This is a genomic window from Rhizobium jaguaris, assembly GCF_003627755.1.
GTDB classification, from domain to species: domain Bacteria; phylum Pseudomonadota; class Alphaproteobacteria; order Rhizobiales; family Rhizobiaceae; genus Rhizobium; species Rhizobium jaguaris.
Map to the genome: position 1 here is coordinate 177,501 of NZ_CP032694.1, position 57,671 is coordinate 235,171.

General features: G+C 58.8%; 43 protein-coding genes, 1 tRNA gene, 2 rRNA genes and 1 pseudogene (2 of these 47 cut by a window edge). 20 read left to right on the forward strand and 27 right to left on the reverse strand.

Annotated elements, in window-relative coordinates; translation table 11 throughout:
• The 3 genes from CCGE525_RS00855 to CCGE525_RS00865 all read left to right on the forward strand — a co-directional run.
• A 23S ribosomal RNA gene (locus tag CCGE525_RS00855) occupies positions 1–1,043 on the forward strand (it extends 1,885 nt beyond the left edge of the window).
• 248 nt (positions 1,044–1,291) lie between these two features.
• Positions 1,292–1,406: ribosomal RNA gene (rrf, locus tag CCGE525_RS00860) — 5S ribosomal RNA — on the forward strand.
• A gap of 287 nt (positions 1,407–1,693) precedes the next feature.
• Positions 1,694–1,770: transfer RNA gene (locus CCGE525_RS00865), tRNA-Met, on the forward strand.
• Between the two features lie 292 nt (positions 1,771–2,062).
• Here the strand turns inward: CCGE525_RS00865 and lhpI are convergent.
• The 8 genes from lhpI to CCGE525_RS00905 form a co-directional block, all read right to left on the reverse strand.
• Positions 2,063–3,016 carry a bifunctional Delta(1)-pyrroline-2-carboxylate/Delta(1)-piperideine-2-carboxylate reductase gene (gene lhpI / locus CCGE525_RS00870; protein ID WP_120702630.1) on the reverse strand — a complete coding sequence of 318 codons (954 nt, stop codon included), beginning with the start codon at positions 3,014–3,016 and terminating at the stop codon, positions 2,063–2,065.
• An 11-nt stretch (positions 3,017–3,027) separates the two neighbouring features.
• On the reverse strand, positions 3,028–4,050 hold the full coding sequence (locus tag CCGE525_RS00875) for an Ldh family oxidoreductase (RefSeq protein WP_120702631.1): 1,023 nt from the start codon (positions 4,048–4,050) through the stop codon (positions 3,028–3,030).
• A gap of 4 nt (positions 4,051–4,054) precedes the next feature.
• The gene (locus tag CCGE525_RS00880) at positions 4,055–4,252 is read right to left on the reverse strand and encodes a tautomerase family protein (RefSeq protein WP_120702632.1); all 198 of its coding nucleotides are present in this window, start codon (positions 4,250–4,252) and stop codon (positions 4,055–4,057) included.
• 10 nt (positions 4,253–4,262) lie between these two features.
• Positions 4,263–5,291: a trans-3-hydroxy-L-proline dehydratase gene (locus tag CCGE525_RS00885; RefSeq protein ID WP_120702633.1), complete on the reverse strand. Its 1,029-nt coding sequence runs from the start codon at positions 5,289–5,291 to the stop codon at positions 4,263–4,265.
• 31 nt (positions 5,292–5,322) lie between these two features.
• Positions 5,323–6,048, reverse strand: a complete 726-nt coding sequence (locus CCGE525_RS00890; RefSeq protein WP_120702634.1) for an amino acid ABC transporter ATP-binding protein — start codon at positions 6,046–6,048, stop codon at positions 5,323–5,325.
• Positions 6,045–6,695, reverse strand: a complete 651-nt coding sequence (locus CCGE525_RS00895) for an amino acid ABC transporter permease (protein WP_120702635.1) — start codon at positions 6,693–6,695, stop codon at positions 6,045–6,047. The genes CCGE525_RS00890 and CCGE525_RS00895 overlap by 4 nt, the downstream gene beginning before the upstream one ends.
• A 10-nt stretch (positions 6,696–6,705) precedes the next feature.
• Positions 6,706–7,371 (reverse strand): amino acid ABC transporter permease, encoded by a 666-nt coding sequence (locus CCGE525_RS00900; protein ID WP_120702636.1) that lies wholly within the window; start codon positions 7,369–7,371, stop codon positions 6,706–6,708.
• 63 nt (positions 7,372–7,434) lie between these two features.
• On the reverse strand, positions 7,435–8,256 hold the full coding sequence (locus CCGE525_RS00905) for an ABC transporter substrate-binding protein (RefSeq protein ID WP_120702637.1): 822 nt from the start codon (positions 8,254–8,256) through the stop codon (positions 7,435–7,437).
• A gap of 262 nt (positions 8,257–8,518) precedes the next feature.
• On the opposite strand from CCGE525_RS00905, the gene CCGE525_RS00910 reads away from it, so the two are divergent.
• A complete protein-coding gene (locus CCGE525_RS00910; protein WP_120702638.1) occupies positions 8,519–9,217 on the forward strand; it encodes a GntR family transcriptional regulator in 699 nt (232 codons plus the stop codon).
• A 26-nt stretch (positions 9,218–9,243) separates the two neighbouring features.
• On the opposite strand, the gene CCGE525_RS00915 is transcribed toward CCGE525_RS00910, so the two are convergent.
• On the reverse strand, positions 9,244–9,738 hold the full coding sequence (locus CCGE525_RS00915; RefSeq protein ID WP_120702639.1) for an Lrp/AsnC family transcriptional regulator: 495 nt from the start codon (positions 9,736–9,738) through the stop codon (positions 9,244–9,246).
• Positions 9,739–9,855: 117 nt separating this feature from the next.
• Here CCGE525_RS00915 and CCGE525_RS00920 point away from each other — a divergent pair.
• Positions 9,856–11,302 (forward strand): annotated as a pseudogene (locus CCGE525_RS00920) (Glu/Leu/Phe/Val family dehydrogenase).
• A 265-nt stretch (positions 11,303–11,567) separates the two neighbouring features.
• Entirely contained in the window at positions 11,568–15,269 is a 3,702-nt protein-coding gene (putA, locus tag CCGE525_RS00930) for a trifunctional transcriptional regulator/proline dehydrogenase/L-glutamate gamma-semialdehyde dehydrogenase (RefSeq protein WP_120702641.1), read from the forward strand.
• A gap of 190 nt (positions 15,270–15,459) precedes the next feature.
• Here putA and CCGE525_RS00935 read toward each other — a convergent pair whose 3' ends face one another.
• Positions 15,460–16,347, reverse strand: a complete 888-nt coding sequence (locus CCGE525_RS00935; protein ID WP_120702642.1) for a LysR family transcriptional regulator — start codon at positions 16,345–16,347, stop codon at positions 15,460–15,462.
• Between the two features lie 155 nt (positions 16,348–16,502).
• On the opposite strand from CCGE525_RS00935, the gene CCGE525_RS00940 reads away from it, so the two are divergent.
• On the forward strand, positions 16,503–17,399 hold the full coding sequence (locus CCGE525_RS00940; RefSeq protein WP_120702643.1) for a DMT family transporter: 897 nt from the start codon (positions 16,503–16,505) through the stop codon (positions 17,397–17,399).
• A 685-nt stretch (positions 17,400–18,084) separates the two neighbouring features.
• Here the strand turns inward: CCGE525_RS00940 and CCGE525_RS00950 are convergent.
• The 8 genes from CCGE525_RS00950 to CCGE525_RS00985 form a co-directional block, all read right to left on the reverse strand.
• Complete coding sequence (locus CCGE525_RS00950) at positions 18,085–18,831, reverse strand: creatininase family protein (protein ID WP_205587415.1); 747 nt, start codon at positions 18,829–18,831, stop codon at positions 18,085–18,087.
• Positions 18,828–19,802, reverse strand: coding sequence for an aldo/keto reductase (locus tag CCGE525_RS00955; RefSeq protein ID WP_120702645.1), 975 nt, complete (start codon positions 19,800–19,802; stop codon positions 18,828–18,830). Before CCGE525_RS00955 ends, CCGE525_RS00950 begins: the two co-directional genes overlap by 4 nt.
• A gap of 27 nt (positions 19,803–19,829) precedes the next feature.
• Positions 19,830–20,792, reverse strand: a complete 963-nt coding sequence (locus CCGE525_RS00960; RefSeq protein ID WP_120702646.1) for a sugar phosphate isomerase/epimerase family protein — start codon at positions 20,790–20,792, stop codon at positions 19,830–19,832.
• The gene (locus tag CCGE525_RS00965) at positions 20,789–21,814 is read right to left on the reverse strand and encodes a Gfo/Idh/MocA family oxidoreductase (protein WP_120702647.1); all 1,026 of its coding nucleotides are present in this window, start codon (positions 21,812–21,814) and stop codon (positions 20,789–20,791) included. Before CCGE525_RS00965 ends, CCGE525_RS00960 begins: the two co-directional genes overlap by 4 nt.
• Before the next feature lie 211 nt (positions 21,815–22,025).
• Positions 22,026–22,814: an ATP-binding cassette domain-containing protein gene (locus CCGE525_RS00970; protein ID WP_120706183.1), complete on the reverse strand. Its 789-nt coding sequence runs from the start codon at positions 22,812–22,814 to the stop codon at positions 22,026–22,028.
• A gap of 70 nt (positions 22,815–22,884) precedes the next feature.
• Positions 22,885–23,835 (reverse strand): ABC transporter permease, encoded by a 951-nt coding sequence (locus CCGE525_RS00975; RefSeq protein WP_120702648.1) that lies wholly within the window; start codon positions 23,833–23,835, stop codon positions 22,885–22,887.
• A gap of 70 nt (positions 23,836–23,905) precedes the next feature.
• The gene (locus CCGE525_RS00980) at positions 23,906–24,859 is read right to left on the reverse strand and encodes an ABC transporter permease (protein WP_162950101.1); all 954 of its coding nucleotides are present in this window, start codon (positions 24,857–24,859) and stop codon (positions 23,906–23,908) included.
• Between the two features lie 108 nt (positions 24,860–24,967).
• A complete protein-coding gene (locus tag CCGE525_RS00985; RefSeq protein ID WP_120702650.1) occupies positions 24,968–25,960 on the reverse strand; it encodes a sugar ABC transporter substrate-binding protein in 993 nt (330 codons plus the stop codon).
• A gap of 441 nt (positions 25,961–26,401) precedes the next feature.
• Between CCGE525_RS00985 and CCGE525_RS00990 the strand changes: the two genes are divergently transcribed.
• Entirely contained in the window at positions 26,402–27,427 is a 1,026-nt protein-coding gene (locus tag CCGE525_RS00990; RefSeq protein WP_120702651.1) for a LacI family DNA-binding transcriptional regulator, read from the forward strand.
• 7 nt (positions 27,428–27,434) lie between these two features.
• On the opposite strand, the gene CCGE525_RS00995 is transcribed toward CCGE525_RS00990, so the two are convergent.
• Both CCGE525_RS00995 and CCGE525_RS01000 read right to left on the reverse strand, forming a co-directional pair.
• Positions 27,435–28,493 (reverse strand): LacI family DNA-binding transcriptional regulator, encoded by a 1,059-nt coding sequence (locus CCGE525_RS00995; protein WP_120702652.1) that lies wholly within the window; start codon positions 28,491–28,493, stop codon positions 27,435–27,437.
• A gap of 117 nt (positions 28,494–28,610) precedes the next feature.
• The gene (locus CCGE525_RS01000; protein WP_120702653.1) at positions 28,611–29,630 is read right to left on the reverse strand and encodes a sterol desaturase family protein; all 1,020 of its coding nucleotides are present in this window, start codon (positions 29,628–29,630) and stop codon (positions 28,611–28,613) included.
• 284 nt (positions 29,631–29,914) lie between these two features.
• On the opposite strand from CCGE525_RS01000, the gene CCGE525_RS01005 reads away from it, so the two are divergent.
• Both CCGE525_RS01005 and CCGE525_RS01010 read left to right on the forward strand, forming a co-directional pair.
• Positions 29,915–30,229, forward strand: coding sequence for a MocE family 2Fe-2S type ferredoxin (locus CCGE525_RS01005; protein ID WP_120706184.1), 315 nt, complete (start codon positions 29,915–29,917; stop codon positions 30,227–30,229).
• 16 nt (positions 30,230–30,245) lie between these two features.
• Entirely contained in the window at positions 30,246–31,463 is a 1,218-nt protein-coding gene (locus CCGE525_RS01010; RefSeq protein WP_120706185.1) for an NAD(P)/FAD-dependent oxidoreductase, read from the forward strand.
• Between the two features lie 767 nt (positions 31,464–32,230).
• Here the strand turns inward: CCGE525_RS01010 and CCGE525_RS01015 are convergent.
• The 3 genes from CCGE525_RS01015 to CCGE525_RS01025 are packed head-to-tail and all read right to left on the reverse strand — an operon-like array spanning position 32,231 to position 36,097.
• Positions 32,231–33,196, reverse strand: a complete 966-nt coding sequence (locus CCGE525_RS01015) for a substrate-binding domain-containing protein (RefSeq protein WP_120702654.1) — start codon at positions 33,194–33,196, stop codon at positions 32,231–32,233.
• Entirely contained in the window at positions 33,183–34,496 is a 1,314-nt protein-coding gene (locus CCGE525_RS01020) for an ABC transporter permease (protein ID WP_120702655.1), read from the reverse strand. Before CCGE525_RS01020 ends, CCGE525_RS01015 begins: the two co-directional genes overlap by 14 nt.
• Positions 34,493–36,097, reverse strand: coding sequence for a sugar ABC transporter ATP-binding protein (locus CCGE525_RS01025; RefSeq protein ID WP_120702656.1), 1,605 nt, complete (start codon positions 36,095–36,097; stop codon positions 34,493–34,495). The genes CCGE525_RS01020 and CCGE525_RS01025 overlap by 4 nt, the downstream gene beginning before the upstream one ends.
• A gap of 207 nt (positions 36,098–36,304) precedes the next feature.
• On the opposite strand from CCGE525_RS01025, the gene CCGE525_RS01030 reads away from it, so the two are divergent.
• The 8 genes from CCGE525_RS01030 to CCGE525_RS01060 all read left to right on the forward strand — a co-directional run bounded on the left by CCGE525_RS01030 (position 36,305) and on the right by CCGE525_RS01060 (position 45,041).
• Complete coding sequence (locus tag CCGE525_RS01030) at positions 36,305–37,309, forward strand: LacI family DNA-binding transcriptional regulator (protein ID WP_120706186.1); 1,005 nt, start codon at positions 36,305–36,307, stop codon at positions 37,307–37,309.
• A 320-nt stretch (positions 37,310–37,629) separates the two neighbouring features.
• The gene (locus CCGE525_RS39510; RefSeq protein WP_281024640.1) at positions 37,630–37,755 is read left to right on the forward strand and encodes a hypothetical protein; all 126 of its coding nucleotides are present in this window, start codon (positions 37,630–37,632) and stop codon (positions 37,753–37,755) included.
• A gap of 31 nt (positions 37,756–37,786) precedes the next feature.
• On the forward strand, positions 37,787–38,743 hold the full coding sequence (locus CCGE525_RS01035) for a glycosyltransferase family 2 protein (RefSeq protein ID WP_245472067.1): 957 nt from the start codon (positions 37,787–37,789) through the stop codon (positions 38,741–38,743).
• Positions 38,743–40,548, forward strand: a complete 1,806-nt coding sequence (locus CCGE525_RS01040) for an ABC transporter ATP-binding protein (RefSeq protein WP_120702658.1) — start codon at positions 38,743–38,745, stop codon at positions 40,546–40,548. Before CCGE525_RS01035 ends, CCGE525_RS01040 begins: the two co-directional genes overlap by 1 nt.
• Positions 40,545–41,771 (forward strand): glycosyltransferase family 2 protein, encoded by a 1,227-nt coding sequence (locus tag CCGE525_RS01045; protein WP_120702659.1) that lies wholly within the window; start codon positions 40,545–40,547, stop codon positions 41,769–41,771. Before CCGE525_RS01040 ends, CCGE525_RS01045 begins: the two co-directional genes overlap by 4 nt.
• On the forward strand, positions 41,768–43,078 hold the full coding sequence (locus tag CCGE525_RS01050) for a glycosyltransferase family 2 protein (protein ID WP_120702660.1): 1,311 nt from the start codon (positions 41,768–41,770) through the stop codon (positions 43,076–43,078). The genes CCGE525_RS01045 and CCGE525_RS01050 overlap by 4 nt, the downstream gene beginning before the upstream one ends.
• A complete protein-coding gene (locus CCGE525_RS01055; RefSeq protein ID WP_120702661.1) occupies positions 43,075–43,815 on the forward strand; it encodes a class I SAM-dependent methyltransferase in 741 nt (246 codons plus the stop codon). The genes CCGE525_RS01050 and CCGE525_RS01055 overlap by 4 nt, the downstream gene beginning before the upstream one ends.
• Complete coding sequence (locus tag CCGE525_RS01060; RefSeq protein ID WP_120702662.1) at positions 43,812–45,041, forward strand: glycosyltransferase family 4 protein; 1,230 nt, start codon at positions 43,812–43,814, stop codon at positions 45,039–45,041. The genes CCGE525_RS01055 and CCGE525_RS01060 overlap by 4 nt, the downstream gene beginning before the upstream one ends.
• 3 nt (positions 45,042–45,044) lie before the next feature.
• Here CCGE525_RS01060 and galE read toward each other — a convergent pair whose 3' ends face one another.
• The 4 genes from galE to CCGE525_RS01080 form a co-directional block, all read right to left on the reverse strand.
• Entirely contained in the window at positions 45,045–46,019 is a 975-nt protein-coding gene (gene galE / locus CCGE525_RS01065) for a UDP-glucose 4-epimerase GalE (protein WP_120702663.1), read from the reverse strand.
• Entirely contained in the window at positions 46,016–46,990 is a 975-nt protein-coding gene (locus CCGE525_RS01070) for a UDP-glucuronic acid decarboxylase family protein (protein ID WP_120702664.1), read from the reverse strand. Before CCGE525_RS01070 ends, galE begins: the two co-directional genes overlap by 4 nt.
• A 499-nt stretch (positions 46,991–47,489) precedes the next feature.
• A complete protein-coding gene (locus CCGE525_RS01075) occupies positions 47,490–55,076 on the reverse strand; it encodes a hypothetical protein (RefSeq protein WP_120702665.1) in 7,587 nt (2,528 codons plus the stop codon).
• A 400-nt stretch (positions 55,077–55,476) separates the two neighbouring features.
• Complete coding sequence (locus CCGE525_RS01080; protein WP_245472068.1) at positions 55,477–55,746, reverse strand: DUF2934 domain-containing protein; 270 nt, start codon at positions 55,744–55,746, stop codon at positions 55,477–55,479.
• 431 nt (positions 55,747–56,177) lie between these two features.
• Here CCGE525_RS01080 and CCGE525_RS01090 point away from each other — a divergent pair, with 431 nt between their 5' ends.
• Together CCGE525_RS01090 and CCGE525_RS01095 are read left to right on the forward strand one after the other, a co-directional pair.
• The gene (locus CCGE525_RS01090; protein ID WP_245472069.1) at positions 56,178–57,029 is read left to right on the forward strand and encodes a sugar phosphate isomerase/epimerase family protein; all 852 of its coding nucleotides are present in this window, start codon (positions 56,178–56,180) and stop codon (positions 57,027–57,029) included.
• A 353-nt stretch (positions 57,030–57,382) separates the two neighbouring features.
• Positions 57,383–57,671: the 5' portion of an EAL domain-containing protein gene (locus CCGE525_RS01095; protein WP_120706188.1), read on the forward strand. The gene runs 500 nt beyond the window's last position; only the first 289 of its 789 coding nucleotides appear in the window; it begins with the start codon at positions 57,383–57,385; its stop codon lies off the right edge, out of view.

Below are 57,671 nucleotides of genomic sequence, written 5' to 3' on the forward strand. Positions count from 1 at the left end.
CCCGGTGCTGGAAGGTTAAGAGGAGGGGTGCAAGCTCTGAATCGAAGCCCCAGTAAACGGCGGCCGTAACTATAACGGTCCTAAGGTAGCGAAATTCCTTGTCGGGTAAGTTCCGACCTGCACGAATGGCGTAACGACTTCCCCGCTGTCTCCAACATAGACTCAGTGAAATTGAATTCCCCGTGAAGATGCGGGGTTCCTGCGGTCAGACGGAAAGACCCCGTGCACCTTTACTATAGCTTTACACTGGCATTCGTGTCGGCATGTGTAGGATAGGTGGTAGGCTTTGAAGCAGGGACGCCAGTTCTTGTGGAGCCATCCTTGAAATACCACCCTTATCGTCATGGATGTCTAACCGCGGTCCGTTATCCGGATCCGGGACAGTGTATGGTGGGTAGTTTGACTGGGGCGGTCGCCTCCGAAAGAGTAACGGAGGCGCGCGATGGTGGGCTCAGACCGGTCGGAAATCGGTCGTCGAGTGCAATGGCATAAGCCCGCCTGACTGCGAGACTGACAAGTCGAGCAGAGACGAAAGTCGGTCATAGTGATCCGGTGGTCCCGCGTGGAAGGGCCATCGCTCAACGGATAAAAGGTACGCCGGGGATAACAGGCTGATGACCCCAAGAGTCCATATCGACGGGGTTGTTTGGCACCTCGATGTCGGCTCATCGCATCCTGGGGCTGGAGCAGGTCCCAAGGGTTTGGCTGTTCGCCAATTAAAGCGGTACGTGAGCTGGGTTCAGAACGTCGTGAGACAGTTCGGTCCCTATCTGCCGTGGGTGTAGGAATATTGACAGGATCTGTCCCTAGTACGAGAGGACCGGGATGGACATATCTCTGGTGGACCTGTTGTCCTGCCAAGGGCATAGCAGGGTAGCTATATATGGAAGGGATAACCGCTGAAGGCATCTAAGCGGGAAACCCACCTGAAAACGAGTGTTCCCTATCAGAGCCGTGGTAGACGACCACGTTGATAGGCCGGGTGTGGAAGTGCGGCAACGCATGAAGCTTACCGGTACTAATAGCTCGATTGGCTTGATCGTTCCCATTGCTCGTGCTCATCAAAAGATGAGTGTCCAAAGACGTGTTCAATAAACAAAATCCAGCTTCTCAAACATCCATGCAAAAGCATGGCTACGATGTGCTCCCTGTCGCCTCAACTTCGAGGTGTCCGGATGCTCAGCGCAGGTCCCCTTCGAGCGACAAGCGAGAAGGAAAGGCATCTGCGCCAGAGAAGAGCAACTTGTTAGTCCATGCGGACCGCATGGACTAACAAGTTGCGCTTCGCTGACCTGGTGGTTATGGCGGGGTGGCTGCACCCGTTCCCTTTCCGAACACGGCCGTGAAACGCCCCTGCGCCCATGGTACTTCGTCTCAAGACGCGGGAGAGTAGGTCACTGCCAGGTCTGCTAAACGCAACTCATCTAAAATCTTCTCGTCACTAAAACGGCCTAGCCGTGTTACAATAGGCCGCTAGCAAGCGGCCTTTGTCGCTTCTGAAAAGCACTTATACCTCGGCTCCGAAATATGGTGCCAAGGGAACACACGATAAACCCTCCGGGTTTACGTGGATGACGCAAACCGCAAACGGCTTGCTCAAGCTCCGACGAACCCTTTGGGTTCGCTCAGGGCGGACAAACCGCAACGCGGTTTGCTCGGGCGCGATAAACCGCTTAGCGGTTTACGCTGGTAACGCGGGGTGGAGCAGCCCGGTAGCTCGTCAGGCTCATAACCTGAAGGCCGCAGGTTCAAATCCTGCCCCCGCAACCAATCTTCCCTTCCTCACAAAGCAAACACTTTAACTCACTACACCTGCGTAGGTGAACACCAGATGCACTTGTCTCCACATTCCCCTCCAGGACGCACACTAGCGGACCTGCATCGAGCGTTTGCAGAAACGGATTGTCGAGAAATCGTGCAACGCCGGAACCTGAGATCGCGGCAGCACGAGCCGTCGAGAAGTCTCAGTAGACGTCGCGCGATCGATTGTAAATGAAGTGGGCTTTGAGTACGACCGAGGGAACTTACAGATGGCGCCACGCCGAAGAGGTTGAGCAGCGCTTTAAAGCTGACCGTACACCACTTTAGCTGCGACAAGATCCGCAAGCCCGGAGCCGACGGCCTTGAAGCAGGTAATCTCGTTTGCGCTCGTGCGAGCGAACCTGTCTGCGCGGCAAAGGTCCGCGAGGGTCGCCTTCACCGAATCCTTGGAGATGACGCCTGCCTTGATCGGCTGTACGAGATCGCCAGCTTCGTGGAGGGCTTCGGACGTGTCGACATAAATGATCGATTTCGCAACCGTCGCGTCGTCGGCCTCGCGCATCTTCGGTGTGAAACCGCCGATGAGGTCAACATGGGTGCCAGGCGCAAGCCATTCCCCCTTGATGAAGGGCTCTGTCGCCAGAGTGGCGGTGCTGACGATATCGGCTTCCTCGATGGATTGGCGAAGGTCCAAAGCAACCGAAGCTTTTATGCCAATCGAGGTCAGGCCTTCCACCAGACGTTTCGAGGCATCGGGGTTCACGTCCCACACCTCGACGCTCTCGATCGGGCGAACCGCTCGGTAAGCTTCGGCAATAAGGCTGCCGACCCGACCTGCTCCCACGACCAAAAGGTTCTTCGAATCCTCGCGCGAAAGGTATTTTGCGGCCAGCGCAGATGTCGCTACAGTGCGTCGACCGGTGATGGTGTTCCCATCCATCAGCGCGAGCTGTTCGCCGGTTAGGCCGTCGTAAAGCATGTAGGTCGAGACAAGACCGGGAAGTCCGCGCGCAGCGTTCCCTGGCACGACGGTCACGATCTTGACCCCGAGGAACTGCTGCCCGCCCGTGGGTTTGGTCCATGCCGGCATCAACAGCAGCGTGGCGTCGGCCTGGTTGGGCCGCCCCATTGTATGATGATGGCGCTCGGGAAGCTCGCAGCCTTCGGCGAATCCCGTTCGCAAAGCGGCGACAAGCTCCGGAAACAGTAGCTTTTTGCCGGTCTCCGCCGCGTCGAGAATTGTAAAAGCTCCCATATCGTCCTCCGTTATCGCGTCATTGAAAGCAGGTTCTGATAGGTTTCGTCGTTCAACGGGATTCCGTCCCGCTCGGCCGCCTCCCTGGTGCGATAACGCCGATCCGAAGGAAGCCTTGTCTGCCCCGATGCGCGCACGACATCCATCAATTGAGCGACGCGGCTTGCGAAAACCTCGTTGCCGCCACGCCTCGGGTCGATGACGATGACCAACTGGCCTGTCTTTGGCGTCTCCGCGCCACTGTGAGCGGAGAAGTCCACCTCTGATGAAAACTGACCGCCGGTCAGGGCCGAAGCGAGAACTTCGACCATCAACGACAAGGCGGAGCCCTTGTGACCGCCGAACGGCAAAAGCGCGCCGCCGTCAAGAATTCGACTGGGGTCTTCGGTGAACTCTCCCTCAGCATCGACGCCAGTGCCCAAGGGTACGCCACGTCCTTCCCGAGCGGCAATCCGAAGATCACCGTTCGACATCGAGCTTGTCGCAAAATCAAAGATCATCGGGTTTGCTCCGTCGACGGGAGTTGCAAACGCGATGGGATTCGTCCCCATGACGGCTTTGCGTCCTCCCGGAGGCGCGACGCAGGCAAGACCGGAGACCATCGAGAGCGCCACGAATCCGTTTCGCGCGAGCGGTTCGAGATCCGGCCATAGGGCACTAAAGTGATGGGAATCCTTTATCGCCAATACGGCGGCTCCAAACTTCGAAGCCTTTTCGACGGCGAGCGGCATCGCCAGCGAAAGCGCCGGCTGTGCAAAGCCATTTCGGGCGTCCACGCGGATGAAGGCCGTGCTGACGTCGAGAACGGCAGCGACCGCCTTTCCATCGACCCAGCCACTTCTTAGCGATGACACATAGCCGGGCATGCGAAACACGCCGTGGCTCAGGCTTCCATCACGTTCGCATCCGGCGCAATTGGCAGCAACGATCGCAGCATTCGCCTCGGAGACACCGAAGCGAACGAAGATCCTTGCGAGCAGCGATGTCAGGTCGTCATAGCTGATCCGTGTCTGCCGATCGGAGCTGTTGGTCATCCGATCATTCCTTGGTCACCGGGGTGCCGTAAGGCTTGCCGGCGACCACCCAGTCGTGAGGCTGGACCTCGGCGAACATGACGGTCGTCGCTTCCGGCTTGATACCGGCCAGCTTATCGAGCGTCTCGGTAAATGCCTGAGCGATTTCAGCCTTGAGCTCCGGGCTGCGGCCGGGAAAGAGTTCGACACGGATCAGCGGCATCTTCTTCTCCTTACAGGTCCATCGGCCAGGTGTCGGAGAGGCGATAGCCCGCCTGGAACGGATCAGCGGGATCGACCATGAGCTGCTTCGTTCCGATGACCCAGGCGCGACCGGAGATGATCGGGCTGATGGCGGCCTTGCCGTTGATGTCGACTTCGCTGTCGATGCTGCAATGGAATTCAGTGTCCAGCAACGAGGTGCCGACGAACTTGTCGCCGACCTTCATCTGGCCCTTGGCGTGAAGGACTGCCATGCGGGCCGAACAACCGGTGCCGCAAGGTGAGCGGTCGATCTTGCCCGGACGGATCGCGACTGCGTTTTTGCCCCAGAGGACGCCGCCCTTCACCGTGACCGGGTCGGTGATCTGGCAGAAGGAGATATGCCCCCAGTCATTGGCAGGATGCTTGAAGCCGAGCTGCTCGTTCGCGGCTTCAGTGATCTTCACGCCCATGCGGGCGATGTCGCGCGCCTGGTCTGGCTGCAGGCTCAGGCCGATCGATGCGGCATCGACGATGACGAAGCTGTCGCCGCCGTAAGCGGTGTCGACGGTAACCGTGCCGATGCCTTCGACTTCGATCTTGGCGTCAAGCTTGTCGGCGAATGAAGGAACGTTCTTGACGCGGATGCGCTCGGCCTTGCCGTTTCCGCACTCGGCCTCGACTTCGATCAGGCCGCCCGGCGGCTCCAGGATCATGCGGGTGATCGGCTCCTGCATCGGGATGATGCCGGTATCGAGCAGGACGGTCGACACGCACATGGAGTTAGAGCCGGACATCGGAGGGGTGTCGGCCGGCTCCATGACGATCCAGCCCATCTGCGCCTTCGGGTTCTTCGGCGGAACGAGCAGATTTACGTGTCTGAAGACGCCGCCGCGGGGTTCGTTCAGGACGAAGTTGCGGAGGGTTTCGTCTTCGGCGATCCAGCGGGACTGTTCCCAGACGGTTGCGCCGGGGGGCGGTGCTACACCGCCGACGATAACGTCGCCGACTTCGCCTTCGGCGTGGCAGCTCACGACATGCACGACCTTGGATGTACGCATTATGGCATTCCTCTTGGTAGATGGTTCGAGACTAGGAGTTTGCAGACTTCAGGAAGGCCGCAGTCTCGCGCTTTTCCGGATGTTCGAAGATTTGCTCCGGAGAACCGATTTCGTGAATGAGGCCTTCGCGGAAGAAGGCGACACGATCGGAGACTTCACGGGCGAAGCGCATTTCGTGGGTAACGACGATCATGGTCATGCCTTCCTTCGAAAGCATGCGCATCGTGTCCAGCACTTCGCCGACCAACTGCGGGTCAAGCGCCGACGTCACTTCGTCGAACAGCATATATTCCGGCGACATCGCCAATGCTCTGGCAATTGCCATGCGCTGTTGCTGGCCGCCGGACAGACGCGACGGAAATACGGTCAGCTTCTCGCCGAGGCCGACATGCTTGAGTTGCTCGACCGCTATGGCTTCGGCTTCCTTTTTGCTCTTGCCGAGGACCTTCCGGGGAGCGAGCATGACGTTCTCGAGCACGGTGAGGTGAGGGAAGGCGTTCCATTGCTGGAAGACGATGCCGATCTTGCGACGCAGCTTGTTGAGGTCGGTCGACTTGTCGTGAACCTCGATGCCGTCGATCCGAATGCTGCCGCTCTGTATGTGTTCAAGGCCGTTGACGCACATCAGCATGGTCGACTTGCCGGAGCCGGAGCCTCCGATCATGGAGACCTCTTCGCCCTTGTTGACCTTGAGATTGATGCCTTTGAGGACTTCCAGGTCGCCGAAGGACTTTCTTACGTTGGTGATCTCGATCATTGGTTCTGCCACTTTCTCTCAAGGTGCGCGCCGATGCGTGCGATCGGGAAGCTCATCGCAAAGTAGATGAGACCGGCGATCATCAGGATGAAGAGAGGCTCTTGAAGCCGGGTGATGATTGTCTGCGAGTTGCGCAGGAGTTCGGCGATACCGATCCACAGGACGAGGGCGGTATCCTTCATGACGCCGAGCGTAAGGCCGATCCAGCTCGGCAGCATGACGCGTGTCGCCATGGGGAGAACGATGTAGCGAAGGTCCTGCAGCCAGGTCATGCCGAGCGAACGGGCCGCACGCCTCGTTGTCACAGGCACTGCGAGAATGCCGCTGCGGACAACTTCCGTGCAGTACGCTGCCGTATAGATCGCGAGTGCCATGCACGCCACTTTAAACGGCGGCAACCCAAGCTTGGCGATCGAATTGAAAGAATTAAACAGGACCAGTTGGATCAGCAACGGTATCGAACGGAAGATGTCGAGGCATCCTCCGATGATGGTGCGCGCCCACATCGGCCCACTTTCACGGATGAGACCAAACATGATTCCGAGGATCGTACCGCCGAGCACGGCCCAGAACGTTATGGCAAGAGTGATGCCCGCTCCTTGAAGCATGAGGAGAAAGTCATCCCATGTCATCGATGTGTTGAACATGTGCGCCTCCTCAGTAACGGAACAATCGGGCGGCGAGCAGTCGCGCCGAGAGGGTGAACACCTTCGCAATCAGGAGGTACAGAACCGCCGCAGCGAAGAAATATTCGAAAGTACGGAAGGTCCGTACGTTGAGCTGCTGGGTCACACCCGTCAGGTCGGTGGTAAGCCCCACGACCACGCCCAGTGAGGTCATCAAGATCGACCAAACCATCTGGTTCGTGAGGGCGTAGAAAACCACACGGAACATTTGCGGTAGCATGACGTGCCACATCGCCTGTCCAGGCCCCATTCCGAGCGAGCGCGCTGCGCGCATCTGCGTTTCAGGAACGGCCTTGAAGCCGCCGCGGAACGTTTCGGCGAGATAACCCGCATTGTTGAACGTAATGCCGATCAGGAGCGCAAGAAAGGAGTCGATCCGGAGACCGAATGATCCGAGGCCGAAGTAGACCATGTAGATCTGGAACAACGCGGGCGCGTTGCGTGCGATCTCGACCCAAACGTTCGAGATGCTGACCAGAATGACGTTGTTCGACCGTTTGGCAAGAGCCAAAAGAACGCCGATGATCGTGCCGAGGATCATGGCAAGAGCGGCAATCTCAAGCGTGACGAGAGCGCCCCACAACATGTCCGGCAGGTGCTGCCACACCTGCCGCCATTGGAAGGTATATTTCCACATGACGGTGTCCGTTGAAGCTTCGCGTTAGGAGGGATGGGGGCTCCGAGCCCCCATCGTGCGATATCAGCGGTACACGCCCGTTGCTGTCAGTGCCGGAGTAGGCCCCGCCTGCGTGCCGATGTACTTCTCGTAGAGTTCCTTGTATCGGCCTGAGCGGACTTGCCGGTTGATGAACAGGTTGAGGTAGTTGATGAGGCCCTGTTCGTCGCGAAGAACGATCAGCGATGTGTAATCGGGGTCGATCGGGGCGTTGCCAACGATCTTCAGGCCGGGATACTTCCCGGACTTGATGATTTCCGTAGCAACGGTCGAGGTCGTCCATGTCGCGTCGATCTGCTTCTGGCTCAACGCCAGGAAGACATCGGCCTGGGACTGGAAGGCGCGGAACTCGCCCTTGGGATCGTTGAACGCCTTGACCGCGTTCTCAAGTCCTATGGTTTCGTAGCTGCCGGCAGGGCCGCCGACGGCATGGCCCTTGATGTCCTCCGGCTTGGCTATGTTCGCGTCTTCGCGGGCAAGGACGACCGTCGTGAAGACGAAGTAGGGAACCGTGAATCCGATCGTCTTGGCGCGTTCGAGCGTATCGGAGGTCGAGGCTACGCCGACGTCGGCGCGGTCGGAGATCAGAGCAGGAATGCGGTCTGGGAAGGGCGTCTCGACGAACTCAGGCTCGACGCCCAAAGCTTTGGCGAGATCACGGCAGTATTCGACGTCGAAGCCCTCCGGTTCGTTCTTGGCATTGCGGGATCCCATGGGCGGGAAGTCGAGGACGACCGCGCAACGCAGCTTTCCCGAGGAAACAATGTCGTCAAGCTTGTCGGCATGGGCGGGCAGCGCGACGCCCGCGGCCAAAAGTGCACTCAGAAGATAACCGGAAATTTTCATCGTTCGTGTTCCCATTGTTGACGGCTTCAACACCGTATACGATATTCCTAACGGATAATAACGTATACGATCTACGAAGCTGGAGTCAAGCCTCCGCTTCCCGAACGTCTTGAGTGGGCTGCGCGGCGTCATGAAAGAATGAAGAAGCGAGATGCTGCAGGGGAGGCTGTGGGAGGAGTTTTCCAAATGTCTCCCAACCCTTGAGGCCGAGGATCGTCTACGATATTCGTCAAGGGCCAATAGCGAAGGAAATGGACCGCGGATGCCGCTAAATTCAGAACAGGCTACCAACTTGGGAAGCGCCCCGACCGCATCGGACGTCATTCTCAAGTTTATCCGGGACTCCATCATCGACGGGACGCTGGACGAGGGAGAGCCAATCCGGCAGGACGACGTCGCCCGGATGTTCAATGTTTCGAAAATTCCTGTCCGCGAGGCCTTGAAGCGCCTTGAGGCGGAAGGGTTGGTTGCCTTTCACAAGAATCGCGGGGCGGTGGTAACGTCGACTTCTGAACCGGAAATTGTGCAGATCTTCGAAGTGCGGGCGATCTTGGAATCCAACGCGATCCGGCTTTCTATTCCCCATATGACCGAAGAAACCTTCGCGGAGGCACAGGCCTATTGTGACGCCTTTGCCGAGGAAGCGGATATTGGGCGCTGGGCGGAACTGAACTGGCGCTTCCATTCGCGGCTCTACGAGGATGGTCAAAGGCCCTACATGCTGAACATGATCCGCTCGGTGAATGATCGCATCGAGCGCTACCTGCGCATCCAGCTCACGCTATCGCACGGCCATCGGATCGCAGATGACGAGCATCGTCAGATCCTCGAGCTTTGCCGTAAGCGGGACGTCGAGGGTGCATCGGCGCTGGTCTATTCCCACATCATGCGGGCCTGCGAGTCCCTCTTGAAGCACCTTCCGCACGGAGCTGGAACCGCCGGCTCCCGTCATCCCAAGTGATCCGCACTATCAAGTGATCCGCACTGTTAGGAGATCATTGGAGAGACGCGGTTCCAGCCTTCCTTGACAGTCTCCATGGCGACGTTGGTCGAGGTGTTCGCGACATGCGGTAAGGTGGAGACCTTCTCGCCCAGAACCCGGCGATACTTGCCGATGTCACGCGTACGGACTTTCAGAAGGTAATCGAAACGTCCTGCGATCATGTGGCATTCCTCCACTTCCTTGATCTTCTTGACGGCGTCGTTGAAGCTCCTGAGCGCTTCCTCCGTCGTGTTCGACAGTTTCACCTCGACGAATGCGATGTGGTCGAGCTGCATCTTCGACGGACTGAGGACTGCCTTAAAGCCTTCGATGAAGCCTTCCGAAACCAATCTCTTAAATCGTAGCTGGCATGGGGTCTTTGAAAGACCGACGCGCTCCGCAAGATCCGTTATGGACATGCGTCCATCTTCGGACAGCGCCTCGACAATCTTTCGGTCGAAATGGTCAAGTTCACTATAAAATGCCGGTTCCGTAGCCATTTTCATCTTCCTGATCGCTCAATATAAGCTCATAGCGCCTGGAAATCGGCAAAATCAAGTCAGATCGCCAATCGGCGTTGTGGTACTTCTTTAGCACGGCTATTCGGAGGACCGGCTATGGACAATGCGTTGAAGATGAAGGAACCGGGAGCTGATCTCGGGGAAGGGACCTTCCTGGACAGTGTCGAGAGCTACATCGATCGCGCGTTCGCGCATCTCGACCTGTCTGAAGGCCTGGCCGAGCGCATCCGCGCATGCAACTCCACCTACACCGTCCGCTTCGGCGTGCGTCTTCGCGGCCGCATGTACAGCTTCACGGGTTGGCGCTCGGTCCATAGCGAGCATGTCGAGCCTGCCAAGGGCGGCATTCGTTACGACGCTTCCGCGAACGCGAATGAAGTCGAAGCGCTGGCAGCACTCATGAGCTTGAAGTGCGCGCTTGTCGACGTGCCGTTCGGCGGTTCGAAGGGCGCCCTGTGCATCGACCCCAAGCAATGGGAGGTGCACGAGCTGGAGCGTATCACCCGCCGCTTCACCCAGGAGCTTGCGAAACGCAACCTGATCTCTCCCGGCCGAAACGTGCCGGCACCAGACATGGGAACGGGCGAGCGCGAGATGGCCTGGATGGCCGATGAATACAAGCGCACGGGTCCGGCCGATATCGTGAACGCTAATGCCTGTGTTACCGGCAAGCCTCTCTCGCGCGGTGGCATTGCAGGCCGTACCGAGGCGACCGGTCGCGGCGTGCAGTACGCGATCCATTGCTATCTCCGTGACGCCGCGCATGAGGGAATTGGCGGACGTCGCGATCTGTCTACTATGACCGTTGCCATTCAAGGCTTCGGCAATGTCGGCTACCACGCCGCAAAGTTCCTCAGTGAAGAAGATCGGGCGAAAGTAATCTGCATCGTCGAGCGGGATGGCTGCATCTTCAATCCCGGCGGCATCGACGTCGAGGCCGTCCACCAGCACCGCCTTCGGACCGGCAGTATCCTTAGCTTCGACGGTGCGGAAAGCTCACCGGATAAGAAGCGTGGCCTGGAAGTCGAATGCGACATCCTGATTCCGGCGGCGATGGAAAACGCCATCACGCTCGAGAACGCCGATCGCATCCGCGCAAAGCTCGTGGCTGAGGCGGCGAATGGTCCCATCTCGTTCCAGGCAGAGAAGGTGCTCCTGAAGAATGGCGTTATCATTCTTCCGGACCTCTTCGTCAACGCCGGTGGCGTTATCGTCAGCTATTTCGAATGGGTGAAGAACCTGACGCACATTCCGTTCGGCCTAATGGAGCGTCGGCGCCGCGAGCGCCGGAACGCGCAGATTACCAGCGCGCTCGAATCCATGACCGGCAAAGAGTTTCCCGAGGACATGCGGGAGGAATTCCTGGAGGGCGGTCAGGAAAATCGATCTCGTTCGTTCTGGATTGGACGACGTCATGCGCGGCGCGTATCATCGCATGGCCAGCGTGCTAAGCGAACTCCCGGAGATCAGGGACTTCCGAACTGCTGCCTATTACATCGCCTTGAAGGGAATCGGCGACGCCTACAAGGCCATCGGAATTTGATCCTTGTTTGAAAAACACATGTGTTCGAGGCGAATGATGAAACACGATACAGTTAGAAAAGAGCACCTTCCGATCGACCTTGCGGAGAAGTATCGTCCCGTTGCGCTCGGCGCCGTGCGAGCGGCCTACAGTGTCGCGCCTGCCAAAAACTCGACTGAAGCGAGGAAGGACGCCTCGGATCGGCTTCTTGTGCCAGAAAGCCTCCCGGACTGATGAGCTATCAACCGCTTTCAAACTCAACAACCTTTCGTCATTAGGACCTGCAATGCTCAAAGTCGTCGCCGATAACGGACCCGCTTCCAATTCCACCCCGCCCTTTGCCCAGTTTGCACCTCCGATCCGCGAACAGTCGGACCTGCGCAAAGCAATCACCGCAGCCTACCGTCGCCCGGAGACCGAATGTTTGCCTCCGCTCGTCGAAGCCGCCAGAGTTCCCGCGGACTTAAAGGCAACGATCCGCAACACTGCGCACAAGTTGATCGAAGCACTCCGTGCCAAGCACAAGGGAACCGGCGTCGAAGGTTTGGTGCAGGAATACTCGCTGTCCAGCCAGGAGGGCGTTGCCCTCATGTGCCTTGCCGAAGCTCTCCTGCGCATCCCGGATACGGCTACGCGCGACGCTCTGATCCGCGACAAGATCTCTGAGGGCGACTGGAAGTCCCATGTCGGCGGCGGCCGCTCCTTGTTCGTCAACGCCGCAACCTGGGGATTGGTCGTTACAGGCAAGCTGACCTCCACCGTGAACGATCGCAGCCTCGCAGCCGCGCTGACACGACTGATCGCCCGCTGCGGCGAGCCCGTCATCCGTCGCGGCGTCGACATGGCAATGCGGATGATGGGCGAGCAGTTCGTCACGGGCGAGACGATCGACGAGGCACTGAAGCGAGCCCGCACGCTCGAAGCCCGCGGTTTCCGTTATTCCTACGACATGCTCGGTGAGGCTGCGACGACGGCAAAGGACGCCGAGCGCTACTATCGCGACTATGAAAACGCCATCCACGCGATCGGCAAGGCATCCGAAGGCCGCGGCGTCTACGAGGGGCCGGGCATCTCGATCAAGCTTTCCGCCCTTCATCCCCGCTATCTCCGCGCGCAATCGAAGCGTGTCATGGAAGAGCTGCTCCCTCGTGTTCGAGAACTCGCGCTGCTCGCCCGGAAATACGATATCGGCCTGAATATCGACGCCGAGGAGGCCGACCGCCTCGAGCTATCACTCGATCTTCTCGAGGAACTCAGCCTCGATCAGGAGCTGAAGGGCTGGAGCGGTCTGGGTTTCGTGGTTCAGGCCTACGGCAAGCGCTGCCCGTTCGTCCTCGACCATATTATCGATCTTGCCCGTCGTTCCGGTCGCCGAATGATGGTCCGCCTCGTCAAGGGCGCTTATTGGGATGCTGAGATAAAGCGCGCGCAGCTCGACGGGCTGCCGGACTTTCCGGTTTACACCCGGAAGATTCACACGGATGTCGCCTATGTTGCCTGCGCCCGCAAGCTGCTGGCCGCAACTGACGTCATCTTCCCGCAATTCGCTACGCATAACGCCCAGACACTCGCGACCATCTATCATCTTGCAGGTCCCGACTTTCAGGTCGGAAAATACGAGTTCCAGTGTCTTCATGGCATGGGTGAACCTCTATACGACGAGGTGGTCGGCAAGCAGAAGCTCGATCGCCCGTGCCGCATCTATGCACCGGTAGGGACCCATGAGACCCTGCTTGCTTATCTCGTCCGCCGTCTCCTCGAAAACGGCGCCAACTCCTCTTTCGTGAATCGCATTTCCGATCCCAAGGTCTCGGTCGACAAACTCACCGCCGATCCGGTAGACGTTGTAGAGGCGACGACTCCCGTCGGGAAGCCGCACGACCTGATCTCCTTGCCCAAAGCTCTTTATGGGGGCGAGCGGCAGAACTCCTCCGGGATCGACCTCTCGAACGAAAGCGAACTGGCTCGACTTGGGCAAAACCTGTTCGAGACGACGAAGACGTCCTGGCATGCCTTGCCGCTTCTCGCCGACGGTTCGGTTGACGGGACGACCCGGCCGATCCTCAATCCCGCCGATCACAATGATGTTGTCGGCCAGGTGACGGAAGTCGAGATCGAAGCCGCCGCAAGGATTGCTCAACTCGCAGAAAAGGGTGAGCAGGAGTGGGCCAACGTCTCGCCGGCAGACAGGGCAGCATGCCTCGATCGTGCCGCCGATCTCATGCAGTCGCGCATCGAACCTCTGATGGGGATCGTCATGCGCGAGGCGGGCAAGTCCGCTGCAAACGCCATAGGGGAGGTGCGCGAGGCGGTCGATTTCCTACGCTACTACGCCGAACAGGCTCGTCGCACGCTCGGCCCGTCCCACGCGCCGCTTGGCCCGATCGTCTGCATTAGCCCGTGGAACTTCCCGCTTGCGATCTTCACGGGGCAGGTGGCTGCTGCGCTCGTCGCCGGTAATTCGGTCATGGCGAAGCCCGCGGGTGTCACGCCGATTATCGCGTTCGAGAGCGTGAAAATCCTTCACGAGGCTGGCGTGCCGCGAGGCGCGCTTCAGTTTACGCCCGGTAGCGGGCGCCTTGGCGCGGCGCTAATTGACGCGCCGGAGACGGCCGGCGTCATGTTCACGGGTTCGACGGGCGTCGCGCGGATGATCCAGGCCCAGCTTGCAAACAGGCTTTCAAAGTCGGGCAAGCCTATCCCGCTGATTGCCGAGACCGGCGGTCAGAACGGCATGATCGTCGACTCATCCGCTTTGGCGGAGCAGGTCGTCGCCGACGTCATAACCTCCGCCTTCGACAGTGCCGGCCAGCGTTGCTCGGCACTGCGCGTGCTATGCCTGCAGCAGGACGTTGCCGATCGCACTCTCAAGATGCTGAAGGGCGCCCTCCAGGAACTCACGATCGGCCGCACGGACCGCCTGAGCGTCGACGTCGGCCCGGTCATCACGGACAGTGCGAAAGCGGAAATCGACGCTCACATCGAAAAGATGAAGAGTCTCGGATGCAAGGTGGAGCAGTTGCCACTGCCGCAGACGGCAAATCTCGGCACCTTTGTCCCGCCGACTATCATCGAGCTCAAGAAGCTTTCCGATCTGGAAAAGGAAATCTTCGGTCCGGTCCTTCACGTCATCCGCTATCGCCGCGAAGACCTTGACCGCCTGATCGACGACATCAATGCCTCCGGCTACGGTCTGACATTCGGTCTTCATACGCGTCTCGACGAGACGATCGCTCACGTGACGAGTCGGGTGCAGGCGGGCAATCTCTATGTGAACCGGAACATCATCGGTGCAGTCGTCGGCGTCCAGCCATTCGGCGGTCGTGGCCTTTCGGGAACCGGTCCGAAGGCGGGTGGGCCGCTCTATATCGGCCGCCTCGTCCAGAAGGCTCCGGTCCCGCCGCAGCATAGCTCCGTCCATATCGATCCGGCACTTTCCAACTTCGCCGTCTGGCTGTCCGGAAAGGGCAGAGGAGACGATGCGGAAGCGGCCCGCGAGCTCGGCGGCCTGTCGGCAGTCGGCTTGGAAAAGGAACTCGTCGGTCCGGTCGGTGAACTCAACGTCTACGCTCTTCACCCGCGTGGCCACGTCCTTCTCGCTCCAGTGAGCGAGCGTGGACTCTATCGGCAGATCGCTGCTGCTCTCGCGACTGGCAACCAGCTTGTCATCGACGAGGCGTCAGGTCTTCGCTCGGTGGTGAAGGATCTACCCGCGAGTGTTTCCCATCGCATCACGTGGACGTCGGACTGGAACAAGGACGGCCCGTTCGCGGCAGCCCTGGTCGAAGGCGACGCCGAGCGTACACTCAAGGTCAACAAGGCGATTGCGGCGCTCGACGGTCCGCTCGTGTTCGTCCAATCGGCAACCACGGCCGAGATCGAGAACGACCTGGAAGCTTATTGTCTCAATTGGCTCGTGGAGGAGGTTTCGACTTCGATCAACACCGCGGCGGCCGGGGGAAATGCGAGCCTGATGACGATTGGATAGCAGAGCTCGGAACTGTCGAGATTTCGGCAGTTCCCAGCCCGTACCACGGAGGCACTTCACCTCGACCGGGATCTCGATTGGTGTAAGCGGTGTGCCGCTGGCACCTTCTCAGCAACTCTGGATTCTAATGTCGATGGACGGCAGTTTGGCGGCCTGCCGGGACCTATCGCCATCACTAGGCTTTCCACCATCAGCCAGTTAGGGCCAAACCGCCTTGGCGACCAATGTCCCTTTCGATTTCTCGTACCAAGCTATCGAGAGCCGGATTTCTCGACTTGCGTGCCCGCCGCACAACGTACGCCAAGGATGGTGGCAGAGGCAGTCGGTCGGTCACTATCTGCATCTCGCCATGGATATGGCGGTCACTGAGCAACGCTACACCCATTGTCGCGTTGACGGCAGACACAATACCGGCGGCGCTTGAACACTCAAATACGGTTTCGAGAACCGCATCGTCCTGGCCTACGTCGAGCGCCCACTGTCGGTAGAAACATTCGTCATCGAACGACAAAAACGGTATCGGTTCATTCTGCCGGATCATCAGCTCGGGATGCTTCACCCAGTGAAGGCCTTCCCGGTAGAGGACGACGTCTGTCGGGCGTACTTCATGGTTGAAGACCTGAACAATGGCGGCATCCAGTTCGCCGCGCTCCAGCATGGCGCGAAGGACCAGGCTCATGCGTACCTTGGTTCGGACCGAGACGTTCGGGTGAAGCCGCCTGAAGCGGCCAAGGGTGCGAGCAAGGTCGGTACAGGCAGTGTCTTCGGTGAATCCGAGTAGAAGTCTTCCGGCGAGCGGAGTTTTGGACAGACTTAACAGCGCCTCGTCGTGCAGTCCAAGGATGCGTCCAGCGTAGTCCAGCAGGTCTTCGCCAGCAGCCGTGAACATCGGTGCGCCCGTTTTCCGCCCGAGTAGCTCGCAGTCGAGGCTGACTTCGAGGCGCTTGATCTTATGGCTGACGGCGGACTGCGAAAGACCTAGCGCGGCCGCTGCTCTGGTAATACCCCCATGTTGGCGGATTGCGGAAAGCGCCCGCAGAGCATCGATTTCGAGTCGGCGACCGTTCAGCTCGTTCATTGTCCTATCCGTTTAGCTTTATCGGAGCGAACTTACCACAGGCTATAGCAACCATGACACTGTTTAAGAAGATGTCATGCGTCCATCGATATTTGTCATGTGCACTGGTCGTGCTTTCCCCTTACCGGTGATCGCTTTACGCGCGACAGAGGCCCATGACCGATACTGCTCTTTCCTCCGCCACCGCAAGCCGCCATCCTCTATTATGGCCGTTGCTCGCCGCCCTTCTCATCATCGGATGGAGTTCTGGCTTCGTCGGCATCCGGTATGCCAACCAGGAGGCGAGCGTCATGCTTCTGCTCTTCTGGCGGACATTGCTTTCAGGACTGATCCTTCTGCCCTTTGCATTGGCTCTCGGGCCAAGGATGTCCATGCGTGCGATCCGCGATCAGGCTCTGTTCGGCGTCATGGCCGTGTTTCTGTATCTGGGAGGCTTCGCTTTGGCTATCGAGCAAAAAGTGCCAACGGGGCTGGTCGCTCTCATCGCCGACCTTCTCCCGCTGGCTATCGCCGTGCTCTCACAACCTGTTCTCGGGGAGCGGCTGTCCTCCCGGCAGTGGGTAGGTACTGTGATTGCCGTCATAGGCGTTTTGATCGTGTCCTTCGACAGTCTCAATTTCGGTACGGCCCCAGTATGGGCATACGGTCTGACGGTAGGTTCGATGCTGGTCTTCGCCGTCGCCTCCGTCCTGTACAGGAGACGCAAGACGCAACATATGCAGGTCCACCAGAGCCTTTGTATTCAGACCCTGACGGGTTCGGTTCTCTTCGGCCTGTGCGCGTTGACACAGGGCAGCCTTGCTCCACCAATGACCCGAGACTTTGCAATCGGGATTGCCTGGCTAGTCCTGATCGCAACGTTCCTCGCATATGCAGTCTACTATACCAGTCTGCGATTGTTCCCGGTTGCCAAGGTGAGCGCAGCCATCTACCTCAGCCCGCCCGTGACGATGCTCTGGGCATGGATGCTATTCTCGGAGCCGCTGACTGCTGCAATGTTTGCTGGGCTGGCAGTTACTTTGGTTGGCGTTTGGATGACGGCGCGGAACTAAGCATTGCGTATTGCGGCGGTGACAATGGAATTGGACGTAGATTGCTGGCGGCCAATTCCTGCCCCTGTTAGGACACAGGACTCCCTTTGTCGTCCAAGGAAAGCCCATCGCAGATCAGGTGACGGCGGACCACGTGGGGGAAGAACACCGGTTACCCGCCTTATGGCGTTCCGCCAGTTGCACTTCAATACTCAACGTCCGGCCCAAATCTTTCAACGCCAGCCGCCTTCGATATCTGCCGTTTCATGTGATCTCTAAATGCGTTTCGCATTTCTGTGTAGCTTCTGTATCCGCAACATTTTGCCAGCCGCACGACCGTCGTGTTCGAAACGTCGCAGAAAGACGCGACCGATGCCACGGTCCCAAAGGCGATGATGTCGGGTCTGTGAAAAAGAACGCGCATGACCAACTCCAATCTTTCAGGAAACTGAAGCTGTCGTTTGACGATCATAGTCTTGATATCCTCGACGCTCGGGGGCAGGTTCGCACGCGTCGTTTGCCGGCGCTGTTTTGTGGCAGGCTCGTTCTGCGCATCAGGCATGAATGTTGCAAGTTCTGACACTCTGCGTACCTCACAACTCCGTTGATCACATGTTTGAGCGGTATCAGGGCGCCGCCAGGTTCACATGCCCATCACTTTGTGGTCTGTGTGATGGAGGGTGCAGCCTCTCTGCACCCTGCGACTTCAAATTCGACCACTATGCGCGGATGCGTTCGACACCTGCGCTGCAAGCCAATTGACGGCGTCCTCAAGCAGCCAAGGCCCGTTTTCACGCGAGAACGTCCTCGGATCTGGCCCTATGATGCCATGCAGCGGATGGTCAGGATCGTGACGCGCCTCGCTGAAGCTATCGCTTTCCGGCATCGGAGCGCCCTCAAGTGCAGGCAGCCGCGAAATATCGACGGTCTCCGGCCATAGCTCGTATAGCAATGTCGTCTCGAACAGCGCGGCATGATCTGGAGGCAAGGCTAGGCAAGGGATCTCATTGATGGAAATTCCGAGCACTTTCAAAGCCGTACGCTTGGAGTTCCATTGTTCGGCGAGCCGGTGAACCATCTCCACCTGTGTCGGAGCGAAATGCCCGGTAAACAACACGACAAGCCTGAATCCGAAAGCCTCAAGGCGCGCAAACGAGTGTTCTACCAGCGCCGATATTTGCGCGTCGCTGGCCATCATGATCGTGAAAGGGTAGTGACCGTGACCGCCGCCGGTTCCGTAGTAGAGCGGCGGCAGGACGACACCGTTGGTCTTTGCAGCAGCGGCGAGGCAGACCCCGTGGGCGGTCAGGCTGTCGAGCCCGATCGGCAGATGCTCTCCATGCCACTCATATGTGCCGAGTGGCAGGTAGGCGACCGGTGCAACCTCGATGATGTCTCGCAGTTGGTGCGGTCTCAAGAGTTCGATGCGGTGGGCAGAGTGACGCGGCATCATTGGTAAAAATTCCTTGCCCAGATGTGCTGCGGGAGGGCTGCCAGGAGATCTGCGGGAAACGCGCCGTCGTCCGAATAGGCGATGTTCATGTCCACCTCGGCTCTGTTCTTCATGCCGGGGATCAGGGTCGACAGCTCCGGTGCGCTAAGCACATACCGCATCGCGGCTTCCGCCAATGTTGGGTAATAGGGCTCGCAAAGCGTCTTGAGAGCCCTGACACGCCGAAGCGTTTCGGCAAAACGCTCTCCACGGAAAAGCCAGGCGGGGATGGAGTCGGGCTCCCACGTCTTATTGGTGTCGTCGGTCCAATTTCCAACCAGGGAGCCGCTGTCAAGCGGCACTCTCGCGATGAACGCGGTGTTCGTCTTCGCCCCTGCCTTGAACAGATCTCCTGCCGGGCGCTGGTCGAACATATTGAAGACGACCTGATGCGAGTCGACGAGGCCGAGTTTCGCGAGGCCTACGCCGTCTTCAGGTCTGTTGTCGCGGATGGATACCCCGATCCGGTCAATCTTTCCCTCAAGCCGGAGGTCGTTCAGCGTTCCAAGCCAATCGATATCAAAGGTCCCTTTTGCGAGCCAGCAATGGAGCTGGAAGAGATCGAGCCTCTCGACGCCGAGGCGCTTCAGCGAGTTCTCGACATTTTCTCGCAGATACCAGTCCGGATATCGCCCACGCATATCGGCGCGATCTTCCGAGGGCGGCGGCCAGCGAACCGGTGCGGCCTTGGTCGCAACGTAAATCTTGCCGCCACGCCATTCCTTCAGAGCCCTGCCGACGACTTCCTCGCTCCGGCCATTTCCATAGGACTCGGCGGTGTCGACGAAGTTGATGCCCTTCTCGAAGGCATAGAGGAGCGTATCGATGGACTCGCGATCGTCGATGTTTCCCCACTGTCCGCCGAGCTGCCAGCCGCCGAACGCGATTTCGCTGACCTGCCAGCCAGTCTTTCCAAATGTGCGATATTTCATAGCTTTGCGCCTCGTTCTGGAAACTTGTCAGATGGGTTGCGGGGCATAGTCGCTTGCCTCGGTCGGAGCGACACCGCGGAGGAGGTCAACCGAACGAACCAGGCCTTCCATGCTCGACAGCATGACGTCTTCGTGCTCGATCGAAAGCCAGCCGTCGTATCCATTCATCCGGAGGCGGTAGCAGAATTCGCGCCACCAGCTTTCCCCATGGCCGTATCCGAGCGTGATATAGCTCCATGAGCGCGCCGGTATATCCATCAACGAGCCATTCTCCAGAAGGCTTGTCGTCGCCTGTACCCGCGTATTGAGATAGGTATCCTTCGCATGGACATGGTGGATCGCGTCGCCGAGTGCGTCGATGGCGGCAAGCGGATCGGCTCCCATCCATATGAGATGGCTCGGATCGAGGTTCGCGCCGACGATAGGTCCGATCTCCTTGCGGAGCTTCAGCAGCGAAGGGACATTGTAGACGAGCTGGTTGCCGTGAAGCTCGACCGCAAACTTCTCGACGCCGTGTTCCCTAGCGAAGTTCGCCAGGTTGCGCCAGTACGGCAAGGCGACGTCGTTCCACTGATAGGACAGGATCGTCTGGGTCTCCGGTGGCCAGGACGACACGATCCAGTTAGGCGTCGAGTCAGTGTTTGATCCGGCCGGCAGTCCGGACATAAGGCATACTTTTTTGACGCCGAGCAGACCTGCCAGCCTGATCGTATCTTCGAGCACCTGCGACTGGCGTGCGCCGTCGGTCGGATGGAGTTGGTTTCCGTTCGCATTCAATGCGATGACTTCAAGGCCGCGCGTGGTGAAAGCCTCAACAAAATCCTTTCGCTGCTCAGCGCTGCCGAGCAGTCCTTTGAGGTCCAGATGGGGAGCGGACGACCAGTTCCCGGTGTTTACTTCGACGCCCGCGACACCAAGCCTGACTGCTGTGTCGAGGACTTCCTCGAACTTGAGATTGCCAAGCGAATCCGAGACAAATCCGAGCTTCATGCTGCCAACTCCTTCTTCTTTCCGTAAAACTCAGGCATCTCAGCCAGTTTGATTTCGACCCGCTTTCCTTCGCGCAGGGATTTGGCGCCGGCTTCGCCGATCACTGCCGCGCAGTAGCCGTCCCAGGCATTCGATGCCCCAGCGGGAAATACGCCCGTGTTGACGAATTTCAGGAAGGCTTTGTTCTGGCGCCTGTAGGCCTCGTAATACCGCAGCCGCCAATCGGCGTCGTACCGCGTCACTTGGCTCAGGCTGGTGTTCCGGCGGGAGTGGATGGGAGCCGCGAGCGACACAGATCCTATTTCGCCGATCAATTCGGCTCTCACATCATAGCCGTAGGCCGCATTGTTATTGACCTCGATGGACACGAGCTGGCTCTCGATGGTCTCGAGCACCATCATCACAGGCGCCACGACTCCATCGGTTCGTCGTGCCTGAAACGCGGTAATTGCGGCATATTCCGTGCCGAGCACGAACCGGGTCACATCGAACTCATGCGGCGCGGAGTTGGTGATGGCCATGGCCGCTGTGAAATCCGATGCCGGCGTTTCCACGTTCCGGTGGAAGTTATGCATCATCAAGGCGCGCCCGATGGAACCGTCGGACAGCGATTCCTTCATCTCGAGATAGGATTGGTCGAAGCGGCGCATGAAGCCGAGCTGCAGGAACTGTCGTCCGGATTCGATTTCGGCGTCTATCACTTCTAGGCACTGGGCCGAGGATTGCGAGAGCGGCTTCTCGCAGAGAACCGGCTTTTGGGTTCGGATCGCAGCAAGAGACAGCGGCGCGTGCGTCGTGTCGGGACTGGCGATGACGACGGCATCGACATCGCCGCGCATGAACACCGCTTCCGGATCGGTGAGCACCTCCTTGACATCGTAAAGATCAGCGACCGCCTTCGCACGCTCTCTGGATGCATCGCAGACCAACTGAAGCTTGGCTCCAGGCAGGTCGTCGGCGATGATCCGCGCATGGTCGGCACCCATGATCCCAGCGCCGATGACCGCAATTCTGATGGACATTAGACGGTTCCTTTACTCCTTGTCCTTCTGCAGGACGTTGTGATTTCGGGCTCAATGGAAATCTCGGCTAAGCGCCGTGCCGATCGATTTCCGACGACATCCGGCCAGAACGAGCGGGGTCTGGCGGCCCTGCGGATTTCAGGCCGGGCGTCAGCTTCGCAGGTGTTGCTTCAATCTCTGTGCTGTCGGCGTGGCCACATTGACTGCCAGTCTATGCGTTGGCCGTGATGGAGCTGATTTCCTTTTCCAGGTCTGCCATTTCGACACCGCCAGCCATCAGATGGCGGATATCCTCGCCAGCGAGATCCTCCTTCGTGCCCCTGCCGATTACCTTGCCGAGAGAGAGGAAGGTAAAGCGATCGGCAACGAGCTTCGAATGGACTTCGTTGTGGGTGATGAAGATGACGGCAATGTCCCCGCGCGCCCTGACACGCATGATTGTCTTCAGGACTTCCATCTGCTGTTTCTGTCCGAGAGCAGAGGTCGGCTCATCAAGGATGAGCACCTTGGCGCCGAAATAGATTGCGCGAGCAATGGCAAGCGTTTGACGCTGGCCGCCGGACATGGTTCCCACTGCCTGGCGTGGATCGCTGACATTGATGCCGATCTTACGCATCTCCTGCACGGCGATCTCGTCCATTTGCTTGATGTCGAGAATACCGAGGAATCGGGCCCCGACGGTCAGTTCCCTTCCCATGAAGAAGTTCCGTGACACCGACATCAGCGCGTTAAGTGCCAGGTCCTGGTAAACTGTGCCGATCCCTGCTGCGGAGGCGTCGCGGGGGCTCTTGAAATGGACGGGCGTACCATCGACGATAATCTCGCCCGAAGTCGGGATGTGATAGCCGGAGAGCAGGCGGATCAAGGTGCTCTTGCCGGCGCCGTTGTCTCCGAGAAGCGCATGCACTTCGCCTGGAAACACCTCAAGGTCGATGCCCTTGAGCGCGGTGAACTTGTCGAACTTTTTGACAAGGTTCTGGACCTTGATGATCGGGTTCATCTTCCCGCGGAAACTATTGGATTGAAGCATCTCGGATTGCCTTTCTCGTATTTGGAAGCAGGTGCTGGTCTCAACGCACCGCGAAGAACGTAGGGAAGATTCCCTTGATCGCGATCAGGGATACCAGCACTGCACCGAGCAGAAGTTGGTAGATGAAGATGTTTGTGCCCATGAGAATAAGGCCGGCCTTCAAGGCCATGAGGGTGGCGACACCCAGTACCGCACCCCACGCGCTGCCAATTCCGCCACGAAGCGAACACCCGCCTATGACTGCCGCGGCGACGGCTTCGAATTCCATCCCGTCCGCTGTGGTCGGAGATACCGACGACAAGGCGCAGGCGGCGACAATTCCGCCCAAACCCGCTAACGCCGCGGAGATCATGAAAGTCCATATTTTGACTCTGCCTGGCAGAACGCCACAGGCGATTGCCGACCAGATGTCGCCACCGACCGCGTGAACGTGGCTTCCGAACCTGGTTCTGGTGAGGACGAAGGTTGCGATCACAATAAGGACTGCACAGATATAGACGGAGTTCTGTATGCCGAAGGACGCACCGCCGAAGAAGGACACAAGAACGTCACTTCTTACCGCGTCAGGTATGGAAACGGCAAAGCCGGAGGTGAAGAACTGTACGAATCCTCGGTAGACGAAGAGAAAGCCCAGTGTCACGAGCAGCGAAGGCAGCTTGAAAAACCACGTCACGACGCCTGTGACGAATCCAATGCTTAAAGCCACGGCCATCGCGATCGCGAAGGCCGAAACGTCTCCGAAGCCGAGGTTCAACAACAGAACGAAGACAAGACCGACGAAAGCGAACACCGATCCTACCGACAGGTCGAACTCGCCGTTGATGATGACAATCGCCTGGCCGATAACGACGATGCCCAACCAGGATACGTCGCGCAGCATGCTGGGAAGGTTGGTCATCCACACATTACCAAGCAGAGCGGCGAACAGTGCGAACAGCGCCGCGAAACTCAGAACCGCGATAGATTCGGGACTTGCCCCTAACTTATTCATCTGTGTCACCTCCGAGAATTCATTGGCCGCGCAATCCGCGCCTCGTAGTTTGATCTAGGAAAGCCCGAAATCACTGCAGCCTCGGACTAAGACTTCTCGATGCGATCAGGAAACCGATAAGGATCATGCCGACCAGGGATATGTACCAGTAGGGCGGAGCGCCCATCATCATCAGCCCTCCCTTCAGCGACGAGAGGACGAAGACGCCAAGAACCGGTCCCCAAATCGAGCCGACGCCGCCTCGCAGACTGCATCCACCGATCACGCAGGCGGCGATCGTGTCCAGCTCCATCAGTTTCCCCGAGCTCGAATAGACGGAACCCGAGGCGCAGGTCGCTACGAGGCCTGCCAAACCAGCCAGGACGGAACAGATGATAAAGGCGATGATCTTCACTTTCGCGGGCGACACGCCGTTGGCAAGCGCGCTCTCCGGTTCGCCGCCGACGGCGAGAACGTGGCTGCCCAGCCGAGTACGCGCCAAGACGAAGACGAACGCAGCCATCAAAATCAATAGCAGAACGACTGAATGGCTGATTCCGAAGCTCTTGCCCCCGACAAGCCAGATCAGCAGATCGCCGCGATAGGTCCGCGGGATGCTTAGGCTGAGGCCGCTGGTGAGAATATAGACGAGGCCCCGGCAGATGAACATGGCGCCAAGCGTGACGATCATGGATGGCACTTTGAATCTTGTTGCCAAGACGCCGTTCAGAAGCCCGACGAGGGCGGAAAACAACAGTGCGCCAAGCGCCGCCGGAACGATCCAGAGTCCGGTGTCCATCAGCATCAGAAAGACGACGCTGGCGATCGCATAGACCGATCCTACCGACAAATCGACCTCGCCCGATGTCATCAGCAGGGACTGGCCGATGACCGCAATCCCGACCAAGGATGTCAGGGCAAGAATATTCGGCAGATTGGACAGCCAGATACCTTTGGTGCCGATGGCGAAGAACAGCACCACGAGTATGGTTCCGAAAATGATGCTGGTTTCTACTCTGCCGATGATCAGCTTGTGGATGGACATGACTTTTCCATTCGCGAGAGTTCGTAGGGTAAGGACAGGGCTACCGCGGGTCCTGTGCGCCTTCCTCGACATGGCCGCCACGCGGCCATGTCGATCACGTTGGGCATCTCAATAGGGCGAGAGCTTGTAGTAGTTGTCTTCGCCGAAAATCTTGAGCGCGAGGTCCTTGAAGAGCTTGACGTTGTCCTTGTCGACAATCATCGGTCCCGTGACGATCGGAGCGACCGGATACATCTTGGTCTTCTGATAGTTGTACAGAACCTCGTAGGCCATCGGCGCCTGGATCGGAAATTCCTGCGAGAACGTCGCGGCATAGACGCCCTTGTCGACAGCTTCGAGCGAGGAGGGTGCGTCATCGCTTGTCAGAAGCACCATGTCTTTCCGTCCAAGTTCGTCAACGACATCGCTGACCCATTTGTTGAACGGAGCGCCGCCCATGATGACGTTGACGTCCGGGTTGGCAGTCAGGAACGAGCGGATAACGTCTTTAGCGTGTTCCGGCTCGTCGCCGATCGCCACGCGCTCTCCTTTGACGCCCTGCGGCATGGCCTCGATGAAGCCTTTGGCGCGCATTTCATGACCGGCGTGACCAAGATGGCCCATAAGGTAGACGACGTGAACGGGTTTGGCATGCTTGACGACCCATTCGCCCATGCGTTTGCCGATGAGCTGCTCGTCCGCGCCGACCCAGGTCAGGTAGTAGCCTTCGAGCTTCTTGTTGTCCTCTTCGCTCGGGGGATGCGATGTGACGCTGACGACGGGAATACCCATTTCCTTGGCCTTCTTCAGGCCGGGCAACAGCGCGTCGACGCTCGAGATATGAAGAGCAATCCCGTCAGGCTTGGAGCTTAGAATGGTGTCGAGGAACTTCGCATGTTCCGCCGGATCGTAGTTCTCCGGTCCGACATATTTGATGGTCACATCGGGATGCGACTTCATATATTCTTCGCCAGCCTTGATGTGGAACTGGACGTTGGCATCATTCATGCCCCAGAGGAGATGATAAAAAGTGTACTTCTTCTCTTCGGCAGAAGCGCTGTTGCCCAACAACGATAAAGCGACCAGCGTTGCCAACGCAAAAATCGCGGCTCTCAATCTCATGATTTCCTCCCATGGAAGTGCGATGCTGCACCTCGGTTAGACGAAGCTCAACGGGATCCGGTACCTCCGGAACCAGCCTTCCGGCGAATAGCCTATGTTCAACACGGGCGCGCCATCCCGTCGCCTGATGCGGAGCACCAGTCGGTGATGGAGCAGACGACAAGTCAGCCCGCAGGTGTCAGGTTGGACAGTTCTTGTTGAGCATGAGGTTCTCCTCCGGTCTGTTCGACCCGATACTCCTCCAGAGTTATTTTGATCGAACGATGGTCAATTAATCATTCAATAGGCATCAAGTAAATTAGAAAAACGGTAGTTTTTGATGTAAAGAAAATCAACATGCTTCGCATATGCAGCAATTCATTCCGATTTCTGATTATCTCGTGTTCGTTTTGATTGACGTGATTTAAATCACATCATAGATAGGGATCAAGGAGGCACCCAATGAGCGATCAGACATCTTGGAAAGGCCCGACAATTGCGGAAATTGCGAAGTTTGCCGGTGTGGGTACCGCTACGGTGGACCGGGTCCTGAATGGTAGAAACAGCGTTAAGGAGGCGACAAGGGTTAAGGTCATGGACGCCGTCAGTCGGCTGACTTCAACTCCAAGCTCGACGAATGCGCAGCCCAGGCAGAGGGTGATTCACTTCCTGTCGGATTCCGGGACAAGCTACAATAGGTCACTCGAGTTAGCGGCTGTTCGATATCAAAATGAGAACCCGACAATCGAATGCACGTTCGAGGGGGTGAATACATCGGAGGTCCATCCGGTAAGCTTCGCGCAGAAGATTGAAAGGGCAGCCGGCGATTGCGATGGTTTAGTTGTCGTCGCGCGCGAGGATTTGACGATAAATCGGGCGCTGAGGAACGTAAGCAAGAAGATACCGTTGGTATGCCTGACAACCGATCTGCCGAATAGTGGGCGCTTGGCCTACGTCGGCAACGATCAGACAATAGGGGGCGCGACTGCCGCTCACTTGATGGGAAGGCTTGTCGGCCAGCGAGAGGGAAAAATTCTTATCGTTTTCAGTGCGCCCTACAGGGTTCAGGAAGAGCGCGAACTCGGATTCAGGCGCGTGCTGAGGTCCGACTTTTCCTATCTCGACATCGAAGACCGGCTGAACTCGAATGACGACGGTTCCTACTCCCATAAGAATCTCATGCAGTATATCGAAAGTCATGGTCCGCCTCTCGGCATCTATAACGTGGCGGGCGGCAACTTCGGTATTGGCCAGGCTATCGAGGAGAGCGGTCTCGCCAGCAAGACCGTGTTTATCGGCCATGAACTGAATTCAAACTCCCGGACTTTGCTTGAAACGGGCCTGATGGACATCGTCATCGGCCACGACGTCCATCATGAAGTGGTATTGGCAGTCCGTTGCATCGAAGCGGCTTTGGATCGAAATCCACTCCCAACCCTCTCTCCAACCGAGATCAAGATTTACACCAAATATAATTGCAGCATCTGATCGGCCGTCAGGTCGGTACTGGCAGCCCGTATTGATAGTTCTCGATTGTTTCCATGGAGATGACCGAGAACGGTATGGGCGACAGTGTGAAATCGGAGGTATACTCGAAGTGCCTCAACAGATAGCCCAGCGCCTGACGCGCCTGCGCTTCCGGATTTTGGTCCAGGATGAGGGTGATGATGCCCTTCTTCAACATCTCGGAAGATTCGTCGGTCAGTTCATGCGCAATGAAGACGGTCTTGCCCGCCAAACCAAGTGACAGCAGTGCGGCTCCGGTCCCCGCGCGCCCTCCGCCGGCGCTGTAGATTCCGACGACATCCTGATGTTTCGCAAGGGCTTTGTAGACAAGCTGCTGCGTCAGGGAAGTCTGGTCTTGCCCCGATAGAATCTCGACGACCGACAGGTTTTCGCTGCGTTCGGAGAGACCCTCGATGAATCCCTGCACACGATCCTTATGTCCCCTGTAATTTTCACTATGCACGATGACAAGGACCGAGCCGCCGGCAGGAGCCATCCTGGCCATAAAGAAGGCGGCCGTTCGCCCCATCCGATAGTGATCCGGGCCGATATGCGCGGTGCGTGACGATTCGGGAAGATCGCTGTTGATGGTCAGGACCGGAATGCCGCGCGTCGTCTTATCGTCGATCGCGGCAAGAAGCGCCGGATGGGCTGTACCACTGAAAACGATGAATGCGTCGGCGGCAGACTCAGCGATATGGCGGGCAAGGTTGAGCGGGCGTCTTTCGTCGATCGTGCTCCGGTGGAGTATGATGGACCTGTCCAACTCGCTGCCGATTTTTCCGAACGCTCGGTTGAGACGCTGAAAGAATTCGTCGACCGGGCCTCTCAAGATCACTTCGACCTGGATGTTCCTGTGGCGCACGGATGGCAACGTTCGACGAAGATTCAACTGCCTGGCCGCCTCCAACACCCGTAACGTAGTCTTCTCGGAGACGTTCCCGCGCTCATTCATCACGCGGTCGACGGTGGCAATGCCGACTCCGGCCAAAGCCGCGACGTCAGCCAATCCGGAACGGGAAAATTTTGTCGGGGCAGAGCCGCTCATGACGCACCAATTGATAGCCTCCGTCGAGCAAAAACGGATCGCGCTCCCGCAACGATATCGTAACGGGAGCGCGGTCTTCAAGCTCTTGGGAGGTTGCCTGAGATCTGAATTGCGGCCTTATTCACCGGGTTGCGGGGGAGTGGCGTTGACGCGGGCAACCTTTGCCGCGTAGCGCGCCTCCATCAGTTCCTGGCCTTCCTTGGTGCCGTCGTGCCAGGTGCCGAACCACTTGTCGAGCGGGATGGTGCCTTCCGCATAGTTCACTTCGAAATGCTTGTGATGGAGGTAGTGGGTATAGGCGTGGGTATCGATGCCGCTCTCCTTGCCCAGCTCGATCTTGTCGAAGCCGACGTGACCGATCACGGCACCGGTTCCCGTGATGTGAAGATGATAGAGCAAAAGCAGGGGATGCGAGGGAAGAATGAGGTGGATCAGCGAATCCGACCAGTAAAGCAGATGCTCGATCGGGTGCATCGATAGGCTGGACCAGGGGCTTGGGTTGACCGAGTTATGGTGTACCGAATGGACCCACTTATAGAGGACCGGCACATGGATGAGCCGATGAATGCAGTAGAAGTGAACCTCGTGGATGATCGGGATCATCAGGCCGAAGGCGGCCAGCCAAACGGGGTTCTGGGCGAAGGTCGTCCAAGGTCCGTATCCGTTGGCAAAGCACCAGAGGCCCAGTACCTCGTATGCTGTCCAGATCGGGACGCCGGTGCCGAAAGTGCGGATCATGTTGTCGATGTTCTGGCTTTTGAACATGAACACGTCACTTTTATTGTCCGAAGGCCACTTGCCGTTGTATTTGAAGGAGGTTCCCTGCCGCCGCCGAATATAGAGGCGAAGTTCGAGCGCGCCGAAGATTAGGAGAACCGCTGCCATGTTGCGAACCAATAGGTACGCGATCCAGCCAACGGACAGGGTCTTCATCGTCTCTACGGAAGGCGTCAAAAAGAACCAGTAGACGGCTCCAAGAAGCATGAACATCACGTTCCAGGGCAGGAAGTAGCTCGGCAGCCACTTCAAAAACTTTATGGGCTTTGGGGGAAAGACGAGAATGGGCGCCACTTCGAGTGCGCTGTCCGGTGCCCAATCGCCGCGTTTGTTCCGTTTTCCATACCTGAGATCATCCATCGACTTCTACCTCCCGAAATCCGTTGATGCGACTGGTGCCACGGGCCAACCCACCCGACAACAAAGCACCGTCACCCTTGATTTCAGGATATTTTCTGCTTGGGAGAGCCGGTCCGCAATCTGCCAAAATGATGGTTTCCCATCACCGGGGACCGGCTTCCATCGCTGTCAATTCGGCCCGTTCGCATGGTGGAAATTGATGGAAAACCATCAGTTTTCTGTCTTTGTTGACGCATTGCATGCAGCTACTCTTTCCCAAACAGCAGGCAGCACGGGAGGATTTCATGAGTGACTGGATCAAGGTCTGTGCAATGGACAATATAAACGAAGAAGACGTCATCAGATTCGACCACAGCGGAAAAACCTATGCGATATACCGTAGTCCGGAGGATACCTTCCACGCGACGGACGGCCTCTGCACGCATGAGAAGATCCATCTCGCCGATGGTTTGGTGATGGACGACATCATCGAATGTCCGAAGCATAACGGTCGGTTCAACTATAAGACCGGAGCTGCCAAAGGCGCCCCGGTCTGCGTCAATCTCCAGACCTATCCTGTCAAAGTCGAAGACGGCGCCGTTTTCCTGCAGGTGGCTTAAAGTGACCGGCGCGGGAATGGTGATCCTAGGGGCGGGGGAGTGCGGTGCGCGCACGGCGTTCGCCCTGAGGGAAAACAATTACGATGGTCCGATCACTCTCGTTGGCGACGAAACACATCTGCCTTACGAACGGCCGCCGCTTTCCAAGTCGACCCTTATCGATGAACCAGGACATAAACCGATCGCGGCCATGGAACAATATCGTCAGGCGAGCATCGAAGTTCGCCTTGGCGTCAAGGTCGTGTCTATTCTCCCGGCTGAGAGGTCCATTGCGTTCAGCGACGGTGGACGCCTTCCTTACGACAAACTCCTGCTTGCGACGGGCGCGCGGCCACGCCGTCTACCCGAAACCACTCCCTCCCATGGCAGGATCAAATATCTGCGCACGTTCGAGGACGCCGTGGATATACGGTCGCGTCTCGGGACGGGAAAAAGCCTTGCAATCATCGGGGCCGGTTTCATCGGATTGGAGCTTGCCGCGACCGCACGCAAGATGGGAACAAATGTGGTTGTTGTCGAAGCCCAACCACGGGTTCTGATGCGCGGCGTACCGGAGGCAATCGCCAATGTTATCGCAACCAGGCACGCCGAAGAAGGCGTTGAGTTGCGCTGCGGGGTCTGGATTACCTCCATGACGGAAAGCGATGACAAAGTCAGCATTATGCTGGCCGATGGGAACAATATCGAAGCGGACACGGCGGTGGTGGGAATTGGCGCCCTACCGAATACATCGTTAGCGGAAGCGGCAGGAATAGATGTCGACAATGGAATAGCGGTAGACGAGACGCTGCGGACAAGTATTCCAAACATCTTTGCCGCCGGTGACTGTTGCTCTTTCCCGATTGCAGTTTACGGCGGCCGCCGGGTCAGACTGGAAGCTTGGAGAAATGCCCAGGATCAGGGAAATCTCGCTGCGCGAAACATGTTGGGGGGCAACGAGGCGGTGGATTCTGTTCCCTATTTCTGGTCGGATCAATACGATCTTACTCTGCAAGTCTCAGGCTTGTCCGATGGCGCAGTATCGACGGTTCGGCGCGACCTCGGCGATGATAGCTTCATCTTGTTCTATCTGGATGCAGAAGGAACGCTCATCTCCGCAAGCGGGATCGGTCGCGGCAGCATCGTGGCCAAGGATATTCGGCTAGCGGAAAAAATGATCGGCTCAAGGGTAAAGGTGAATGCGGAGGCGCTGGCGTCTCCGGACGTTCGGCTGAGGTCATTCTTGTCCACTTGAGGGCGTCCCAGGAGCTTTGTGAAACAGGCTTTCGATCCTTCATTCGTGAAAATGGTGCGGATACCAAGTAGTCGACACTCGCGCACGTTTGACGATCCGCAGATTGCTTATGAGCTGACAAAGAATCTGCCGAGGGCCGAACCCGATTGCAAGTCTCCGTGCAGTCAGGCCCCCGCAACCAGATACAAAATGCCCGCGTACAGCGGGCTTTTTGTATTTGGTAACGGGTCGAGGATTTAACGCCTTCTCAGGGGCCTGCAAGGAGGCAAAGCCGACGCAGCGGGACAGAAAACCGCAAATCCTGCCCCCGCAACCAAATCTCTTATCAAGTCCGACATCGCGCGCGGGCTTTCCGGTATCCCACATCACACCATCCGCAAGACCTTATCGCTGCCGCCAAGACTGCATCGCCGCTGGCGATCGTAGCTCATCGGCGACGTGGATTACATGCTCGCGGCTTTTGCGCGGCTCACTATTTTTAACGGCAGAGGGCTGCTTTAGAGCAATTCCAGGAAAAGTGCGAAGCGGTTTTCCGTCCGGAATTGCGTAAAAACAAAAGGATAGAGCGGGAAGGCGATTCCGTGAAACGCTGAACCGCTCTAGTTCAGATCTTCCAGTTCCTCCGCGAGATCATCATGAGCCCCGCACGAACCGGAATGCTCCTCCACAGCAGTTGCCGCCATCATCGCCGCACGGTAGATCTAGGGTCATGCTCCTACGTCTATGCTCCCGACATAGGTGCCGGGAGCATCGTCGTCTCGGCCTACTTACAGTCCATTGGCCTTGAGGATGTCGGGCGCATTTTCCTTCGTAATCTTCATGGTGGGCAGGACGACGGTCTTTTCGACCTTCTCGCCATTCAGATACTTGATAGCCTGACGCAGGCCCTCCGCGCCGGGCGTTGCATAGACGAAGGTTGCCGTCAGCTCACCCTTGTTGACGAGCTGGACGCCTTCGTTCGGCAGGCCGTCAATGCCGATGAATTTCATTTCCTTTTCACGGCCGGCATCCTTGGCTGCGAGATAGGCGCCGTAAGCCATCGGATCATTATGACCGTAGACCAGATCGATGTGCTCGTTGTTGCGCAACGCGGTCGCCATGATGTTATAGGCCTGGTCCTGCTTCCAATCGCCGGACTGCTGATCCAGCAGATATTTTATCCCCGACTCCTTGTCCGTGAATTCATGAAAGCCGTCGTGCCGGTCATGGGCCGGCTGCGTCCCCATGCCGCCCCAGATTTCGACAACGTTTCCTTTGGCTTTTCCCTTGCCGCCCAGGAGCTCAACGGCATACTGGCCGGCGGCCTCGCCAATCAGTTTGTTGTCGCCGCCGACGAACTGCACGTATTTATCGGTGTCGACATTGCGGTCGAGTACGAAGACCGGAATTTTTGCATCGATGGCTTCCTGCACCGCTCCGGTAAGGCCAGCCGATTCTTTCGGCGATACCAGCAGTGCGTCGACTTCCTGGCGGATCAGGTTTTCGACATCAGCCACCTGCTTCTCGGTCTTGTCCTCACCATCGGTGATGATCAATTCGACTTCGGGATGTTTGGCCGCCTCGGCGATGATGTCCTTGTTGAATTGCGCACGCCAGGGCTCGATCGTTGTCGCCTGCGAGAAGCCGATGCGCCATTTCTTGTCGGCAGCCACGGCCGAATTGACCGTGATCAGAGACGTGGTGGCGAGTGCGGCGGTTATGACAGCAAACTTGAGCATATCACGACGTTTCATTCTCGTTTCCTCCGATGTTGTTGAGAGACAGGATCTCTTTTGACGACCGCTCCTCCGCGGACGTTGGATTTCTCGCCGTCTTCGGCATCATGAGCTGGAAACGCGAGAGAATATCACTGGCGTTGCGCTCCTGGACAAGCACGGTACCCACGATGATCAACCCCTTCAGCACGAGCTGAAGATTGGAATCGATGTTGTGCAATTGCAGGATGTTGGAGAGCAGGCCAAAAATGAGGACACCACAGAAGGTGCCGGCCAGTCCGCCGCGGCCGCCCATCAGGCTGGTGCCGCCGATCACGACTGCCGCGATGGCGTCTAGTTCGAGGCCGGCGCCGGCATCGGGTTTGCCCTGGCGATACTGCGCGACGTAGAGCACGGCGGCGATGCCGGCAAGCAGGCCGGAAAGCGCGTAGGCGACGATCTTGATATTGCCGCTATCGATGCCCGAAAGGCGCGCCGCCTCCTCGTTGCCGCCGATGGCGTAGATATACCGGCCGAACGGCGTCAACCTGAGCACGGCGGCATAGAGGACGATCGCTGCCAGAAAGAAGATGCCAGGCATCGGCACGATGCCGAAGACCAGTGAACGCAGGTTCTCAAAGTCTGCCGTCGCGTTCGATCCGGTATATACCGGCAAAACGGCGTTGTTCTGCCCCGCCGTCAGCCGCGCGATCCCGAGCGCGGTGACCATCATCGCCAGCGTAACGATAAAGGGCTGCAGCCGGCCGGCGACGATAACAACGCCGTTGATCGTCCCGAACAACAGGCCGACGGCGGGCGTGATCAGGAGGACGCCGATCACGCCGAACTTGTGGTCGATCTGCGGCAGTAGGTAAAAGAGCAGCAAGGCGCAGAGCAGAAGGCCAACCACGGCCGGGATGCCGACCCCCCTCATTCTGTCGAGCACCGCGTCCCGGGCACCGGCGGCCCGCGATTTTTCGATATTGAGAAACAGGAAGCGCGTACAGGCCGCGCCGATCACCAGCGCGGCGAGACAGACGGAGGGTATGCCGAGCCAGACCGCCGACGTGTCGCCCGGAACGGTGAGCAGCATGGCGCAAACCACGCTGCAGATCGCCATCATCGAGCCGACCGACAGGTCGATCCCGCCCGTCAGGATGACGGCGGTCATGCCGGTTGCGATCAGTCCGGTCGTCGAAACCTGACGCAGCACGTCGAGAAGGTTGCCGGCCGACAAGAAGATATTCCTGCCGGACGATGTCGTCGGCGACCCGAGCACCCCGATCAGGAAGATCGCGATCAGTCCCCAATAGAGCTTGGTCCTGAGAATGAGATTCATTGCACTGCCTTTTCGCGCTGTGCCGACCGCGGTGCGGCAAGCTGCATGATGCGTTCTTCCGTTGCGGCGGCGCGATCCAGAATGCCGGTCTGACGGCCCTCCGATATGACCAGGATGCGGTCGGCCAGATGCAGAAGTTCCGGCATTTCCGAGCTGACGACGATGATCGCAATGCCATCGGCGGCGAGTTTGAAGATCAGCTCGTAGATTTCCCGCTTCGCCCCCACGTCGATTCCGCGAGTCGGCTCGTCGAGGAGCAGGATTCTCGGGTTCGCGGCCAGGCACTTTGCAATCACCACCTTCTGCTGGTTGCCGCCAGAGAGCGTGCCGGCGGCCTGACCGATGCCCGCGGCCCGAATACCCAGTGACTTGACCGCATCAGTCGCCAGCTTCTCTTCCGAGCCAAATCTGCGAATACCGAAGCGTGCCAGCTGGTTGACCACGGGCAGGGCGATGTTGTCGGTGATCGTGTCGCGCAGATGCAGGCCTTGTGACTTGCGATCTTCGGTGACGAGCGAAATGCCGCGGCGGCGCGCTTCCACGGGAGAACGGAGACGCATCGGCTTGCCGTCGATGAAGATATTGCCGCCAACCTGGCCAGCAGCCGCGCCATAAATGGCTTGGAGAATTTCCGTCCGGCCGGCGCCGAGCAGCCCACCTATGCCGAGAATTTCGCCTGCCGCAAGGTCGAAGCTGACTTCCTTCAGCACGTTGCGCCTGCCGCGCCGGTCCGTTACGGCGAGCGACAGACCGCGGACGGAAAGCAGCACTTCCTCCGCGGTCGAGCTGCGTTGGCTTTCGCCATGCCCAAGATCGCGTCCGACCATGGCAGCGATGATCCGATCTTCGTCGGTCTCCGACATCGCTCTGGTCCACACATGCCGGCCATCGCGAAACACCGTCACGCGGTCGCTAAGCTGGATAACTTCATCGATTCGGTGCGAGATGTAGACGATGCCCACGCCGTGCCGCACCAGCTGGCGCATGATGGCAAAGAGCCGCACGCATTCTCCAGGCGATAGCGCCGAAGTGGGCTCGTCCATGATGAGCACGCGGGCGGAGAGGGAAAGTGCCTTTGCAATCTCGACCAGCTGCTGCTCGCCGATCCTCAGCGAACCGACACGCGCCTCGGGGGGAAGATCGATGCCGAGCCGCCTCAGCAGGGTGCGTGCCTCGACCACGCATTTGCGCTTGTCGATGAACAGGCCGGCGATACGCGGCTCGCGACCGAGGAAGATATTTTCGGCGACGCTGAGTTCCGGAACGAGATTCAGTTCCTGGTGTATGATCGCTACTCCGGCGTCTTCGGCATCCCGTACACTGGCGAATTTCACAGGCAGGCCATCGAGCCGGATTTCGCCCTCGTATTCGGTATGCACGCCCGAGAAAATCTTCATCAGGGTCGATTTGCCCGCGCCGTTCTCTCCCATCAGCGCGTGGATCTCGCCGGCATGAAGATCGAATGCCACGTCCGTCAGCGCGGCGATCCCGCCGAACCTCTTTGACACATGCAGCGCCGACAGCAGGGGGCCGCCAGGACCGTGTGGCAAGTCTACCTGAGAAACATGGGGTCCCTGTGGGACGCGAGGTCCGCTTTGCATGACACCATGGCCTCCCCTCCAGCATGTCTGCATCTCGTCCTCTGACGCTAATCTAAACGTTTCGTTGTTGTCAAGCTTTCACGCTTTCAACGGCAGCGACAGATTGCAAAACGGCGGGTTATTTCCTAACATTGGGCCAGTAACATATTTGAAACGTTTCGAGTCATGGATCGTACTCCGAGCAAAATGAGCAAGGCTGTCCCGACGATGCTTGACGTCGCCGTGGCGGCGGGCGTGTCGGTTGCAACTGTCTCCGCCGCAGTCAACGGAACGGCGCCGGTGAGCAAAAAACTGCGCGAGCGGATCGAGCAGGCGATCCAGGAGATCGGCTACAAGCGTAATGCCGTTGCCCGCAGCCTGAAGATGGGCACGACGACGACGGTTGGGCTGGTTGTTGCCGACATCACCAACCCGTTCTTCACCGACGTGGTCGCGGTCATCCAGGACGTGCTTCACCGTGCCGGCTATGCCGTGATGCTCTGCTGCACCGATGAAAGCGCATCCCTGCAGGAAGAGCAGATATCGCTGCTGCTGGATCGCATGGTTGACGGGTTGATCATCGCGGCGGCCGGTGACGATGACGGTCTGCGGCGTCATTTGCGCGGCACAAATACCCCGGTGGTCCTTATTGACCGCTTATGCCACGATCTCGATGCCGATGCGGTCGTGGTGGATAACGAGGATGCGGTCAAGTCGGCCACGAAATACATCATCGACCTCGGACACAGGAACATCGGTTATATTTCCGGTTCGCTCTCCACATCGACGGGGCGGGATCGCCTGGCCGGCTATCGCGCCGCCTTGCAGGAGGCCGGCATCGAATACGGCGATGAGTTCGTCAGGCTCGGCAACTTCCGGGCAAAAGACGCCTATACCGCGACGATGCAGTTGCTGACACGTCCGGACAGGCCGTCGGCGATATTTGCCGCCAACAACCTGATGGTCATCGGTGTCATGAAGGCCATCCGTGACGCCGGCCTGGACTGCCCCGGCGATATTTCTGTGGCAGGTTTCGATGATTTCCCCTGGGCCGACGTGTTCCAGCCCAATCTGACGACCATCGCCCAGCCGGTCCAAGCGATCGGGGAGCAGGCTGCAGAACTCATTCTCAGCCGGGTTGCCGACAAGAAGCGGCGCGAGCCGCGGCATATCGTTCTGAAGGGCCGGTTGATGATCCGTGAATCCTGTCGGCCGATCATGCGTCCACGTTGACTTACGGAGCATCGTCTAAGATCGGGATCAGAGCGGCGATGCACCATTACCGGCGTTCAAATCGGTCGGCACTCCCATATGCGTGCAACGTGCAGAAATTCTTCCTAATCGCCTGGGAAAGCCTACCAAAAGCAGTGACCGCACGGTTAAGAACCTAAGTTCTTCCTCAGACTAAAGTCCTGTTCATGGCAGGACTTATGTCCCAAAACGAAAATCTTTGGTCCTACTGCCATAGATTATACCTTCCGCCGCACCAGACTCTCCCGGCGATGAAAGCGGAGGCTACCCGACCGCTGTTGCGAGGCATGTGGAGAGGGTCGATGAACATGAACGGCGTCCTGAAAAACGGCATCGTCGCCCTGGTGCCTGCTGCAGTTTTCGTCGGTGGCGGCGTCACCGGGTTGGCCGACATCGTCGTTAAGGGCGGCATTGACTGTGGAGAGTGAGCGAAGTGCCACCGTTGGCGTCATAGTGCCAATGTTCAACGCCGAACGCACGATCGGTGCGACTTTGGCCAGTATCTGTCGGCAGACCCATCAGGCGCTGGACATCATCGTTGTCGATGACGGTTCGTCGGACAGTTCGGCATCAATCGTGGCGGATTATGGAAAACAGGATCGCCGGATCCGGATCCTTCAGCAGTCCAACGGCGGTGTCGCCGTGGCACGCAACAACGGTGCGGCTGCGACCGACGCGGAGTTTCTGGCCTTTGTCGATGCTGACGATCTATGGGCTCCGTCCAAGATCGCCCTTCAGTGGGAAGCCCTCGAGAAGGGCGGCCCGTCGGCGGGATTGGCCTATTGCTGGTTCGCCCTTATCGACGAGGATAGCCGTGTCTTCTCGCTGCACAACCGGCCGACCGCTGAAGGAGATGTGCTCCAACAAATGTGCAGAAACAATTTCGTGGGGAATGGCAGCTCGATGCTCATGCGTCGTTCCGCATTCGAAAAGGCCGGGCAGTTCGAACCCTCCTTGAGGGCGCGTCACGCCCAAGGCTGCGAAGACCTGCTGATTTGTCTCAGAATTGCGGAGCATTACGAATTTCGCGTCGTACCGCAACACCTTGTGGGCTACCGCATGACAAACACGAACATGTCGAGCGATGTCATGCAGATGCTTCGTTCGTGTGAAATCGTTCTCGACGAATTTCGGGAAAAATATCCCCGCCATGGTACCGACCTCGACGCCCATCTGGTCGAGATGATCCGCTGGCTCGCAGTGAGAGGTTTTGTCGGCGGGCGATTTTTCGATGGCTGTGATCTGTTGAGACGATTCTTGGCATTGGAGCCACGCCTGGCGATTTCGAGCCTGCCGAACATGCTGGACATGTATTGCCGAGCCAGGCTGGTTCCTGACTGGATCAAGGCTCGCTGGAAGCGGTTGCGAAACAAGAACGCCAATTTCCGGCCTCTCTACATGGAGACGGCCTGGTGATGTTGATCGCGCCCCTTTTTTCGCGATTGCGACGGCTTTTCCACCTGGCAGCAGCACCGGCCTGGGCTGGACCGACCATCGTGGGGCTCGGGCTGGCCGCGGCGGTCCTCGAGGGGGTCGGGCTCTTCCTTTTCATTCCTCTCATTCAGAGCCTCGGCGCTTTGGCGCCGCAGCCTGGCAGATGGCAGGCGATTTTTGGCCGGCTTCTGGCACCGATCCCAGAACACCATTTGACAGCGTTCCTGGTCGGCGTTCTGTGCGTCAGCATCCTCCTCAAGAATGCCGTCCATCTCATCAATACCTGGGTGACCCGGTATATAGACGGCCTGGTCGCGCATCGATTGCGAGCCAGGGTCTTCGACCAGACCATAAGTTCCTGCATCGACTACAGGGTCGAAAACAAGCGTTCGGACATCATCACGACGATCGCCAACAACACCTGGAAGGTCAGTCAGGGGCTGAGCCTCGCCTACCGATTGATGATCTGCTTCTGCACATTCGTCGTCTTTGTCCTGCTGATGCTGCTGATTTCCATCCGGCTGACCTTTTTCTCGCTGATGTTTCTGCTTTTTGGCGCCATGGCCATTCGCTTGGCCACGCGCCGCGCCGACGAGACCGGTAAAGCCGTCGTCGAGGAAAACAAGCAGTTCGGTCTCAGGATGTGGGAGAGCATCAACGCACTCCAGTTGATCCGGGCTTTCGCCCAGGAAGACTATGAACGCAGTCGCTTTGTGCAGACTTCGGATACTGTGCGGCGACGTCTCTTGAAACTCGACATGCTATGGGCGACCCCCGGGCCGGTCTCGGAAATCTCGATCACAGTCCTGATCGGCGCCCTCGTTCTCCTGGCCCAGTCGGCAGACATAGGCATTGCTGCATTGGCCGCGTTTTTATCGCTGCTCTACCGTCTTCAAGGTCCAACCCGGGAACTGCTGCAGTCGAAGATCGCGCTGGATGGTCTCGCCGGCAGCATCGACGACGTCGACGATTTTCTGCGCAGGACGGAAAAGCCCTTTCTCACTCACGGGTCTCTGGCGGCGGTTGCGCTCACGAAAGCCGTCGAGTTCAGGAACGTCTCCTTCCGCTACGACTCCGGCGAGGCGCTGGCCCTGCAGGACGTCTCCTTCAGCATTCCCGCAGGCAAGACCACGGCGATCGTGGGAGAGTCGGGGGCAGGCAAATCAACTATAATGGCGCTGCTTTTTCGTTTTATGGATCCAACATCCGGCGAGGTTCTCGCAGATGGCGCGCCCCTCTCCGAATTCGATCTCCGCAGTTGGCGAAGGCGCCTGTCGCTCATGTCGCAGGAAGTCCATCTCTTCAACGACACGATCGCGGCCAATATCGCCTATGGCGACCTCGAGGCCGGCAGTGCGGAGATACGCAAAGCTGCCGAGATCGCCAAGGCGGACGATTTCATCCGACTGCTTCCGGATGGCTACGAGACGCGGATAGGCGACCAGGGGATGCGTCTTTCGGGCGGCCAAAGGCAGCGCATCGCGCTCGCGCGAACAATACTTCGCAACCCCGATATTCTGCTGCTGGACGAGGCGACAAACGCGCTCGACGCCGAGACTGAACAGGCATTCCAGCTCGCACTCGATGAGTATTCGCATAACCGCACCGTTGTCGTGATCGCTCACCGCCTTTCGACCATTCAAGCCGCCGACCAGATTATCGTGATGGCGAAGGGGCGCGTCATCGAGGCCGGCTCGCCGGACGAGCTCTTCAAGCGGCAAGGTCATTTTTCCAGGCTCCATGGGTTTCAGAATGGTCGCGCCGCCAGGGTGGAAATTAGAGGATGAACTACAAACTTGCTGACATCGAGCTGACGGAACCCTTGGCGCCGATCGAACTCTCCGCCGGGCAGAACGGGCTCGGCCTCATCGCCCGGTGGCAGGGCCGACTGATCGGATTCGAAATGGTCGAGCTATCAGACGGATCGGTGATGACGATCGAGAGGCTGAAAACTCTTGCCGACGAGCGTTTTGCCGGACGCATCCTCGTTGCAAAGCTGCAAGAGGAGTTAAGACAACGGCAGCCGATGGGGGAGGCTGCGGCGCTGCCGAGCCTCAGCATCGCAATCTGCACTAAGGACCGCGCGCAGCGTCTTTCCCGGCTGCTAGGCTCGCTTGATCGGGTTCGGGCCGAATCCGCCTTCCAGTTCGTCGAAATCCTCGTGGTCGACAATGCCTCGGTGGATACGGCCACGCGCGACGCCGTCGCAGGTTTCAGGGACGTCCGCTATGTTTTCGAAACGAAGGCGGGGCTGGATTTTGCCCGCAACGCGGCCCTTCATGCGGCCAGGGGTGATATCATCGCCTATCTGGACGATGACGTGGTGGTGGACCGCAATTGGCTAACGGGTCTTGCCAAGGCCTGCCTTGAAAATCCAAATGTCGGCGGTTTCACAGGCCTGGTGCTGCCGTATCGCCTCGACACCGAGGCGCAGATCCTTTTCGAGAGGCGAGGGGGGTTTGGCCGCGGCTTTGCCCGAAGGGAGTTTCACAACGCCCGTTTCGATAATCCACTGCACCCCGTCGGGTCCGGTGTTCTCGGTGCGGGCTGCAATATGGCCTTCGACCGCGCGCTGCTGATCAAGCTTGGCGGCTTCGATGAAGCGCTCGATACGGGAGCGCCTCTGCCTGGTGGCGGCGATCTCGATATTTTTTACCGCGTGCTGCGCTCAGGCCGCCCGATGATCTACGAGCCGGAGTACGCCGTCTATCACGAGCATCGCGAAACCATTCCGCAGCTCAGGCGACAATACTGGACGTGGGGCCTCGGCATGATGGCCTTTCTCGTCAAAAGTTATCGCACCGATGATGAGATGCGCGCGCGCCATCGCGCCATGGTCCGGTGGTGGTTCTTCGACCAGTTGAAGGCGCTTGCTCGCGCTGCAAGCCGGTTTCGCGGCCATGAGCTGCGTTTCGGCATTGCTGAGCTATGGGGTGGAATCTACGGTCTTGCGGGTGAATATGACCGCTCGCGTGCTCGCATCCAGGCGATCCGGGAGCGCAACCCATGACGACAGAGCGCTTCGACGTACGGCATATCGATCTCGCCACCGCCGATACGGGCACCCACGGCGGGCCAGCGCTGTCTGTCTTCTGGTGGAAGGATCTGCCGCTTGGAACGCGTGCCTCCTTGCAGGATGAGCTGCCCTACGGAATCCCCCAATTGCGCCAATTGGCCGCCGAATACGCAGCCGCGCAACTGGAAGCGCGCAGCATCGGGCTTGGCGCACCGTTGCGAGCCACTTACGAAGGGTGGCCCAAACCCGCGCTCTCGCTTGAAGGCTCGCTCGAAGCGGAAAATCTGATCGAAAGCCTCGAAGAGTTCGCAACCACGTCTTCCGCGTCCGCACATGACATGTCTGTGGTGATCTGCACCCGCGATCGGGGTCCGGCGCTGGCCGACTGTCTTCACAGCGTGGCGGCACAGCGCAGCGCTCCGGGGGAAGTCATCGTTGTCGACAATTCCCGCGACGGCAATGCCAAGGGCGTATGCGGGCAGTTCTCAAGCGTCCGTTATATCCATGAGCCACAGGCTGGCTTGAGCCGTGCCAGAAACGCCGGAATTCGTGCAAGCCGGCTAAATATGATCGCCTTCACCGACGATGACGTCGAAGTCCATCCCGGTTGGACGGCCGAAATCGCCCGCGCTTTTGCCGACCGGGACGTTGAGGCGATAACAGGCCTGGTGCTCCCGGCACGCCTCGAGACGGCCGCGCAACGCTGCTTTCAGTTCACCATGGGCGGTTTCGGTACCACCTTCGTGCCACTCATATTCGACAGACGGTTCTTCGAAGAAACAAAGCCGAGCGGGGCGCATGTATGGAAGATCGGCGCCGGAGCCAACATGGCCTTTCAACGATCCGTATTCGAACGGGTCGGCATGTTCGACGAGCGCCTCGGCGCAGGGGCTGCAGGATGCTCCGAAGATTCCGAACTCTGGTACCGGCTTCTGGCGACTGGCGGAGCGTGCCTCTACGAACCGCGGGCCGTCGTCTTCCATCACCATCGAAGCGACTGGCCGGGGCTTAAGCGGCAGATAAGAGCCTACATGAAAGGCCATGTGGCGGCGCTTGTGGCGCAGTACGACAATTTCGGCGATCGCGGAAACATCGTGCGCATCGGTAAGCAGCTGCCGGTCTACTTCCTGAAGACCTTCGTCAAAGCACTTTTCGAGGGTCCGCCGGGCAGGCTCGGAATTTTGGCCTCAGAAGTGCAGGGATGGCTGGCAGGGCTGCCGTTTCTTCTGCGCTTCGGCTGGAGAAAGCAGCGGATAGCGACGCACGTTGCCGCTGTCGATGCGAAGGGAATAGCGAAATGATCAAGAAGGCACCGCTTGGCCGGTTCCTGGCCGGGAATCCCTATCCGAATGGCCTGACCGACGGCCTGTTCTATCGCGAGAAAATGCGCGCCATCCACCGCGTTGCCCCGACCGAGACCGGGGGCTCCGGACGAGTGTTGGAAATCGGCGGCGGTCGCAGCGGCCTCGCCAGCATCCTCTATCCGGAAGCGGAGATCGTCACGCTCGACATCGACCCGGAACTGGCCGAGCATCAGCCCTCCTGGGCGCGATCGACCTTTATTTGCGGCAATGCCTGTTCTCTGCCGTTCGACGACGACAGTTTTGACATCGTCACTCTATTCGATGTGCTAGAGCACATCGAGGATGATCGCCGAGCCGCGCAGGAGGCGTTACGAGTGGTGCGGCCCGGCGGTTATGTCCTCATCTCCACCCCCGAGGCCAAATGGCACTATCCCTATTTCCGCGTCATGAAACGCCATTGCCCCCATGAGAGCGAGTTGATGCGCGAATGGGGGCATGTCAGACGGGGGTACCGGGACCCGGAACTCGAAGCCCTTTTCGACAGGCGGCCGGAACGCCGTGCCACATTCATCAATGTCGCCACTGCTTTCTTCCATGACGTCTCGTTTTCCCGCCTCGGACGCCGCCGCCGCAAGGTTCTTTATGCGCTGGCTGCGCCCTTGACGGTCGTCGGTTATCTGATGCACCGGCCCTCCACGCCCGGCACCGAGACGGCATTCGCCTGGCGCAAATGACCGGCTATCGGACGCCGCAGGTGATCGCCCTCTTCCCGTGGGGCGACGTGATCGAGGAATTTCTTGAGCCGATTGGGCTCGAGCTTCAGGATTTCGTCGAGCGGATGACGGGAGGCTGGCTGTTCGGCTATGCCGCAGCGCTGAGCTCGGTGGGCCACAAGCCGATCATCGTCTGCGCATCCGAGCGGGTGACCAGAATTGAGCGCTACGAACATTCGGGTACAGGCACGCCGATTTGGGTCGCGCCCGCAAGGCGGTCCCGGCAAGGCCATTCTCCTGCCGCCCACAGCCTGCGGCGCTGGGCCGCGACACCGCTTGCGGCCTTCCGCGAGATCCTCACCCGCTCCCGATGCGACGTGCTGCTTGCCCAAGAATATGAATATATTCGCTTCGATGCGCTTGCATGGCTGGCGCGCAGCCTGAACGTTCCCCTCTATGCCACCTTCCAGGGCGGAGATCGCACGCTTTCCTGGATCGAGGCGGTTGCGCGACAGCTGTCCCTGCGCGCCTGCCGCGGCCTCATCGTGGCTTCTTCCGTGGAACGCGGCCGTCTCGCCAAGGCCTATCCACACATCGCGCTCGACATCGCTGACATCCCGAACCCCTTGGATACCAGGGAATGGCGGGCGATGGATCGCATGGAGGCGCGAGCAAGCCTTGGCCTGCCGCGGGATTGCTTCATTGTCCTCAATCATGGGCGCATCGATATCCGCCGCAAGGGTCTCGATACTCTCCTGAAGGCTTGGGCGAGCTTCGCCGGCGATCCAGCCAGACAGTTGATAATCATCGGCTCGGGCCAGGACAGTGAGGCGTTCGCAAAGCTCGTTCATGAAAGCGGCCTGTCGAATTTGCGCTGGCTTTCCAGTTACACGACGGACCGGCCGCTGATCCGGCGCTGGCTTTCGGCCGCGGATGCTTACGTCACGGCCTCCCGCATCGAAGGCATGCCGGTCGCGCCATTGGAGGCGATGGCCTGCGGTCTTCCCGTCATCGCCACAGACGCGCAGGGCTTGCCGGACATTCTGGCCGATGGAGAGGCCTCCGGCGGCCTGATGGTGGGGCAGGAGCGGCCGGAGGAAATTGCGCGAGCTTTGGCGAGATTGAAGGACGACAATACCCTTTGCGCACAGCTCGGTGCGGCCGCCAGGAAGCGGGTGACGGAAAAGTTCTCGACCGAAGCGGTCGGCGTCGCTCTCGATGATTTTCTAACAAAGACACTCAGGTAGGGGTCACATCCGGCTGCGATACCAAGCAAGCGCCGTGCCTATGATCGTATCGATGTCGGAATGCCTGGGCACCCATCCAAGCTCCCGCTCGGCCTTGCCGGCGGCGGCCACGAGAGCCGGCGGATCGCCGGGTCTGCGGGAACCATAAGCAACGGGAAGTTTGTGTCCGGAAACGCGGCCGACGGCGTCGACCAATTCCTTTACCGTCGTTCCGTTGCCCGTACCGAGGTTGTAGACATGCACTCCCTGGTCCCGCAACAGCTTTTCACCCCCAAGGACATGGGCGCGCGCCAGATCAGTGACGTGAATGTAGTCGCGGACGGCGGTGCCGTCACGAGTGTCGAAATCGGTGCCATTGATGGTAAAGACCCGACCCGGTTTGATCGCCGCCTCTATGGCAAGTGGAACGACATGCGTCTCTGGCTCGTGCCGTTCGCCGATCTCGCCGTCAGGGTCGCAGCCGGCTGCATTGAAATAACGCAGCATCACAGAATTGAGGCCGCGAGCACGCGAGAAATCCTCCACCATCCGCTCGATCATGAACTTCGACCATCCATAGGGATTGATCGGCCACTGCGGATGCGCCTCGTCGATCGGGCTGCGCACCGGAATGCCATAGGAAGCGCAGGTACTTGAAAAGATCAGCCTGTTGACTCCAGCCTTGAGCATTTCCTCGATGAGCACCAATGTCCCGAATGTGTTGTTCCGGTAGTAGAGTTCGGGATATTCGACGGATTCGCCGACATAGGCATAGGCGGCGAAATGCGCCACCACATCCGGTCGGTACTGACGCAGCGCTGCCGCGACTGCCTCGGCGTCGGCAATGTCACCCTCGACCAGCGGGCCCCATTTGACGGCGTCGCGCCAGCCGCGGGAGAGATTGTCGTAGGTGATGACGGACCACCCTGCCTCGGCGAAAGCCTTGCAGCAATGCGATCCGATATAACCGGCTCCGCCTGTGACAAGGACGGTCGTCATTCGGCAGCGACCGCGTGCGAACCGTCCGACGAAAGCAGGTCATCGAAATAGGCGATCGTTCTGGCAAGCCCGCCCCGCAACTGGACCTTTGGCTTCCAGCCGAGCTCACTCTTGGCGAGCCCGATGTCCGGCTGTCGTTGCCGGGGATCGTCGGTAGGGAGGGGCAGATATTTGATCTTCGATCGGCTCCCAGTCAGTTCTATGACCAGCTTGGCGAGCTCCAGCATCGTGAACTCGACCGGATTGCCAAGATTGATTGGGCCTGTGACCTCGTCGTCTGTCCCCATCAGGCGAACCAGGCCGTCGATGAGGTCGTCGACATAGCAGAACGAGCGTGTCTGCTCGCCGCTGCCATAGACCGTTATCGGCTTGTTCTCCAGCGCCTGTACGATGAAGTTGGAGATGACGCGACCGTCGTCGGGGCGCATCCTCGGACCATATGTGTTGAAGATGCGTGCCACCTTGATCCGGAGCCGGTGCTGGCGCCAATAGTCGAAGAACAGTGTCTCGGCGCAGCGCTTGCCCTCGTCGTAACAGGAGCGCGGTCCGATCGGATTCACCCGGCCCCAATAACCCTCCTGTTGGGGATGGATCTCGGGATCGCCATAGACTTCGGAGGTAGAGGCCTGGAGGATCTTTGCGCCGACCCGCTTGGCAAGCCCTAGCATGTTGATCGCGCCGTGGACGCTGGTCTTGGTCGTCTGTACCGGATCGTATTGATAGTGAACCGGGCTTGCCGGACAAGCGAGGTTGTAAATCTCGTCGACCTCTACGTATAGAGGAAATGTAATATCGTGGCGGACGATTTCGAAAGACCTGTCGTCAAGCAAATGCGCGACGTTGCTTCTGCGTCCCGTGAAAAAATTGTCTACACAAATAACCTCGTGTTTTTCCTGCAAAAGTCGTTCGCAAAGGAATGATCCGAGAAAACCTGCACCACCTGTAACTAGGATTCGCTTTGTTTGCTGCATGGCGGGTTACCTCGGAGCCAGTTCGGTGACGCTGCCGGCGGAAACCGTAGCAAGCTCCAAGGCGACGATGCCGTATTTCAGGACGCCATTCATATTCATCGACCCTCTCTACATGCGTTGCAATAGCGGTCGGATACCCCGCCGCTTCCATCGCCGGGAGGAGTCTGGTGCAGTGCAATGTATAATCTATGGCGTTAGGACCAAAGATTTTCATCTTTGGACATAGGTCCTGTTATGAGCGGGACTTTAGTCTGAGGAAGAGGAGATTCTTAACCATGCGGCCATCGCTCTTACTGGATCTTTCCGGGCGATGAGGGCGGATTTCTGCGCGTCGCATGCCTAGGGGATGCCAACGCTGGCAGCACAAGCCCAGACGGAAAAAACCGCCTGAGCTCCGCGTTTGGCGTGGTCCCAGCGACTGGGAAAAGCGCGAAATTCTTTGCTTCGGTGCAGTCTCCGAGGGACCTCCTATCGGATCTTGCGATCCGATCACCAAAAGTCAGACCGACAGGTAAGACAAAATGTCTGCGGCAACATTGGTCGACCCCGAGGCGCTCGACGACGCATCGGCAGAACTCGAGGACGCGCTACTGCCGGCAGAGCTGCCTGCCGCCTCGTCCTTCGTCAAAGCGTCAGCCTGCGCTGAAGTCATGGCGGCGATCTGGCCTGGAGTGAAGGCTTGAGCCTGCGATGCGCTCAAGCCGGCGAGCGCACTGGTGCTCAATCCCGAGATTGCACTCGTATTGAGACTGATGATCTGCTCGGCGGAAAACGCGGCGAGGTCGTCTGCGCTCAGCGCGGCAGCCTGCATGACGCTGAGGGCGCCGACCTGCGATGTTGACAGCGCTCCGATTTGCGCGGCACTCATTGCCGCCACCTGGGCGTAGCTGAGCGAGGCCACCTGGCTTGTCGTCAAAGCGGCAATGTCGCTAGCGGATAGGGACGCGACGGCGGTCGTGGATAGTCCCCTTATCGCCGTCGGGCTGATCGCGGCAAGTTCCTCGGTCGAGAAGGTCCCCAGGTCTTCGGTGGTCAACCCGGCAAGCCCGGCCGAACTCAATGCCGCTATCTGACTGGTGGAGAGCGCTTCAATCTGCTCCTGGCTGAGGGCTCTGACCTGATCACTGCTCAAGCCGGCGACGCCAGCTGTACCCAAGGCTGCAATCTCATCGGGGGAAAGCGTTGCAATAAAGTCCGTGGACAATCCCTTTATCGCGCCTGAGCCGATCATTGCGAGTTCCCCCGGCGAGAACGTTTCCAGCATATCCGGGGTCAAGCCCTTGAGCGCATCCGAACTTAATGAGGCTATCTGGCTGGTGGAGAGTGCTTCGACCTGTTCGATGCTCAGGGCATGGGCCTGCGCGCTGCTGATACCCGCAATGGCTTTCGGGTCCAGGGAGGCTATCTGCCCCGGCGAAAGCGAGGCGATGTCGTCCGTGCTCAGGGCTGCGACTTCTCTCGAGGTGAGAGCCCCGATCTGGACGTCGGTCAGAGCATCGACTTGATCGGTGCTGAGCGCGGCGATCTGATTGGTCGTCAGGCCCGATATGGCCGCTGTGCCCAAGGCTGCGATCTGGGCCGCCGTCAGCGAAGCGATTGTCGCCGTCGACAAGCCAGAGATCGCATTCGAGCTGATTGCGGCTATCTCGCTGGGGGTGAAGGTATCCAGATCGTCCGTGCCGAGAGCCGCAATCTGCTTCGAGCTGAGGGCGCCGATCTGGGTACTGGTCAGGGCTTCGACCTGATCGATGCTGAGCGCAGCGATTTGATCGGTGGTCAGGCCCGATATGCCCGCCGTGCCGAGGGAGGCTATCTGCCCCGGCGAAAGCGACGCGATTTCGCCTGCGCTCATGGCCGCAATCTGTTTCGATGTGAGAGCACCGACTTGGGCATTGGTCAGGGCGTCCACCTGGTCGATGCTGAGCGCAGCGATCTGATCGGTTGTCAGCCCCGATATGCCCGCCGTGCCGAGGGCTGCGATCTGGGCCGCGGTCAGTGAATGGATGGTCGCCGTCGACAAGCCCGAGATCGCATTCGAGCTGATTGCAGCTATCTCACCGGGAGTGAAGGTATCCAGATCGTCGGTGCCGAGCGCCGCAATCTGTTTCGAGCTGAACGCGCCGACCTGAGCGCTGGTTAGGGCTTCGACCTGATCGATGCTGAGCGCTGCAATCTGATCGGTGCTCAGGCCCGATATGCCCGCCGTGCCAAGTGCCGCCACCTGCTCAGCCGAAAGCGACGCGATGTCATTCGTGCTCAGAGCCGCAATCTGCTTCGAGCTAAGGGCGCCGACCTGGGCATTGGTCAGGGCATCCACCTGTCCGGTGCTGAGGGCTGCGATCTGATCGGTTGTTAGCCCCGATATGCCCGCGGTGCCAAGAGCTGCGATCTGGGCGGCCGTCAGCGAAGCGATCGTCGTCGTTGACAATCCCTGGACCGCGCTCGAACTGATTGCAGCCATCTCGGCCGGAGTGAAGGTATCCAGATCGTCTGCACTGAGCGCTGCAATCTGTTTCGAGCTGAGCGCGCCGACCTGGCCGCTGGTCAAGGCTTCGACCTGATCCTTGCTGAGGACGGCGATCTGATCGGTGGTCAGGCCCGATATGCCTGCCGCACCTAGAGAAGCTATCTGGTCTGGCGAAAGCGAGGCGATGTCGCCCGTGCTCATGGCCGCGATCTGTTTCGAGCTGAGGGCGCCGACCTGGACATTGGTCAGGGCATCTAATTGATCGGTGCCGAGGGCTGCGATCTGATCGGTTGTCAGCCCCGATATGGCCGCCGTGCCCAGGGCTGCGATCTGGGTCGCCGTCAGCGAGCCGATCGTCCCCGTCGACAACCCCTGGACCGCGCTCGAACTGATTGCGGCCATCTCGGCGGGAGTGAAGGTATCCAGATCGTCCGCGCTGAGCGCGGCAATCTGTTTCGAGCTGAGTGCGCCGACCTGGGCACTGGTCAGGGCCTCGACCTGATCGATGTTGAGGGCTGCGATCTGATCGGTGGTCAGGCCCGATATCCCCGCCGTGCCGAGAGAGGCTATCTGGTTTGCCGAAAGCGAAGCGATGTCGCCCGTGCTCATGGCGGCAATCTGTTTCGATGTGAGGGCGCCGACCTGGGCGTTGGTCAGGGCATCCACCTGTTCGGCGCTGAGGGCAGCGATCTGCTTGGTGCTCAGTCCACCAATGCCTGCCGTACTCAGCGCGGCAATCTGAGCTGTCGTCAGGGAGGCGACCGTGTCCGTCGACAATCCCTGGATCGCACTTGAGCTGATCGCAGCAATGTCCTTGGTCGTGAAGGTCGCTATCTCGTCCGGCTCCAGCACTGAAAGCTGTATGGAACTGAGGGTGCCGACCTGCGCACTGGTCAAGGCTTCTACCTGAGCGGTGCTCAACGCGGCGATCTGCTTGGTGCTCAGCGCGCTAATGTCTGCCGTACTCAGGGCGGCGATCTGAGCCGCCGACAGCGAGGCGATCGTGTCCGTCGACAACCCGGAGATGGCGTTCGAACTGATCGCCGCAATGTCCTTGGTCGAGAACGTTGCGATGTCGTCCGTGCTGAGGGCGGCAATCTGTTTCGAGCTGAGTGCGCCGACCTGGGTATTGGTCAGAGCCTCCACCTGAGCGGTGCTCAAGGCGGCGATCTGCGCAGTGCTCAGCGCACCGATGGCTTGCGTACTCAGCGCCGCGATCTGGGCTGTCGTGAGGGAGGCTATGGTATCCGTCGACAATCCCTGGATCGCACTCGAACTGATCGCAGCAATATCCTTCGTCGTGAAGGTTGCTATGTCGTCCGGCCCCAGCACCTTGATCTGTGTGGATTCGAGATTGCCGACCTGTGCACTGGTCAAGGCTTCAGCCTGACTGGTGCTGAGGGTCGCCAGCTGCTGTGAGCTTAATCCCGCGATGCCGGAGGTGCTCAGAGAGGCAATTTGGCTTGTTGAAAGAGCCGCTATGTCGCCTGTGCTCAGGGCAGCAACCTGCGTCGAGCTCAGCGTTGATATCTGCTTGCTCGATAGAGCCGAAATCTGACCGATGCTCAGAGCGGCGATCTGGCGGGTCGAAAGTCCCGCGACGCCGGAGGTGCTCAATGCTGCAATCTGGGCTGTAGAAAGCGATGCTATGTCACCCGTGCTAAGGGCCGCAACCTGACTAGAGCTGAGCGCGCCGATCTGGGTAGTGGTCAAGGCATCGACCTGACCGGTACTCAAGTCGGCAATCTGATCGGCGGTCAGGCCCGTAACGCCTGATGCGCTTAACATGGCAATTTGATCGGTAGACAAGGCTGCAACATCGTCGCCCAAGGCAGCGACTTGTGCCGAACTCAATGCCTTGACCTGCGCGGCGGACAGGAGGCCGACCTGATTGCCGTTCAAGGCTTCGATCTGATCGGTCGTCAGGCTCGCAACAGCACTGGTGCTCAGGGCGGCGATCTGATCTTTGTTTAGGGCTGCTATAATATCCGTGCTCAGACCCGGCATGGCTTTATTCGTGATCGCCGCGATATCTGCGGTCGAGAAGGTCGCTATGTCCTCCGCGCTCAGGGCTGCAAGTTGTGCCGAACTCAACACTTTGACCTGCGTCGACGACAGAGCCTCGACCTGATCAGGGCTCAAGGCCTCGATCTGATCGGACGTCAGGCCGGCGATCGCGCTGGTGCTCAGGGCAGCAATCTGCCCGGTGGTAAGCGCCGCGATCGCTTCGTCGCTCAGGCCGGGCATGGCTCCGTTCGTGATCGCTGCGATATCTGCGGTCGAGAACGTAGCTATGTCCTCCGGGCTGAGGGCCGCAAGTTGCGTCGAACTCAGCGCCTTCACCTGCGTCGACGACAGGGCTTCGACCTGAGCGGTGCTCAAGGCTTCGATTTGATCGGCCGTGAGACCGGCAATCGCGCTGGCGCTTAGGGCAGCAATCTGGGCGGTCGACAAAGCCTCGATCTGATCGGCGTCCAACGCCTGAAGTTGCGTTGCCTTAAGCGCATTGAGCTGGGCCGTCGTCAACGCGGCGATCTGATCGGAGGAAAGTGCTGCGACGGTGTCCGTGCTCAAGCCCGGTATAGCCTTACTGCCGATCGCCGCGATATCCGCAGTCGAGAAGGTCGCTATATCCTCCGGGCTCAGGGCCGCAAGCTGCGTCGAACTCAGAGACATTACTTGCGACGACGATAGGACCTCGATCTGGTCCGTGCTCAAAGCCGCAAGTTGCGTTGTCTTGAGGGCTGCGATCTGAGCGGTTGTCAATGCGGCAATCTGAGTGGTGGAAAGCGCCGCCATTGCATCCGTGCTCAAGCCCGACACGGCGCTGCCGGCGATCGCCGCAATATCGGCGGCCGAGAAGGTCGCTATATCTTCCGCGCTCAAGGCCGCAAGTTGCGACGAACTCAGCGACTTCACCTGCGCTGAGGAAAGAGCTTCGACCTGAGTGGTGCTCAAGGCCGCAATCTGTGTCGTTTTGAGAGCGGCGATCTGGACTGTCGTCAGTGCTGCGATCTGATCGGCGGAGAGCCCTGCGATGATGTCCGTGCTCAGGCCCGGCATGGCTTTGCCCGAGATCGCCGTGATATCGGCGATGGAGAAGGTGGCTATATCTTCCGCGCTCAGGGCCGCAAGTTGCGCCGAGCTCAGCGACTTCACCTGTGTCGAGGACATAGCTTCTACCTGAGCGGTGCTCAAGGCCGCAATTTGATCGGTCGTCAGGCTCGCAATCACACTGGTGCTCAGGGCAGCGATCTGACCTGTGGTCAGCGCCGCGATCGCGTCCGTGCCCAAGCCCGGTATGGCTTTGTTCGTGATTGCCGCGACATCGGCAGTCGAGAACGTCGCTACGTCCTCCGCACTGAGGGCCGTGAGCTGCGTCGAACTCAATGACCTCACTTGTGCGGACGACAGAGCCCTGACCTGATCGATGCTCAGGGCCTGGAGTTGTGATGTTTTGAGGGCAGCGATCTGAACCGTCGTCAATGCGGTAATCTGACCGGTCGAAAGCGCCGCGATCGCATCTGTACTCAAGCCCGGCATGGCTTTGCTGGTGATCGCTGCGATATCGGCTGACGAGAACGTCGCTATGTCCTCCGCACTCAGGGCCGCAAGTTGCGTCGAACTCAGCAGCTTTACTTGTGCGGACGACAGAGCCTTGACCTGATCTGTGCTCAGGACCGCGATCTGATCGGTCGTCAGACCCGCAATCGCGCTTGTGCCCAAACTAGCAATCTGAGCGGTCGACAGGGCCTCGATCTGATCGGTGCTCAAGACCTGGAGTTGCGATGCCTTGAGGGCGCCGAGCTGGGCCGTCGTCAAGGCTGTGATCTGATCGGCGGAGAGCCCTGCGATGATTTCCGTGCTCAGGCCCGGCATGGCTTTGCCTGTGATTGCCGCCATATCGGCAGCGGAGAAGGTCGCCAGGTCCTGCGTGCTCAGGGCCGCGAGTTGTGCGGAGCTCAACGCCGCCACCTGTGCCGGTGAAAGGGCTTCGACCTGATTGGTGCTCAAGGCCGCGATCTGCGTCGTCTTGAGCGCAACGATCTGAATCGTCGTCAGTGCAGCGATCTGATCGACGGAGAGCCCTGCGATAACGTCCGCGCTCAAGCCTGGAATGGCATTGCCCGCGATCGCCGAGATATCGGCGGTGGAGAAGGTCGCGATGTCTTCGGCACTCAGAGCAGCAAGTTGCGTCGAGCTCAGCGACTTTACCTGCGTCGAGGACAGAGCTTCGACCTGATCGGTGGTCAAGGCGGCGAGTTGCGCCGTTTTGAGGACACTGATCTGAACCGTCGTCAATGCAGCGATCTGATCGACGGAGAGCTCTGCGACGATGTCTGCGCTCAGGCCCGGGATGGCCCTGTTCGCGATTGCCGCGATGTCGGCGGTGGAAAATGTCGCTATATCCTCCGCGCTCAAGGCCGCGAGTTGCATCGAGCTCAACACCTTGACCTGTGTCGGCGACAGCGCCTCGACCTGATCAGGGCTCATGGCTGCGATCTGATCGGTCGTCAGGCTTGCAATCGCACTGCTGCTCAGGGCAGCGATCTGATCGGTGGAAAGCGTTGCGATAATATCCGTGCCCAGGCCCGGCACGGCTCTGTTCGCTATTGCCGCTATATCGGCGGTGGAGAATGTCGCTATGTCCGCCGCGCTCAGGGCCGCGAGCTGTGTCGAGCTCAACACCTTGACCTGCGTCGGCGACAGGGCTTCGACCTGAGCGGCGCTCAAGGCCGAGATCTGATTGGTCGTCAGGCTTGCAATCGCGCTGGTGCTCAGGGCAGCGATCTGATTGGTGGACAGGGCTGCGATAATATCCGTGCTCAGACCCGGCATGGCCTTGTTGGTGATTGCTGCGATATCCGCGGTCGAGAACGTCGCTATGTCATCCGCCCCCAGGGCCGCGAGTTGCGTCGAACTCAGCGACCTCACCTGTGCCGGCGACAGGGCCTCGACTTGATCGGGGCTCATGGCCGCGATCTGATCGGTCGTCAGGCCCGCGATGGCGCCGGTGTTCAGGGCAGCAATCTGATCGGTCGACAGAGTCTCGATCTGATCGGTGCTCAAGGCCTGGAGTTGCGTTGATTTGAGGGCGCTAAGCTGGGCCGTCGTCAATGCGGCGATCTGATCATCGGAAAGTGCCGCAATCGCCTCCGTGCTCAGGCCCGGTACGGTTTTGCTGGCGATCGCCGCGATGTCAGCAGTCGAGAACGTCGCTATGTCCTCGGCGCTCAGGGCTGCAAGTTGCGTCACCTTGAGGGCGCTGACCTGAGATGAGGTCAGGGCCTCCGCCTGATCTGTCGTTAGAGCATGAAGCTGTGTCGTGGTGAGTGCGGAAACCTGGCTCGAACTCAGACCTTCGATGGCGTACTTATCGAGAATGCTCAACTGATCCAGCGTCAAACCAACTATGGCGCCTTGTGAAATGGCGCTTAGCTGCTGAGTGTCGAGGACTTTGACATCCTCTGTATCCAAAGCTGCGATCTGAGCCGAAGAAAGCGCTTTGATTTGAGCTGTGGTAAGTGAAGCCACATCGTCGGTTGACCAGGCTGCGACCGTCGCCGTCGAAAGATATCTGATCTGGTTCGCATTCAAGGAAGAAACGATCGAGGTCATGTCCGCAAATCCTAAACGTTAAGTCCAACGTCCCAACAGCCAGTGATGACTTGCCTGGCCAAGCTCCGAAGGAGCGTCGGTCACCCAAGTCCACCATCTTGCAAACGTTGAGTACGCAAACGGGCTTGCCTGAACCTGTAGTTGATCCGCCTCGCCCGATCTGGTTGGGTTGGGCGGTCCTTGGCTGCTCTGCGCAAGGAAGGAAATCGCCGCTGCGCAGCGCGGCGGCTTCAGAAAACACAAGTCTTTGTATGATTTGGCTCCTGGGCGCCGCAAGGTTTCCTCGCGTCGCGACTGGAGAGACGCATTCGATCATTCGGCGATCGACGATCAGCGCGTTAAAATGGTAACGTTGAAAGCGCCGACCGAACGAAATCGTGCAGTTTGATTTGGAGCGTGACTACGCTTTGACTTTCTTGTCGAGGCCCGTCTTTTTCTTGTATCTAACCAGGACTTCGTTGCCGTCTGCTTTGCCGGAGCCGGCCTTTTTCTTGTATTTAACCAGGACTTCATTGCCGTCTACAGACGCCTGTGTTCGCTCGAGATCTTCCCGTTCGGCAACAGCCTGATTCCAATGGTCCTGATCGCGGCCGTGGGGGTGGCCTGCTTCTTCCCAAAGAGAATATGCACGCTTTTTAATCCACTCATGTCCTTGCTCGGTAGGCATCATGGTCTCCCTCTCATCAACGGATGGCTTTTCGGAAATCTCAGTCTGGGTGAATGTCGCGCCACAGTGGACGCCGGCGCTTTCTTAGCAAGTCTCGCGCCCCGATCCCCGACTGAAAACCATCATATGCAGGGAATGTTCCCAGCCCTCGATAAGAATCACAGTCGGCGTGGATCAGCGCATTTGAAATGGTGGCAGAGCTCCCTTGCGGGAAGCATGACAAGCGTAATGGAGACCTCGATCGCGCCAGACGCACTACCTGCGGTCCTGGCATTGCTCTGGCGAAAAAGAATGTTGCTCGCCAAGCTCTTGACGCTCACCCGATGCTTCGTAATTATCCGTTTAGTTACTAATGCGCGCTTGGTTTGAGTCTTCGAGGGGTATCGCGTCGGCGAACGCCATCTATTGATATTCGAAAAGCGGAGGAGGCGAAGGTGACGGCCGGTGCTCTCAAAGCCACACAAATGACCCTGGCATTTTCGACGTTGGGATGCGCGGAACTGGAATTGGACGAGGCCCTGGCGCTGGCAGCGCACCACGGCATTGATGCGATCGAAATTCGCGCGCTCGGCGGTATGATCGATCTACCGGCCTATTTCACCGAACGGTTCGGCACCCCGGCGGGTCTTGTCCGCGCCCTTGCGCAATCCCCTGTGGGAGTTTGCGCACTCAACACGTCGATGCGCCTTGTCGGTGCCACGCAGCAAGCAAAAGAAGAGTTTCTGCGCTATCTCCCCTGGGCGGAGGCGGCAGGGATAAAATCGCTGCGTATCTTCGACGGCGGCAGCACCGGCGATGCCGGCGAACTTTCCGAGGCGCTGTCGACGCTGGAATGGTGGCGCGAGACGGCGCGTCGCGAAGATTTTGTGTCTGATATTATGGTGGAGACGCACGACTTTCTGGTGCATCCGGACGCGCTCGACCGCTTTCTGGAAGCGGCGCCGGACTGCGCTCTACTCTGGGACACCCATCATACATGGCGCAAAGGCGGTCAAGATCCCGGCGAGACCTGGAAGCAAGTGCGTCGCAACGCTCGGCACCTTCATGTGAAGGACAGTGTCTCGAAGCCGAGCGGCAAGCTGCCATACACATACACACTCCCCGCCGCCGGCGAATTTCCGATGTCCACGCTGATCGCGGCTCTGGCTGCCGATCGCTATGCCGGCGTCATGAGCCTCGAATGGGAGCGACTGTGGCATGCGGAACTCCCGCCGCTCGATCTTGCGCTGCAAGAGGCAAGGCAGACGGGCTGGTGGCCGCTGCCTGGTGAGAACCCGCGCGCCTGACCTGTCCCTCAACAAATATAGCGGCCATGTGGTTTGCGAAGGAAGATTGTCGTGGCTTGCTTTGACGTTAATTGAATTAGTAACTAGAAAAACGCGCATCAATTGAATGTTAAGAGATGCTAGTTTATATATTAGGAATATATTGATTCTGGATGATTTGTCGCCTTGAGACGACATATTCTGCTTGGTGAAGGGGAACTCTAATTACTTAGAGTTAGGGGGCTGGGAGATGATTAAAGCGGGTTTCAGGCACCAGAAATCCCATGCTCCCAGTCTGTTTGCGTCATTTTCAGACGCCGGATTTTCTTTCGGCTTTTCCGTTCGCTGCCGATCTTGCAGCCATTGGAGGCTTGATGGCCGGTAGAACAAATCGAACTGGAAGAGGGCTTAACGCTCTGATTTCAAAGGCAATCGCCAAAGGCGGCCTGAGCTTTGCCGCGCAGCGGATCCATAGTATCGAAAACACCAGAGACGTTCTTTACGCCGAGGGCCTGGCACGTGTGACGGACGCCGAAGGTGTCGTTCACACCGCGGGCAGTTTCGTGCCGCATCTGGGGCGGCTGGACGGCCGGTTCGATCTCGATCTTCGTATCTTGAACATGGTATTGTCTGCCTTGGCAGCGGATGAGACACTTATACTTG

Excerpts from the sequence above, each read along its gene's own strand:
- CCGE525_RS01010 (WP_120706185.1), top strand. The coding sequence starts at position 30,246 with ATGGTGATCCTAGGGGCGGGGGAGTGCGGTGCGCGCACGGCGTTCGCC.
- CCGE525_RS00895 (WP_120702635.1), bottom strand. The coding sequence starts at position 6,695 with ATGTTCAACACATCGATGACATGGGATGACTTTCTCCTCATGCTTCAA.
- putA (WP_120702641.1), top strand. The coding sequence starts at position 11,568 with ATGCTCAAAGTCGTCGCCGATAACGGACCCGCTTCCAATTCCACCCCG.
- CCGE525_RS01045 (WP_120702659.1), top strand. The coding sequence starts at position 40,545 with ATGAACTACAAACTTGCTGACATCGAGCTGACGGAACCCTTGGCGCCG.
- CCGE525_RS00940 (WP_120702643.1), top strand. The coding sequence starts at position 16,503 with ATGACCGATACTGCTCTTTCCTCCGCCACCGCAAGCCGCCATCCTCTA.
- CCGE525_RS00980 (WP_162950101.1), bottom strand. The coding sequence starts at position 24,859 with ATGTCCATCCACAAGCTGATCATCGGCAGAGTAGAAACCAGCATCATT.
- CCGE525_RS00965 (WP_120702647.1), bottom strand. The coding sequence starts at position 21,814 with ATGTCCATCAGAATTGCGGTCATCGGCGCTGGGATCATGGGTGCCGAC.
- CCGE525_RS00970 (WP_120706183.1), bottom strand. The coding sequence starts at position 22,814 with ATGAACCCGATCATCAAGGTCCAGAACCTTGTCAAAAAGTTCGACAAG.
- CCGE525_RS00960 (WP_120702646.1), bottom strand. The coding sequence starts at position 20,792 with ATGAAGCTCGGATTTGTCTCGGATTCGCTTGGCAATCTCAAGTTCGAG.
- CCGE525_RS00900 (WP_120702636.1), bottom strand. The coding sequence starts at position 7,371 with ATGTGGAAATATACCTTCCAATGGCGGCAGGTGTGGCAGCACCTGCCG.
- CCGE525_RS00890 (WP_120702634.1), bottom strand. The coding sequence starts at position 6,048 with ATGATCGAGATCACCAACGTAAGAAAGTCCTTCGGCGACCTGGAAGTC.
- CCGE525_RS01025 (WP_120702656.1), bottom strand. The coding sequence starts at position 36,097 with ATGCAAAGCGGACCTCGCGTCCCACAGGGACCCCATGTTTCTCAGGTA.
- CCGE525_RS00915 (WP_120702639.1), bottom strand. The coding sequence starts at position 9,738 with ATGGCTACGGAACCGGCATTTTATAGTGAACTTGACCATTTCGACCGA.
- CCGE525_RS01070 (WP_120702664.1), bottom strand. The coding sequence starts at position 46,990 with ATGCAGCAAACAAAGCGAATCCTAGTTACAGGTGGTGCAGGTTTTCTC.
- CCGE525_RS01060 (WP_120702662.1), top strand. The coding sequence starts at position 43,812 with ATGACCGGCTATCGGACGCCGCAGGTGATCGCCCTCTTCCCGTGGGGC.
- CCGE525_RS01035 (WP_245472067.1), top strand. The coding sequence starts at position 37,787 with ATGTTCAACGCCGAACGCACGATCGGTGCGACTTTGGCCAGTATCTGT.
- CCGE525_RS00955 (WP_120702645.1), bottom strand. The coding sequence starts at position 19,802 with ATGAAATATCGCACATTTGGAAAGACTGGCTGGCAGGTCAGCGAAATC.
- CCGE525_RS01040 (WP_120702658.1), top strand. The coding sequence starts at position 38,743 with ATGTTGATCGCGCCCCTTTTTTCGCGATTGCGACGGCTTTTCCACCTG.
- CCGE525_RS01050 (WP_120702660.1), top strand. The coding sequence starts at position 41,768 with ATGACGACAGAGCGCTTCGACGTACGGCATATCGATCTCGCCACCGCC.
- CCGE525_RS01000 (WP_120702653.1), bottom strand. The coding sequence starts at position 29,630 with ATGGATGATCTCAGGTATGGAAAACGGAACAAACGCGGCGATTGGGCA.
- CCGE525_RS00875 (WP_120702631.1), bottom strand. The coding sequence starts at position 4,050 with ATGACCAACAGCTCCGATCGGCAGACACGGATCAGCTATGACGACCTG.
- CCGE525_RS01080 (WP_245472068.1), bottom strand. The coding sequence starts at position 55,746 with ATGATGCCTACCGAGCAAGGACATGAGTGGATTAAAAAGCGTGCATAT.
- CCGE525_RS00910 (WP_120702638.1), top strand. The coding sequence starts at position 8,519 with ATGCCGCTAAATTCAGAACAGGCTACCAACTTGGGAAGCGCCCCGACC.
- CCGE525_RS00905 (WP_120702637.1), bottom strand. The coding sequence starts at position 8,256 with ATGAAAATTTCCGGTTATCTTCTGAGTGCACTTTTGGCCGCGGGCGTC.
- CCGE525_RS01055 (WP_120702661.1), top strand. The coding sequence starts at position 43,075 with ATGATCAAGAAGGCACCGCTTGGCCGGTTCCTGGCCGGGAATCCCTAT.
- CCGE525_RS01015 (WP_120702654.1), bottom strand. The coding sequence starts at position 33,196 with ATGAAACGTCGTGATATGCTCAAGTTTGCTGTCATAACCGCCGCACTC.
- CCGE525_RS00935 (WP_120702642.1), bottom strand. The coding sequence starts at position 16,347 with ATGAACGAGCTGAACGGTCGCCGACTCGAAATCGATGCTCTGCGGGCG.
- CCGE525_RS39510 (WP_281024640.1), top strand. The coding sequence starts at position 37,630 with ATGAACATGAACGGCGTCCTGAAAAACGGCATCGTCGCCCTGGTGCCT.
- CCGE525_RS00975 (WP_120702648.1), bottom strand. The coding sequence starts at position 23,835 with ATGAATAAGTTAGGGGCAAGTCCCGAATCTATCGCGGTTCTGAGTTTC.
- CCGE525_RS00995 (WP_120702652.1), bottom strand. The coding sequence starts at position 28,493 with ATGAGCGGCTCTGCCCCGACAAAATTTTCCCGTTCCGGATTGGCTGAC.
- CCGE525_RS00985 (WP_120702650.1), bottom strand. The coding sequence starts at position 25,960 with ATGAGATTGAGAGCCGCGATTTTTGCGTTGGCAACGCTGGTCGCTTTA.
- CCGE525_RS00885 (WP_120702633.1), bottom strand. The coding sequence starts at position 5,291 with ATGCGTACATCCAAGGTCGTGCATGTCGTGAGCTGCCACGCCGAAGGC.
- CCGE525_RS01020 (WP_120702655.1), bottom strand. The coding sequence starts at position 34,496 with ATGAATCTCATTCTCAGGACCAAGCTCTATTGGGGACTGATCGCGATC.
- CCGE525_RS00990 (WP_120702651.1), top strand. The coding sequence starts at position 26,402 with ATGAGCGATCAGACATCTTGGAAAGGCCCGACAATTGCGGAAATTGCG.
- CCGE525_RS00880 (WP_120702632.1), bottom strand. The coding sequence starts at position 4,252 with ATGCCGCTGATCCGTGTCGAACTCTTTCCCGGCCGCAGCCCGGAGCTC.
- CCGE525_RS00950 (WP_205587415.1), bottom strand. The coding sequence starts at position 18,831 with ATGATGCCGCGTCACTCTGCCCACCGCATCGAACTCTTGAGACCGCAC.
- CCGE525_RS01030 (WP_120706186.1), top strand. The coding sequence starts at position 36,305 with ATGCTTGACGTCGCCGTGGCGGCGGGCGTGTCGGTTGCAACTGTCTCC.
- CCGE525_RS01075 (WP_120702665.1), bottom strand. The coding sequence starts at position 55,076 with ATGACCTCGATCGTTTCTTCCTTGAATGCGAACCAGATCAGATATCTT.
- lhpI (WP_120702630.1), bottom strand. The coding sequence starts at position 3,016 with ATGGGAGCTTTTACAATTCTCGACGCGGCGGAGACCGGCAAAAAGCTA.
- CCGE525_RS01005 (WP_120706184.1), top strand. The coding sequence starts at position 29,915 with ATGAGTGACTGGATCAAGGTCTGTGCAATGGACAATATAAACGAAGAA.
- galE (WP_120702663.1), bottom strand. The coding sequence starts at position 46,019 with ATGACGACCGTCCTTGTCACAGGCGGAGCCGGTTATATCGGATCGCAT.